52 protein-coding genes and 2 tRNA genes (1 of these 54 running past the window's edge) are annotated in these 57671 nt (G+C 42.1%); 33 read left to right on the top strand and 21 right to left on the bottom strand.

Annotated elements, in window-relative coordinates:
- From smc to BP621_RS09045, 7 genes are all read right to left on the bottom strand, one after another.
- Nucleotides 1–247 carry the 5' portion of a chromosome segregation protein SMC gene (gene smc, locus BP621_RS09075; protein ID WP_292389282.1) on the bottom strand. It extends 3281 nt beyond the left edge of the window, so 247 of the gene's 3528 nt are visible here — the first part of the coding sequence; the start codon lies at nucleotides 245–247; its stop codon lies beyond the left edge, outside the window.
- Between the two features lie 52 nt (nucleotides 248–299).
- Entirely contained in the window at nucleotides 300–1301 is a 1002-nt protein-coding gene (locus tag BP621_RS09070) for a hypothetical protein (protein WP_292389281.1), read from the bottom strand.
- A gap of 654 nt (nucleotides 1302–1955) precedes the next feature.
- A complete protein-coding gene (locus tag BP621_RS09065) occupies nucleotides 1956–2195 on the bottom strand; it encodes a hypothetical protein (RefSeq protein ID WP_292389280.1) in 240 nt (79 codons plus the stop codon).
- 220 nt (nucleotides 2196–2415) lie between these two features.
- Complete coding sequence (feoB, locus tag BP621_RS09060; RefSeq protein ID WP_292389279.1) at nucleotides 2416–4395, bottom strand: ferrous iron transport protein B; 1980 nt, start codon at nucleotides 4393–4395, stop codon at nucleotides 2416–2418.
- Nucleotides 4396–4443: 48 nt separating this feature from the next.
- Nucleotides 4444–5142, bottom strand: coding sequence for a DtxR family transcriptional regulator (locus BP621_RS09055; protein WP_292389277.1), 699 nt, complete (start codon nucleotides 5140–5142; stop codon nucleotides 4444–4446).
- Between the two features lie 174 nt (nucleotides 5143–5316).
- Nucleotides 5317–5772, bottom strand: coding sequence for an N-acetyltransferase (locus BP621_RS09050; RefSeq protein ID WP_292389276.1), 456 nt, complete (start codon nucleotides 5770–5772; stop codon nucleotides 5317–5319).
- A gap of 306 nt (nucleotides 5773–6078) precedes the next feature.
- Nucleotides 6079–6153, bottom strand: a tRNA-Arg gene (locus tag BP621_RS09045).
- A gap of 478 nt (nucleotides 6154–6631) precedes the next feature.
- On the opposite strand from BP621_RS09045, the gene BP621_RS09040 reads away from it, so the two are divergent.
- The 8 genes from BP621_RS09040 (at nucleotide 6632) to BP621_RS09005 (ending at nucleotide 13394) form a co-directional block, all read left to right on the top strand.
- Nucleotides 6632–7138, top strand: coding sequence for a biotin transporter BioY (locus tag BP621_RS09040; protein WP_394339296.1), 507 nt, complete (start codon nucleotides 6632–6634; stop codon nucleotides 7136–7138).
- A 100-nt stretch (nucleotides 7139–7238) separates the two neighbouring features.
- Entirely contained in the window at nucleotides 7239–8063 is an 825-nt protein-coding gene (locus BP621_RS09035) for an energy-coupling factor transporter ATPase (RefSeq protein WP_292389274.1), read from the top strand.
- Nucleotides 8039–8875: an ATP-binding cassette domain-containing protein gene (locus tag BP621_RS09030; RefSeq protein WP_292389272.1), complete on the top strand. Its 837-nt coding sequence runs from the start codon at nucleotides 8039–8041 to the stop codon at nucleotides 8873–8875. Before BP621_RS09035 ends, BP621_RS09030 begins: the two co-directional genes overlap by 25 nt.
- A gap of 89 nt (nucleotides 8876–8964) precedes the next feature.
- Nucleotides 8965–9738, top strand: a complete 774-nt coding sequence (locus BP621_RS09025) for an energy-coupling factor transporter transmembrane component T family protein (RefSeq protein WP_292389271.1) — start codon at nucleotides 8965–8967, stop codon at nucleotides 9736–9738.
- Between the two features lie 190 nt (nucleotides 9739–9928).
- Nucleotides 9929–10213 (top strand): ArsR/SmtB family transcription factor, encoded by a 285-nt coding sequence (locus BP621_RS09020; protein ID WP_292389270.1) that lies wholly within the window; start codon nucleotides 9929–9931, stop codon nucleotides 10211–10213.
- A gap of 83 nt (nucleotides 10214–10296) precedes the next feature.
- Nucleotides 10297–11025: a PspC domain-containing protein gene (locus tag BP621_RS09015; RefSeq protein WP_292389269.1), complete on the top strand. Its 729-nt coding sequence runs from the start codon at nucleotides 10297–10299 to the stop codon at nucleotides 11023–11025.
- Nucleotides 11026–11453: 428 nt separating this feature from the next.
- Entirely contained in the window at nucleotides 11454–12635 is a 1182-nt protein-coding gene (locus BP621_RS09010) for a 4Fe-4S binding protein (protein ID WP_292389268.1), read from the top strand.
- A gap of 150 nt (nucleotides 12636–12785) precedes the next feature.
- On the top strand, nucleotides 12786–13394 hold the full coding sequence (locus tag BP621_RS09005; protein ID WP_292389267.1) for a sulfite exporter TauE/SafE family protein: 609 nt from the start codon (nucleotides 12786–12788) through the stop codon (nucleotides 13392–13394).
- Between the two features lie 324 nt (nucleotides 13395–13718).
- Here the strand turns inward: BP621_RS09005 and BP621_RS09000 are convergent.
- Nucleotides 13719–13793 (bottom strand) — tRNA-Arg (locus BP621_RS09000).
- A gap of 352 nt (nucleotides 13794–14145) precedes the next feature.
- On the opposite strand from BP621_RS09000, the gene ilvE reads away from it, so the two are divergent.
- The 3 genes from ilvE (at nucleotide 14146) to BP621_RS08985 (ending at nucleotide 18851) form a co-directional block, all read left to right on the top strand.
- Nucleotides 14146–15024 (top strand): branched-chain-amino-acid transaminase, encoded by an 879-nt coding sequence (gene ilvE / locus BP621_RS08995; protein ID WP_292389266.1) that lies wholly within the window; start codon nucleotides 14146–14148, stop codon nucleotides 15022–15024.
- 407 nt (nucleotides 15025–15431) lie between these two features.
- Nucleotides 15432–17360: a molybdopterin biosynthesis protein gene (locus tag BP621_RS08990; protein WP_292389265.1), complete on the top strand. Its 1929-nt coding sequence runs from the start codon at nucleotides 15432–15434 to the stop codon at nucleotides 17358–17360.
- Between the two features lie 396 nt (nucleotides 17361–17756).
- The gene (locus tag BP621_RS08985) at nucleotides 17757–18851 is read left to right on the top strand and encodes an OBG GTPase family GTP-binding protein (protein ID WP_292389264.1); all 1095 of its coding nucleotides are present in this window, start codon (nucleotides 17757–17759) and stop codon (nucleotides 18849–18851) included.
- A 64-nt stretch (nucleotides 18852–18915) separates the two neighbouring features.
- On the opposite strand, the gene BP621_RS08980 is transcribed toward BP621_RS08985, so the two are convergent.
- Both BP621_RS08980 and BP621_RS08975 read right to left on the bottom strand, forming a co-directional pair.
- Nucleotides 18916–21027 carry a methyltransferase domain-containing protein gene (locus BP621_RS08980; protein WP_292389263.1) on the bottom strand — a complete coding sequence of 704 codons (2112 nt, stop codon included), beginning with the start codon at nucleotides 21025–21027 and terminating at the stop codon, nucleotides 18916–18918.
- Nucleotides 21028–21231: 204 nt separating this feature from the next.
- Nucleotides 21232–22494, bottom strand: a complete 1263-nt coding sequence (locus tag BP621_RS08975; protein ID WP_292389262.1) for an anion transporter — start codon at nucleotides 22492–22494, stop codon at nucleotides 21232–21234.
- A 152-nt stretch (nucleotides 22495–22646) separates the two neighbouring features.
- Between BP621_RS08975 and BP621_RS08970 the strand changes: the two genes are divergently transcribed.
- Nucleotides 22647–22838: a hypothetical protein gene (locus BP621_RS08970; RefSeq protein WP_292389260.1), complete on the top strand. Its 192-nt coding sequence runs from the start codon at nucleotides 22647–22649 to the stop codon at nucleotides 22836–22838.
- 1729 nt (nucleotides 22839–24567) lie between these two features.
- Here BP621_RS08970 and purH read toward each other — a convergent pair.
- Nucleotides 24568–26184: a bifunctional phosphoribosylaminoimidazolecarboxamide formyltransferase/IMP cyclohydrolase gene (gene purH, locus BP621_RS08965; protein WP_292389259.1), complete on the bottom strand. Its 1617-nt coding sequence runs from the start codon at nucleotides 26182–26184 to the stop codon at nucleotides 24568–24570.
- Between the two features lie 384 nt (nucleotides 26185–26568).
- Between purH and BP621_RS08960 the strand changes: the two genes are divergently transcribed.
- Both BP621_RS08960 and nth read left to right on the top strand, forming a co-directional pair.
- Nucleotides 26569–27921, top strand: coding sequence for a dihydrolipoyl dehydrogenase family protein (locus tag BP621_RS08960; protein WP_292389258.1), 1353 nt, complete (start codon nucleotides 26569–26571; stop codon nucleotides 27919–27921).
- A gap of 111 nt (nucleotides 27922–28032) precedes the next feature.
- The gene (gene nth / locus BP621_RS08955) at nucleotides 28033–28740 is read left to right on the top strand and encodes an endonuclease III (protein ID WP_292389257.1); all 708 of its coding nucleotides are present in this window, start codon (nucleotides 28033–28035) and stop codon (nucleotides 28738–28740) included.
- A gap of 100 nt (nucleotides 28741–28840) precedes the next feature.
- Here the strand turns inward: nth and BP621_RS08950 are convergent, their stop codons facing one another.
- The 3 genes from BP621_RS08950 to BP621_RS08940 form a co-directional block, all read right to left on the bottom strand.
- Entirely contained in the window at nucleotides 28841–29146 is a 306-nt protein-coding gene (locus BP621_RS08950) for a PDGLE domain-containing protein (protein WP_292389256.1), read from the bottom strand.
- Nucleotides 29143–29808, bottom strand: coding sequence for a cobalt transporter CbiM (gene cbiM / locus BP621_RS08945; protein ID WP_292389255.1), 666 nt, complete (start codon nucleotides 29806–29808; stop codon nucleotides 29143–29145). Before cbiM ends, BP621_RS08950 begins: the two co-directional genes overlap by 4 nt.
- Before the next feature lie 879 nt (nucleotides 29809–30687).
- Nucleotides 30688–31662, bottom strand: a complete 975-nt coding sequence (locus tag BP621_RS08940) for a hypothetical protein (RefSeq protein ID WP_292389254.1) — start codon at nucleotides 31660–31662, stop codon at nucleotides 30688–30690.
- Nucleotides 31663–32476: 814 nt separating this feature from the next.
- Here BP621_RS08940 and BP621_RS08935 point away from each other — a divergent pair.
- Together BP621_RS08935 and BP621_RS08930 are read left to right on the top strand one after the other, a co-directional pair.
- On the top strand, nucleotides 32477–32704 hold the full coding sequence (locus BP621_RS08935; RefSeq protein WP_292389253.1) for a hypothetical protein: 228 nt from the start codon (nucleotides 32477–32479) through the stop codon (nucleotides 32702–32704).
- The gene (locus tag BP621_RS08930; protein WP_292389252.1) at nucleotides 32689–32886 is read left to right on the top strand and encodes a class I SAM-dependent methyltransferase; all 198 of its coding nucleotides are present in this window, start codon (nucleotides 32689–32691) and stop codon (nucleotides 32884–32886) included. Before BP621_RS08935 ends, BP621_RS08930 begins: the two co-directional genes overlap by 16 nt.
- Before the next feature lie 490 nt (nucleotides 32887–33376).
- Here BP621_RS08930 and cbiQ read toward each other — a convergent pair whose 3' ends face one another.
- A complete protein-coding gene (gene cbiQ, locus BP621_RS08925; protein ID WP_292389251.1) occupies nucleotides 33377–34183 on the bottom strand; it encodes a cobalt ECF transporter T component CbiQ in 807 nt (268 codons plus the stop codon).
- Nucleotides 34184–34216: 33 nt separating this feature from the next.
- Nucleotides 34217–35200 (bottom strand): ATP-binding cassette domain-containing protein, encoded by a 984-nt coding sequence (locus BP621_RS08920; protein ID WP_292389249.1) that lies wholly within the window; start codon nucleotides 35198–35200, stop codon nucleotides 34217–34219.
- A 166-nt stretch (nucleotides 35201–35366) separates the two neighbouring features.
- Between BP621_RS08920 and dinB the strand changes: the two genes are divergently transcribed.
- The gene (gene dinB, locus BP621_RS08915) at nucleotides 35367–36464 is read left to right on the top strand and encodes a DNA polymerase IV (protein ID WP_292389248.1); all 1098 of its coding nucleotides are present in this window, start codon (nucleotides 35367–35369) and stop codon (nucleotides 36462–36464) included.
- Between the two features lie 96 nt (nucleotides 36465–36560).
- Here dinB and BP621_RS08910 read toward each other — a convergent pair whose 3' ends face one another.
- Nucleotides 36561–38465, bottom strand: a complete 1905-nt coding sequence (locus BP621_RS08910; protein ID WP_292389246.1) for a phosphoadenosine phosphosulfate reductase family protein — start codon at nucleotides 38463–38465, stop codon at nucleotides 36561–36563.
- A gap of 651 nt (nucleotides 38466–39116) precedes the next feature.
- On the opposite strand from BP621_RS08910, the gene BP621_RS08905 reads away from it, so the two are divergent.
- Complete coding sequence (locus tag BP621_RS08905) at nucleotides 39117–39548, top strand: serine O-acetyltransferase (RefSeq protein ID WP_292389244.1); 432 nt, start codon at nucleotides 39117–39119, stop codon at nucleotides 39546–39548.
- 263 nt (nucleotides 39549–39811) lie between these two features.
- Nucleotides 39812–40099, top strand: a complete 288-nt coding sequence (locus BP621_RS08900; protein ID WP_292389243.1) for a hypothetical protein — start codon at nucleotides 39812–39814, stop codon at nucleotides 40097–40099.
- Between the two features lie 137 nt (nucleotides 40100–40236).
- Here the strand turns inward: BP621_RS08900 and BP621_RS08895 are convergent, their stop codons facing one another.
- Nucleotides 40237–41055: a CRISPR-associated protein Cas4 gene (locus tag BP621_RS08895; protein ID WP_292389242.1), complete on the bottom strand. Its 819-nt coding sequence runs from the start codon at nucleotides 41053–41055 to the stop codon at nucleotides 40237–40239.
- Between the two features lie 138 nt (nucleotides 41056–41193).
- On the opposite strand from BP621_RS08895, the gene BP621_RS08890 reads away from it, so the two are divergent.
- From BP621_RS08890 to cyaB, 6 genes are all read left to right on the top strand, one after another.
- Nucleotides 41194–41934 (top strand): helix-turn-helix domain-containing protein, encoded by a 741-nt coding sequence (locus BP621_RS08890; RefSeq protein ID WP_292389241.1) that lies wholly within the window; start codon nucleotides 41194–41196, stop codon nucleotides 41932–41934.
- 47 nt (nucleotides 41935–41981) lie between these two features.
- A complete protein-coding gene (locus tag BP621_RS08885) occupies nucleotides 41982–43031 on the top strand; it encodes a hydroxymethylglutaryl-CoA synthase (protein ID WP_292389239.1) in 1050 nt (349 codons plus the stop codon).
- Between the two features lie 16 nt (nucleotides 43032–43047).
- On the top strand, nucleotides 43048–44220 hold the full coding sequence (locus BP621_RS08880; RefSeq protein ID WP_292389238.1) for a thiolase domain-containing protein: 1173 nt from the start codon (nucleotides 43048–43050) through the stop codon (nucleotides 44218–44220).
- 6 nt (nucleotides 44221–44226) lie between these two features.
- Entirely contained in the window at nucleotides 44227–44625 is a 399-nt protein-coding gene (locus BP621_RS08875) for a Zn-ribbon domain-containing OB-fold protein (protein WP_292389236.1), read from the top strand.
- A gap of 128 nt (nucleotides 44626–44753) precedes the next feature.
- Nucleotides 44754–45323: a hypothetical protein gene (locus tag BP621_RS08870; protein ID WP_292389235.1), complete on the top strand. Its 570-nt coding sequence runs from the start codon at nucleotides 44754–44756 to the stop codon at nucleotides 45321–45323.
- A gap of 209 nt (nucleotides 45324–45532) precedes the next feature.
- Nucleotides 45533–46066, top strand: a complete 534-nt coding sequence (gene cyaB / locus BP621_RS08865) for a class IV adenylate cyclase (RefSeq protein ID WP_292389234.1) — start codon at nucleotides 45533–45535, stop codon at nucleotides 46064–46066.
- A gap of 86 nt (nucleotides 46067–46152) precedes the next feature.
- Here the strand turns inward: cyaB and BP621_RS08860 are convergent, their stop codons facing one another.
- Nucleotides 46153–46839, bottom strand: a complete 687-nt coding sequence (locus BP621_RS08860; RefSeq protein ID WP_292389232.1) for a hypothetical protein — start codon at nucleotides 46837–46839, stop codon at nucleotides 46153–46155.
- A gap of 443 nt (nucleotides 46840–47282) precedes the next feature.
- On the opposite strand from BP621_RS08860, the gene BP621_RS08855 reads away from it, so the two are divergent.
- From BP621_RS08855 to BP621_RS08845, 3 genes are read left to right on the top strand one after another with little or no spacing between them, the layout of a single operon-like run.
- Nucleotides 47283–47636, top strand: a complete 354-nt coding sequence (locus tag BP621_RS08855; protein ID WP_292389231.1) for an ArsR/SmtB family transcription factor — start codon at nucleotides 47283–47285, stop codon at nucleotides 47634–47636.
- Between the two features lie 26 nt (nucleotides 47637–47662).
- The gene (locus tag BP621_RS08850; protein WP_292389229.1) at nucleotides 47663–50038 is read left to right on the top strand and encodes a heavy metal translocating P-type ATPase; all 2376 of its coding nucleotides are present in this window, start codon (nucleotides 47663–47665) and stop codon (nucleotides 50036–50038) included.
- 27 nt (nucleotides 50039–50065) lie between these two features.
- A complete protein-coding gene (locus tag BP621_RS08845) occupies nucleotides 50066–50266 on the top strand; it encodes a heavy-metal-associated domain-containing protein (protein ID WP_292389227.1) in 201 nt (66 codons plus the stop codon).
- 212 nt (nucleotides 50267–50478) lie between these two features.
- On the opposite strand, the gene metG is transcribed toward BP621_RS08845, so the two are convergent.
- Entirely contained in the window at nucleotides 50479–52626 is a 2148-nt protein-coding gene (gene metG / locus BP621_RS08840; protein WP_292389305.1) for a methionine--tRNA ligase, read from the bottom strand.
- Nucleotides 52627–53165: 539 nt separating this feature from the next.
- Here metG and sppA point away from each other — a divergent pair.
- Complete coding sequence (sppA, locus tag BP621_RS08835) at nucleotides 53166–54350, top strand: signal peptide peptidase SppA (protein WP_292389226.1); 1185 nt, start codon at nucleotides 53166–53168, stop codon at nucleotides 54348–54350.
- Nucleotides 54351–54568: 218 nt separating this feature from the next.
- Nucleotides 54569–55840, top strand: coding sequence for a serine--tRNA ligase (gene serS / locus BP621_RS08830; RefSeq protein ID WP_292389225.1), 1272 nt, complete (start codon nucleotides 54569–54571; stop codon nucleotides 55838–55840).
- A 626-nt stretch (nucleotides 55841–56466) separates the two neighbouring features.
- On the opposite strand, the gene BP621_RS08825 is transcribed toward serS, so the two are convergent.
- Nucleotides 56467–56628, bottom strand: a complete 162-nt coding sequence (locus tag BP621_RS08825) for a hypothetical protein (protein WP_292389309.1) — start codon at nucleotides 56626–56628, stop codon at nucleotides 56467–56469.
- Between BP621_RS08825 and BP621_RS08820 the strand changes: the two genes are divergently transcribed.
- The 3 genes from BP621_RS08820 to BP621_RS17285 form a co-directional block, all read left to right on the top strand.
- Nucleotides 56609–56665, top strand: a complete 57-nt coding sequence (locus BP621_RS08820) for a hypothetical protein (protein ID WP_292389303.1) — start codon at nucleotides 56609–56611, stop codon at nucleotides 56663–56665. The genes BP621_RS08825 and BP621_RS08820 overlap by 20 nt on opposite strands.
- A complete protein-coding gene (locus BP621_RS08815) occupies nucleotides 56665–57180 on the top strand; it encodes a hypothetical protein (protein ID WP_292389223.1) in 516 nt (171 codons plus the stop codon). Before BP621_RS08820 ends, BP621_RS08815 begins: the two co-directional genes overlap by 1 nt.
- Nucleotides 57140–57671: PKD domain-containing protein (locus BP621_RS17285; protein ID WP_349682061.1), on the top strand; the 532-nt coding region annotated here is incomplete at its 3' end. The genes BP621_RS08815 and BP621_RS17285, both read left to right, overlap by 41 nt.

Below are 57671 nucleotides of genomic sequence, written 5' to 3'. Positions count from 1 at the left end.
AACGGATCGTAACCTGAGCAAAATCAGGCTTTTTTAACGCATCGCCATTGTAAATTAGATCGGTAAGTTTTTCAGCGCGAAGAGTCCTTGAACTTGTGAGCCCGAGTGCAAAAAGAATCCCGTCTATTATGTTAGACTTCCCACTCCCGTTCGGACCCGAAATAGTAGTAAAGTCGTTATAAAAGGGAATCTTTACTTTTTTTCCGAAAGACTTAAAATTAACAAATTCAATCTCTTTTATATACACAGAATGCCTCTGTAATTTTACGTTTTTGAGAAAGTTTCTGTCTTTTTAAGCTTTATTTCACCCGAGAATTTTTCCGGCTACATGTGATAACCTCTGCATCTTCTTTTTCCCGCACGTCCACGCACTCTTCTATGAAATGCTTTTTCGAAGGTCTCTCGGCGATTATATATTCACATTTATAATCATCTGCAGGTTGGGGTTTCATAGGGCCCGCTTTAACAGCAGAAGGCTGCCTTTCAGGTAACGATGGGCCTGGAGGGTGCTGCCTGAATTGTGTTCTGATCGATGATTGTTGTCTGGCAGGTTCTCTAATCGACGGTCCCTGTCTAACAGTGCCTCTAATCCCTCTTCTATCGCCACTTTCTGCAATAATATATTCACACTTATTTTCAGCTTCTTCTCTATCAAGTTCTGCCGGCTCAACCTCTCTGAGCTTCAGCTGAACCTTTGCGCCTGTACCTGGCAGGGAGGCAGGGGCTTCCTTGAATTGGCCCAGTCTGTATGCCGGTTTTTCTTTTATGAACTCAGGTCTTGGTTTGGCTTTTCTGGAAAGAGGTGGAAGGTTCAGAGGGTCTTCAGGAAGAGTCAGAGTAATAGAAGGTGGCACAACAGAAGGTGGAGCAACCGGAGCAGTCTTTTTCGCATCCTCCAGTTGTTTAGCGAGATTTCCTATCTGCGTCTCCAATTTCTTTATAAGCGTTTTCTGGTCAAGCAATTCGCGGACAAGCCCATCCTGAATGCCTGCAAGTTCCCTCAGCTTCCGGTCAGTCGCTTCTGGATCATTTTCCCCTGAGGCTTTCAATTCCGTTCTTAATTCATTTAAGATTGAAGCCTTGAGTAAGGCAGGGTTAGGGATTCCCATAAGCTCTGTCCTGATTTCGGAGAGGACAAGATCCTTGATGGAGTCCTGATCGGAAACGTTTTCCATTTCGGCCCGCAGTTCATTGAGAACCGAAACCTTAATTGATTTCTTGAGAGTCTCAAGCTCCTCATAGGTTATCGATAGTCGCCTTTTAAGCGGTGTATTATGCACGTCCCTCTGTCCAGTTCTCATAAAAGTACCTCTTATGATGAATTCGGGTTCCGATTTCCTGACTGCCTGGAATTCTCTGGTGACAAGGCAGATCAGCGCAATTATAATTAAATTGATTAGATCATAGGAATTTGAATAATATATACAAAGTACATGTAATCTTACTTTAAATATATATGGTAATCGATAGTTTTTTCCTGCCTTACATAACTCTTAATAAAGAGGAACAAAAATCTTTTTATTTTATCTTTGTCGAAATATTCTGCAAATCGGGCTGGATATACAGGAATGTCGAAAGAAAAAGTTTCCTGAAATGAAAATTGCCTTCCAGAAAAATAACAGAGGAAATAAAAGGGAATTACAGAACAAAGGAGAATCAGGGAATAAAAGAGAATTAGGAAACAAAGGGAAATAAATCGAATATGAATTTTGATAAATAATTTTCGATATATCCGTTATAAAAAACAATAAATAAGAGATACCTGTGCACATCTTTCATTCCTGAGCAAATCGAGCGAGAATAATAGTCAAATCCCAGGTAGATTCACAGGCAAGTCCAGATAAAAAGATCGATAATACTACAAAATAGGGGAATGAAACCCAAGCTTAACTCTAAAACATAAGGAGTTAAAGAGTTGGATTTCAAGAAGGGGGTAAAATTTTTGAAATGAAGTGTTAGTTAATGGATGAAATGGAGCCCTCAAAATCGACCAGTACACTCTCCCTTGATTGGATTTTGGAGGAGGTACAGTCCATTTCCGCAGCAGTTTGATCAACAACGGAACCGTGAGTTCCTGCGGTTTCAAGGAAAAGTTGAACCTCGTCAAGTTCAGGCTCGCGGAAATGATCCATTTCAATTATATCCATAATAACACTCAACACGTTTTTGTGTAAGTGAGTGGTAATTCGGGTCATCGGGAGTAAACACGATGTATCAAATATTAATAATTTGCGGTAAAGGCAGAATATTTTGAAAAGAACAAAACAACCTTATCAATATATAAATGTTATGCCTGACATAAAGAAACTTGCCTTTCATATAATGATCCAGATGACCTTAAAAAAAGATAGTTACTTTTTGAGGCAAGTCAGGGCAAGAAAATCTGCAATAGAGTATAAAAACAGGAAAAAGAAATCAAAGAAAAGAAGGCCCAAAAATCCGAATCAGGATACCCATCCCAAGAGCCAGCAGTATGGTGAAAATAACTATCAAAGCCGTATCCTTTGTTCCGAGTTCGTGCTTTAGTACTGCAATCGTTGCTACACACGGCATATAGATGGTCGTAATTACAGCAAATTGGTACATCTGGATAGGTGTCATTACAGCTGCAAAATTGGCTGTACCTGCAAGTACGGCAAGAATCTGAAGCGCCATTTCCTTTCGGAGAATCCCAAAAACCAGGGCAGTAGCTGCAAATGCCGGAAGGCCCAGCAGGCCCACGGATATAGGTTCTACAAAGTCCTGGAAGATTGAAAGAAGGCCCAGAGCATCGGCAACCCCCAGAAAAGCGCTTCCAACAAGTAGAAGCGGAAAAGCAATGTACAGGAACTCCCTGCTCTTCATCCAGGTTTTTTTGAGGGTAGATTTCAGTTCCGGCTTTCTGAGAGGGGTCATTTCCATGATGAAGCCGCTCCTCTGACCTGGCAGACTCTTTCCCAGAATCAAGCCCATACCGGCAATAATGAAAATCTCCAGAACATAGATTGAAACCGCAGGCCAGAAACCTACGAAAGTTCCAACAAGCCCCAGGATAATAACGGTCCGCGCAGAGCAGGGAATTAAAGATATAAGTAGGGAAGCTATCCTCTTTTCCCGCCGCGTGCCAAGGGAATGCACTGCCATAATTGCAGGGACATTGCAGCCAAAGCCGAGAACCAGCGGTATCACGGCTCTTCCGTGAAGCCCAAGCTTATGCGTAAGATTGTCCAGCAGAAAAGCTGCCCTAGTAAGATAACCCGAATCCTCAAATACGGAAAGAATGGCGTAAAAGACTGCAATATACGGAATTGCAATTGCAAATCCGGCCTCTACTCCCCGAAGAGAATACACGATCAGGTTTTTCAGGATAGGTGGCATGCCTGAGGTTGCGGCTTCGGCAGGCAGGATCACGTGAGGCTCAAAAATTTCATTTACAATCAAGGTCTCAAGGAAGCCTCCTACTCTGAAAACAAGAAGGAAAGTAACGAGCAGGGCAGATACGAGCACTGCAATTCCGAAATTAGGGGAAGTAAGGATGGCATCTATTCTATCCCTTAATTTTTTTTTAGGTTCAAACCTTGAAACCACGCTGTCCACGAGATATCCGGCTTCCCCATAGAGATCTCTTGCAACCGTATCAGGTACCGAAATCCCCTGTTCCATCTCCAGATTCTGTCTTAGCCGCCTGGCAGAAGAGAGCAGGGCATCAGCCTCAGGCGGCATACAGCAGAGTTCTACAAACTCGGCATCATTTAGCAGAGCTGCAACCTTTACGCTTGGAGAGATTTTTGGAAAAGCATAGTTCAGGCTGTAAAGGGCTTGCTGGATCCACTTGCTGTACTTTACCCTGTGATGCTCCTGGGTTTTACCCTGTTCTGCAAGAGCTACAAGCATTACCTCATCAAGCCCTACCCCCCAGGTTGCAACCGTTGGCACTACAGGAAGGCCAAGCAATTCGGATAGCCCTTCCGTATCAACGAGAAACCCAAGGTCTGCAGCCAGATCCATTTGATTTAACGCAACGACCATAGGAATATCGAGTTCCAGGAGCTGTAGAGTCAGGTACAGGTTTCTCTCAAGCCTGCTTGCATCAAGGACATTGATAATTATATCTGGATGGTCCTCAATCAGAAATCTCTTGGTAACTTTCTCATCTTCGTTTGTGACTCCAAGAGAATAGATGCCTGGTAAGTCAACTACTTCAATAGTTTTTCCCCGAGCCTTTACAATTCCCCTTTTAAGCGCAATTGTCGTCCCAGGATAATTCGAAACCTCGACACCTACTCCGGTAAGTCTACTGAAGAAAACGCTTTTTCCAACGCTTGGATTTCCTATGAAAGCAATTGTCAAATCATAAGGAGTTTTGCTCTTACTTCCACTTTCGGAATTACAGCATGAGCTGGAAATCCCTATCACGTCTCCGGTTTTTCTGTTCGATGTCAGTTATATGCCTTCTCTTCGCTTTTACACGCTTTTGCTTTTCGGAGCTATGAATATCTTCTTTGCAATGTCCTTTCCGAGAGCGATTTCTGATCCTACCACCATAACCGAGATACAGCCCTGTTTTTGCTTGCGCCTGATTTCAATATCTTCGCCTGTTAGAATACCAAGAGAGGTTAAGCGCTCTTTCGTCTCTCTTGGAAGGGTTACCCGAACAACTTTGCCCGAACTTCCTTCTTCCATTTCATCTAGTGGGATAAATTCTTCCTCTAGTCTGATGTTATTTTTATCAATGTTGATAGGGTTTCCATCAGGGCAATATTCGGGGCTTCCTAGAAGTTCATAGATTTTTTCAAGTACGGCATCCGAGACTGCATGCTCAAGTTCGCAGGCTTCTTTATGAGCCTCCTTCCTATCGAAATCAAGGACATCAACCAGGAACGTTTCAAGTACCTGGTGTTTCCTTTTGATCCTGATAGCCTGGTCAGTTCCTTTTTCTGTCAATTCAACTCCCTGATAAGGTGTATATTCTACAAGTCCCGAAGAACATAACTTTTTTATCATTTCCGTCACGCTTGGCGGAGATACATTTAGTTCTTCAGAGATCTGTTTGGTTTTTGCAGGGCTCTGATTCTTTCTAATGAGGTAGAGGATAGTTTCAAGATATTCTTCAAATCGATCTATAGGCATTACATCATCTCGCCAGCGTGTACCTGACTCCATATCTGATAATTAGGATACCCTAAAAATGTAACCGCCTGAATAAATAATTTTTGATCTTTAGCTATTTGTATTTATTTTCAATGCTGCAAATCAAAATCTTATAATTTCGAATTTAAAGTCTTAACTTCAAAAAAATAGAAACGTGGAATCTCAGAGAAGGATTTCAGAAGCGATTCAAGAATTAATCGACTTCAGAACAGCAATTTCGTTACAATCCGGAAACTTAGGGCATCTCAAACAGCCGGACCATATTTTTCTGGGAAGGCTATTCTTATCCACAATCTTAAAGCCCAGGGTCTCGAAAAAGCCAGGCACGTAAGTAAGTGCAAAAACTTCTTTCATACCAAGGTTTTCAGCATCCTCAAGGCAGGCTGAGACAAGCTTTGTACCTATTCCTTTCCTTGCACAAACTGGGTTCACGGCAAGGGCAAGTATCTCTGCAAGGTCTTCCCACACTACATGCAGGGCACAGCAACCCACAACTTCTCCATCAATCTCACAGACGTAATAATCCCTGATATTCTCGTACATCTCACTCAGCGAACGGGCGAGCATTAGCTCTTCCTTCGAATAAGAATTGATGATTTGTTTCATTACAACTACGTCATCTACTCTGGCTTTCCTGATCAATTCGTGTTTCCTCTGGGTTAGAATTTTGTTTTCTAATAAAATAGAATGCACTAGGTTATGATTAATAAATCCTTACTGTGTGCTGCTATGAGATACTTACTTTTTAACTAAAAAGTTTCTATTGTTTGCACGAGTGCACCCAGTTACTCAGAAATATCTGGTTCTTCTGAGCAGGCAGAATATCCATAAAACCCTCTATTTTTGAAAGCCCTAAATTTCAAAAATATATTTTTATCTCTTAAGAAAACTGAGAAAAACAGGTTAAAGGAATACGGGTTAAGAAAAATACAGATTATATGAAATTAGCGGGCGCGAAGGGATTTGAACCCCCGATTTACAGCTTAGGAGGCTGCCGCCATATCCTGGCTAGGCCACGCGCCCACGAAAATGCTTCCCGAGAAATACAATCTTTCAACCACCTGCTGAATTTGCATTTCAGGTGATCCATAATACCAGTATAAGATGTATATCAAATTATCGCTCGGTAGGGGAGAAATGTGCGCCTGGAAACAAGAGTAGGGCTTTCAGGAAAGTTTTAAATCTTATGTAAACCATTAATCCTCCAAAGGTTAACAATACCCCAGATTTTCGATTGCTATATGTCTTTCAGGATTGGAATTAACCTTTGTGAAGTATCACTATAAGGCTGACAAGGTTACTGCGGATTTCAGTCCCTATTATCTATTATAGCCTTTATTTTGCACCGGATTATCTTGCCTGCCAATTTAGGGGGCATAAAAAGCTCTAATAGGTTTGAAAAAGGCAAAGAAAAGGAAAAACCGTGTAAAATTGATAAGAGGAAAAAAGTGTGCATATAAAAAACAACGAGTTCTACTCTACTAATACTCCTGAACTAAGGATGATGGTTTTCGCATCTCTTTTTGCAGCCCTGACTGCCGCAGGAGCTTACATACAGATTCCTATACCTTTCTCCCCCGTCCCTGTTACATTGCAGGTTTTCTTTGTCCTGCTTGCAGGAAGCATGTTGAAAAGCAAATGGGGAGGCTTGAGCATAATAGTATATACCCTGCTTGGTATTGCAGGACTTCCTGTATTTGCAGGAGGTAGTTCCGGAATGGGTGTACTTTTTGGATCTACGGGTGGGTACATAATTGGTTTCATTCTGGCGGCTTATACTGTAGGAAAGCTTTCCGAGAAAGTTGAAAACGCTGATAAATCCAGCTTCTTTACTAATGCCCTTAATATGAGCGCAGGAGTCCTGGTTATCTATGCTTGCGGGTTTATTCGATTGATGTTTGAGATCGGGCCTGGAGCAGCCCTTGCTCTTGGTGTCATTCCTTTTCTGCCCGGAGAAATCGTAAAAACTGCAGTTGCCGCATATATTGCTTCAACCCATGAGCTCTAAAGCTACTTCACTTCTAATTTTTCTAGAAAAAGCCGAAATTAAAGAAGAGACTTGAATTCTCCAGAGAATTTAAAATGAATAACTAAAATTTTGATTAAGCATGATCAGGCTTGAAAAAGTAAGTTACAGTTATCCTGATGGTACCCCTGCACTTGAGGATCTGAACCTGGTTATAAAAAAAGGGGAATTTATAGGAGTAATAGGAAAAAACGGCAGCGGGAAATCTACACTTGCCCTTCAGCTCAGCGGACTCCTGAAACCCCAGACTGGCAGGGTGATGATAAGGGAAATGGACACCCGTGATCCCTCAAAACTTTCAGGAATCCGTAAGCTCGTAGGTATCGTGTTCCAGAATCCTGAAACTCAATTTGTGGGCAGGACAGTCGAAGAAGATCTGGCTTTCGGTCCAGAGAATCTTTGCCTTCCCCCCGTGGAAATCAGAAAGTGTGTTGATCTGGCGCTTGCCGAAACCGGGCTTGAAAAGTACAGGCACCGTTCTCCAAAAGCCCTGAGTGGAGGACAGGGACAGTGTGTAGCCCTGGCAGGAGTTCTTGCAATGAGGCCTGAATGCCTTATCTTTGATGAGGTAACTTCCATGCTTGACCCGAAATCCGGAATAGCTGTCCTTGAAACCATAAAAAAACTGCACAGAAAAGGAAAAACTATTGTATATATTACTCACAATCTCGAAGAACTTCATGACGCAGATAGAATCCTTATCATGGAAAAAGGGAAAATGAGGCTTGAAGGAGATCCAGAGAGTGTTTTTTCCGATGTTTCCCTCCAGACCCTTGGGCTTTCCCTGCCTTCCCTGATTGAGCTTGCCGAGAATCTGAAAATGCACGGAATAGTAATTCCCTGGGAAAAAACCTCTACCCCCCAGAGCTTTGCAGAGGAAATATGCCGATTATTCTTGAAAACGTAAGTTTTTCCTATTCCAGAAAGACTCCTCTCGAAACATCCGCTTTAAGGGATGTCAACCTGCGGATAGAAAAAGGAGAGTTCGTGGGAATATTGGGAGAAAAAGGTGCAGGAAAATCTACTTTAACAAAACTTTTCAATGGGGTTTTAAAACCCGAAACCGGAACCGTTCGCGTGGACGGGCTTGATCCTTCTTTAAGAGAGGCGAAACGCAGGATAGGGATGGTTTTTCAACAGGCTGCTGACCAGCTCTTTTGCAAGACCGTATATGAGGAAATAGCTTTCGGGCTCCTAAATTTTGGGCATTCAAAAAAAGAAACAGAGGAGAGGGTATACGAGGCAATTGAAGCTGTCTCTCTTGACCAGACCGAGCTTTCTCGAGATCCTTTCAGCTTGAGTGGAGGAGAAATGCAAAGAGTTGCTCTTGCAAGCGCTCTTGCCCTCAGGCCGGACTATCTGGTACTCGATGAACCCATAACAGGGCTTGACCCGTCTGGGAAAAAAGAAATTCTTGAGACACTTAAAAGAATTAAAGAGAAGGGAACTGCGGTCGTAACTGTAACCCATAATCTTAAAGGGTTCTTCCCCTTACTGGAAAGAATAGTTCTCATAAGGGAAGGAAGAATAGCTTTTCAGGGGAGCCGGGAAAGCTACCTCGAAAAAGGATGCGAGCCTCTTCCACCTATAGCTTCCATGATGAAAGAACTCAGAGCAAGAGGAATGCCGGTAAACCTTGCAGTCTTCACGGTTGAAGACGCTCTTGAAGAGATTCTGAGACTAAAATCGATTCTTGGAAAAGAAAATAGTGAAAATTAAAGCTGAAGGTAATTAAAACGGAAAGGAACTAAAACAGGAAGCTCCAAAAACTCCTTGAAACTACTTTACAAAGACAAACGCGAGGGAATATGCAGGAACCTGTGTTCAGTTACGTGCCTGGGGCTTCCCTTCTCCACAAACTTGACCCCAGGACAAAAATTGCAGCCGTAATGCTGCTCGGAGTTCTGACGTTCAGGATCGATAATTTTGCAGGAATAGTGGCTCTTTTCGTGTTTTTCTTTGCCCTCGCTTTACTTTCAGGACTGCCAATGAAAGTGTTTTTCAGAGCAGTAAGGCCTATGATGCTGTTTATATTTTTTATCTTTCTTACGCAGCTATTTTTTACCGATGGAAGAGCCCTTGCCTCTTACTGGGTTTTGAAGCCGAGTCTGGAAGGGCTGGAAAAAGGGTTCAAACTTGCTGCCCGATTTATACTCCTTTTGCTTTTTGCAGCCCTCCTGACAGCCAGTACCGATCCTTCTGCAATTACTTGCGGCATAGAAAGGATGCTAAGGCCTTTACCGCTGCGCTGGTTGGGAGTCAGCTCTTTTGAGCTTGCTACGATGATGAATATCTCTATAGCGTTTCTTCCCCTTCTGTTCGAGAGAGTAGAGCGGACAAAAGCAGCTCAGGCGGCAAGAGGGATAGACTTCGTAAAAAATCCGTTCCACTCGGTTCCCGCCCTTGCAATTCCCCTACTAAGAGGCGTAATCAGGGATGCGGAAGAACTGGCTCTCGCAATGGAGAGTAGGGGCTACCAGGGCAGCAGGCGGACCTCAATACATGAACTTTCCATGCAGAAAAGTGACTGGAAAGCCCTTTTTATCCTTGCACTTTTTATCATTCTCGTTTTGGTTCTTTGAATACGACATAAAGAAACTTATTATAGAGAACGAAGGCTCTGATAACTTTCTTATATGACACAGTTCATAATAATATGTTAATATATGAACAGCTGCTCATTTATTCATACAAGAAAAATGTGAAAGAGTTGACTCAGAACAGTTTGAAAACCTATTACAAAAAGTTCCGGACCCCTAAAGTATCACGTGAATGGCTGCGGTTTTTCAGGCGCTCCAATCCGATACCCGCCTTAAGATCCTCTTCTTGCTAAGGCAAAAAGGGATGTGTGTCTGCGAACTCGAGCAGGCGCTTAGCGTCACTCAGTCCGCAGTCTCGCATGGGCTTCGCACTCTCAGACAGCTTGACCTCGTGCGGGTAAGGAGGGAGGGAAAATTTACGATCTATTTTATTGCAGATGAGCATGTCCGTACTCTGATTGGAATGTGCCTGGAACATGTGGAGAAAAAAGAATACGACTACTCGGAATGTAATTGAAACCAAAGAAGAAAAATGAAAATAGTAACGAAGATAGAAAAGGTACCAGAATAATATAAATCCTCAAAAATAGAATAACCAATATGCAGGAAAATCCCGAATCTCAAGAAAAAAAGGTAACTAAAGGAAACTTTTTTGAAGCGCCAGGGGTACCTAAAGCCGAATCTAAAGAGGAACCAGGTACAAGATCTGAGGGGAAAACCGGAGAGGAAGTCAGCGGAGGTACCGCACCCCTGGAAAGAGAGGAGCCTAAAAAAAGCGAATTCAAACCTCAAGGGGAACTTGAAACTGGTTATACCAAGGAATCGTGGGAAAAACCTGAGAGAGACATGGAAAAACAGGAACCCGCAAAAATCCCCACATTCGAAGAGAGTAAAATCCCGAAAGAAAGTGAATTCAAGGCTTCGGGAGAACTTGAAACTGGCTATACCAGGGAATCCTGGGAAAAACCTCAGAGGAATATGGAAGAAAAAACTACTGTAGAATCCCAGGAAAAGAGAGAAGAGAAAGCCTCTGAAGAAGCAAGGGAAAAAGTTAGAGACGAAGCTAGGGAAGCAAAGGAAGAGGCTAGAGAAGAAGAACGCACTACCTACACCATGAAAAAGCGCCTGACTAAAAGCAAGAAAGAACGTATGCTCTTTGGAGTCTGCGGAGGGCTGGGAGAATACTTTGGCATTGACCCGACCTTTATAAGACTTGCTTTCGCAGCTCTTGCTCTGCAAGGAGGAATTGGTATTGTCCTGTATATTATCCTGGCAATACTTATGCCCTCGGGAGAGAGATATAAAATGATTCCCAGTTCAGGGCAGTGATTTCCAGCGCGGAAATCTTACAAAGTTCTATTTTTTATATTTTTGTTCTCTTAACTTTCTGTTTTTTAGCGTTTAAGTCTATATATGGGAAGCATACATATTTTCTGTAAACTGAAAAATCAAATTTTTGAATATTTTGTCATAGAATACACATTGTTTAACTGCATTCTTTTCTTAATTTACCTGCATTTAGAGAACCCCAATCAGTGTCGTATAACAACGAGATTCAAAGCGCAGGTACGTGACCTTTCTGAGCAAACATTAACTTATTAATTTTCAAGTTAATCAGTTTCTAAAGCCTTAGAAACAACAGCAGTAACATATAGACGGCGCTGAAATGGTCAGAATCTATTATCAAAAAATTTCGACAAGTTTTTATATAAGTAACAGAAAAAATATTCTTATTATTGAGCGGGCCCAACGTTTTGGTGCCAGATGAGGTAAACCAAGTGTGTCAATTGAACAAAAGTGAGAGTAAAGGAACACAATGTGGTACAGGCCGTTTAAAGCATTCTTTAGCAATCAGTTTTACTGCGGCAGCTATCACTGGTTTAATCTTATTTTTTCTTGTAGGACGGGGAGACTTTTCTTCAGCTCACCTGGCAATCACCGCGTTTATTGTCATAGTAGGTACAGTAATGACTTTTTTCATGTTGTGGACTGGCAGAGTCAATCTTCTTCGCATGGTAACTTTTGTTGGGATGGATGGTTTAATCTTTACCATAGCGTTCTGTCTGGAGCATGAAGTACACAGGGGCAGCATTCTGCTTACCGATCAAGTCATGAATAGTACTGGCGCTCCCATCTGTCCGATCACGATTCCGTTCGTAGCTGTACCATATTTTACCGAGGGAAAAATGGTATTTCCATCCCCAGTCACATCGCTGTTTGCCATTCTCTTTATGTGGCTCGGTCTTGTGCTTATCCTGGGACGAGGGTGGTGTGGCTGGATATGTTTCTTCGGATGGATGGACCAATTTTTCGCCTCCCTGTTAAAGAAGCCTATCATATCTCTTGAAAACCCGCCAAAATGGGCAAAGTTGTTTCCTTATGCATTGATGCTGTTCCTTATCCTGGTCAGTGCCGTCTTTCTGATACCTGTTTTCTGCGCTTTCATGTGCCCACTCCGGATAATCTATGATCCGCCTGGCGTGACGACGACTTTCCAGTGGATCACAGCGCTGATATTCGTGACTGGTGGGCTAATTTTCCTGGTAATAGGCCCGTTGCTCACAAAGAAAAGGCTGTTCTGTAGCTTTATATGCCCACTTATGCCTGCCAATACTTTGATTGGGATCATCAATCCGTTTAAGGTAAAAATCGACACAAGCCTCTGCAAGAAATGTGGCTTATGCGTAAAAAGTTGTGAGATGTTCGCGATCACCAAAGAATCTCTTGCAAAGGGAAAAACGACAATCGAATGTGCTAAGTGCGGAAAGTGCATGGACAAATGTCCCGCAGGTGCGATCGATTACAAGCTGATGTTTACTGACCAGAGAATTAGATTATGTTTTATTCCGCTGGCAGTTATCTTTAACTTGCTTATTGTGTCAGGCTTCATATGGATGATTGTACACTACCTAATAACCGGTGAGATAGGGAGTTTCTGATAATTGCATTTACTTGTTGATTGGCAATAATGGAAGTTTCTGAAATGGCTATTGACATAAAAAATATCAGGCTATGGGTAATGTATCTGTACATGATTCTCATTGTGGTCATTGGCTTTGCTCTGTTTGCAAAGTCATGAGCGGTGGCTGATGATCATAGAGGCTATTTCCCAGGGCATACTGCTAGGGCTGTCCACGGGCATTTTCTGCCTGGTCACCTGCGCTCCTGTATATGTGCCTTTTGTCCTATCAGAAGATCGAAAGCTGAGGCGGAATATACTATCCATTGGAGAGATTGCAATGGGTAGGCTAATTGCTTATCTGTTTTTTGGCTTTATCCTGGGAATTCTCGGCAAGCTGATAAACGGTCCATGGCTCAACAGAACTATCGGGACTGCTATGATTCTGCTGTCTGCCTTTATGCTAGCCTTTGTGGTGGTGAAAAAATGGCCTCACCTCGGGTTGTGCAAGATGAGTAAAAAATACGTGAATTATCCTGCTTTCTTTGGCTTCCTGACAGGAATCAATGTGTGTCCTCCATTTCTTCTGGCGATGTCCGCAGCTCTATCTTATGCCAGTATTGCAGGCAGCACACTACTATTTGGAGGATTTTTTGTTGGAACTTCATTTTATCTCATACTGCTGGTGCCGCTGGGCTTCGCAGCTAAAATGGAAAGTATTAGGCAGATTGGACTGATTACATCAGTAATGTCAGGAATAATGTTTCTTGCACTGGGGCTGGGGTACCTGGTATTATGAAGATAGATTTGATTTAGTGACTTTTTGAGCTTCTGGTCTTACAGAATTTTTGATACGTTACTCTATCTATGTCTCCACTGCTTTGAAATAAGATCTTCCAAACCATAAGCTGCGCGTACTCTGGTAAAGCTGCAGCTGTGATAGGACTCTTTACTGCAGAAAAGGCTGAAAAGCAGAGAGTAGATAAAGAGTATAAAGCTCTACAAAAAGGGTAAGCATGTCAGAAAGAAAGAGAGTGAAAATAGTTTGCGCAGGTTAATTTGAAGTAAGTAGAGAATTAAAAACAATTTTCTAAGCTTGGTTAGAAAAAGGTAAATAATTAAGCGGGCTCGAAGGGATTTGAACCCCCGACGTCTGGGTTAGAAGCCCAGCGCTATATCCTGGCTAAGCCACGAGCCCTGTTTGCTTTTTTTACTGCGGAATACGAAATGAGCCTTTTAACATAAAAGCTTTTTGTATGGATACATTAATTGGGATTGAATATATCTTAAAATATTTATATAGAAGCGGAATTGTAATATATATTTAGTATATACTGACATATTTGGCATTTTACTTAGAAACTTACCAGTATGGAAACTTCCCTGAGGCTTTGAATTTTTAAAACCCCTCGCAGAGCTTACATACTGTCAATGAATGAAAAAAAGTAAATGGTTTATAGGGTTTACATATTACAACCATATTTAATTGACATTATCAGGAAAATAGGTAAACTCTATAAAGTAGTAAGATTGCAGAGGATTGTTCGCAAATGAGTGAGTTACTTATCTACTTGGATGGGAAGTTTGTTCCCAAATCCGAAGCCAAAGTTTCGGTCTATGACCATGGTTTCCTCTATGGCGACGGTGTTTTTGAAGGCATAAGGGCATACAACGGACGTGTCTTTAAGTTAAAAGAGCATGTTGACAGACTTTATGACTCGGCAAAGGCAATTGCAATGGATATCCCCCTTACAAAGGAAGAGATGAGTGAAGCAATACTTGAAACCCTCAGGAAAAATAACCTTAAAGATGCATATATCCGTCCTGTTGTTTCGAGAGGAGCTGGAGATCTCGGACTTGACCCTCGCAGTTGTGAAAAGCCCTGCGTGGTTGTCATAGCCCAGGGTTGGGGAGCCATGTACGGTGACCTGTATGAAGTCGGGCTCAAAGCTGTCAGTGTCTGTGTCCGGAGAAATGCCCCTGATGCCATATCCCCTAATATCAAGTCCCTTAACTACCTGAACAATATCCTGGCAAAGATTGAAGCCACTGAGAAGGGAGGAGACGAAGCTGTATTCCTGGATCATAATGGTTTTGTCTGTGAGGGTTCTGGAGATAATATCTTCATAGTCAAAGACAACAAAGTTTTTACTCCCTTTACGATCAACAACTTAAAAGGGATTACCAGAGCTACAGCCATCGAGCTTCTGGATGAGATGGGATACAAAGTCATCGAAACAAATCTTGGTTTATTTGACCTTTACACAGCCGATGAGGTTTTTGTCACAGGCACTGCAGCTGAAGCTGCCCCTATAACCAGACTTGACGGAAGGATCATAGGTACAGGCAAACCCGGGCCCATGACAATGAAGATGGTTGAAGCTTTTGAGAAAATAACCCAGAATACGGGCACATCCATTTATAAATAAAAGTGCAGCCCTGAAAAATGAAAGAAACAAAAAAGGCAATAAAAAAATCATGCGGGACTTTTCCCGCCATGGTTCTTTTTTATCAGTTTTTGGTGGAGCAATTCCCTTTAGAACTACGTTTTGAACTCCCTTTTAAACTTCACTTTATAATCCGTTTTGTACTTTGTTTCTAGTTTTTCCTTTAGCTCCTATTTGAGTTTTCCACTCGCAGATTTCTTTCATACAGGTTATGAAAAGCGATTTCTTCCTGGCTTGTCTCTCTGTGACGGTCTTTCTTGAAAAGGATCTCCTTTACGTTAACTGCTTGCGGTGTATTCCCTAAAGGAAAAAATAAGTATAAACAGGGCAGGTAATGCTATTAAACTAAAGAACTCATCTGAAGGCCGATATTCAGGATTTGATATTTTATGAAACGCAAAGAATTTCGGAAACTTATCTCTGTAGAGAAAGCACGTAAAATAATAAACAGCCTGCAGGTTCTTCCCAGACAGGAAAGCTTATCCCTTGAAAACGCTTACGGTGGAATCCTTGCAGAGGATATTGTTACCGAAATTAATGTCCCTCCTTTCCCAAGGGCCGTAATGGATGGTTATGCAGTCAGGGCAGAGGATACGTATGCATGCAGCGAAACTGAGCCTGTAGAACTCAGATTCCTGGGAAATCTCCCAGCAGGCTCGGATGCAAAATTCAGAGTTTCGGCGGGGGAGGCCGTGGAAATAGCTACCGGAGCTCCGGTTCCTGAAGGCGCTAACGCTGTGGTCATGGTTGAATATAGTTCTGAAGGAGACGGAACCGTATCGATTTACAGGCCTGTAACTATGGGAGAAAATATCATGAAAGCCGGTTCGGACATCCGGAAGGGAGAGCGTGTGCTCAGGGCAGGACGAAAGCTCGGAACCAGGGAAATCGGAGTGCTTGCTTCTGTCGGAAAAAAGGATGTGCCTGTCCTAAAACTGCAGGTTGGGATAATCTCAACAGGAGACGAGCTTGCGCGCCCCGGAGAAAAACTTACTTCCGGGAAGATATATGACGCAAATTCTTACACCTTATATGCCGGCATATGTGAATGTGGAGCCTTTCCCCTGCTTTACGGGATTATAGGAGATAACGAGACAGCCATGAAAAGGGCACTTGAAACTGCGGTTTCGGAATGTGCCCTGATTCTGACTTCTGGCAGCACGTCATCAGGATCCGGGGATGTGATGTACAGGCTCATAGACGAAATCGGAGAAACCCTTGCCCACGGTATAAGTATAAAACCTGGAAAACCTGTGGTTATTGGAATAATACAAGGCGTCTCCATAATAGGGCTTCCCGGAAACCCTACATCTGCATTAATGATTTTTAACGAATTTGTAGCTCCTTTGCTCAGAAAAGCCCTTGGAGAAGATAAGGTGCTTAAAAAAACGGAAAACGGAATTATGGGCACAGGCTTCCGTTCCGAAGGAAGACAGCAGCTTCTCCCAGTAGGCCTGATTCGGGGAAGAGTCTATCCTGCAGATAGAGGTTCAGGTGCCATAACCTCTCTTTCCGGTGCAGATGGCTTTATTGAAATTCCATCCAGTACAGAGTTTATTGAAGCGGGAACTCCTGTAGAAGTGACTCTTTTCGGCGAGGTTGAAAAACCTGACATCCTGATAGCAGGCGGCTTCTGTCCTGGCCTTGACCTGCTTGAAGACCTTAGTGGACTTCGTTTTAGGACTCTTTACACAAGCTCAAACGGGGGCTTTAGCGCAATTGCCTCAAATACGGCAGATATTGCAGGCGTGAATATGCCATCACGAGACTCCAGAGGACAAGACGGAATCCTGTATAACATCTCTACAATCGAGAATATGAGACTTTCAGGCGTTGTTCTTGTCAAAGGATATAAGAGGGAAGTAGGGCTTCTTGTCAGACAGGATAGACCGGTTTCCGGGCTCGCGGACCTTCCGGGAAAACACCTGATTAACCGGAACCTGGGTTCAGGCACAAGGGTACTTTTAGACCTGAAAATTGCAGAATTCGTAGCTGGAAAGGAAATCAGTAAAAAGGAGTTTACGGATTCGATTCCGGGGTATACGTCCGGAGCAAAATCGGAGGCAGCTGTCTGTGAGGCAGTCACCTCAGGAAAGGCTGAGGTAGGTGTGGGAATAAGAAATTGTACCGAAAAGGGCGGTCTCCAATTTATAAAATTTGCAGAAGAAGAGTACGATTTCCTTATAAGGAAGGAAATTCTGGAAACTCCCGAAGTCCGCAGGTTTCTGGAAATTCTTAACTCTGCAGAATTCGCTTCAAAGCTTCCCGACGGGCTGCATGTGTATGAGAGGACAGGAGAAATAATCTCCTTTGAATAAAAGATAGTCTTCTCGAATAGGAGAGATAGTCCCTTTGAGATAGTTTTTTAGAACAAGAGAGGTAGTCTTTGAGACGTTTCCTCCCTTGAATAAGAGATACAGACTCTTTAAACAGGCTTCTGGTGAAGAACTTTTCACCAGCCATAGCCTTCAATAAGCTTTAAGTATTATTATAATTATTGTGAAATATAATTGTTCTGAGTAGCCTTTTCATTTAGAACCAGTAAAGAAGACCATTCCATAGGTATATATATTGCATTCAACTATTCAGAATAAAATATCCAGATACGAATCTCTTTTGGATCAAAAAAGGTTTGCAGAAACCGTTTGGACGCGGTTTCTTTTTCCAATTAATATGAAGATCATTTCTTTAGTCCCTAAATCGGCAGGTTCCAGATGAGCAGCATACAGGAGCAAATACAGGAAGTCGAAGATGAACTTCGAAAGACCGTGTACAATAAGGCAACTTCCCATCATATAGGCCGCCTCAAAGCTAAGTTAGCCCGCCTGCGAGACGAGGTTGAAAAGAAAGCCTCGGCAAAAGGAGGAGGGGAAGGGTACTCAGTCAGAAAATCAGGAGATGGAACCGTAACCCTTGTAGGTTTTCCATCAGTAGGAAAATCTACGCTTCTGAACAAAATCACGGGTGCCAATTCCGCAGTGGCAGCATATGAGTTTACTACCCTTACAGTTGTGCCAGGCGTACTGGAACACAAAGGTGCAACAATCCAGTTCCTCGACGTCCCTGGGCTTGTAAAAGGCGCGTCTTCAGGGCGTGGACGTGGAAAGGAAGTCATATCAGTTATCAGGAACTCGGATATGGTTATATTTTTGCTTGATGTCTTCCAGCCCAAGCATTACGAAGTACTTATGGACGAGCTCTACCAAGCCGGAATTCGCATAGACCAGGAACCCCCGGATGTAGTAATCAAGAAAAAAGATAGGGGTGGAATAGAAATCAACTCAACCATCGACCTTGACTTGGATGATGAGACTATCAAGGCTGTGCTGGATGAGTACAAAATCCATAACGCAAGTGTACTTATAAGAGAAAACATAACGGTTGACCAACTTATTGACGTTGTCCTGGACAACCGTAGTTATGTCAGGTCTCTTATAGCTGTTAATAAGGTTGACCTGGCCTATCCCCAGTTGATTGAAGAATGCAGAGAACTATACCCTAACTCGATCTTTATTTCAGCCCACGAAGGCACTAATATCGAGACTCTTAAAGATGCTATTTATGATAGGCTGGGTTTCATTCGAGTCTATTTAAAACCGCAGGGTCAGCCCGCAGATATGGAAGAGCCTCTGATCGTTATGAGCGGAACCAATATAGGTCAGATTTGTGACCGACTGCACAGGGATTTCCGCAGGAAATTCCGCTATGCCCAAGTCTGGGGCATATCCGCAAAACATCCGGGGCAGAGAGTAGGTATAGACCACAGAATGCAGGACCAGGATATCCTTACAATTATCATCCAAAAGTAAAAGAAAAGCAGAGACACGATAAAGAAAAATCAGATCCTTTCGTGTTCCAAACTTTTTTCGAATTTTATACGGTTTCAAAGGCCTGTACTGTTTCGGAATCCTCCGAGAAAACACTTTCTTTCTGGTTATTCTCAGTATCCATACAGTTTTTGGCTTCGATCTCTTCCTCAAACTCGGCAGCACATTCAGCCGGGCTTTTTCTGGGAGTGATCTCAGGTAATTTTCTGGAAAGCCCAACTTTTCCATCATTTCCGAGACCATATCTTTCCTTTGCAGCTTCGATAATGGCAGCAAGCATTCCAGAATAGGAAATATTAGCATAAGCCGCCATTTTTGCCAGGTGACCGTCCCAGCACCATCCAGGATTGGGGTTTACTTCCAAAAGCTTAGGTTTGCCTTCGGCATCAAGCCTCCAGTCAAAACGGGCATAGTCCCGACAACCCAGCCTGGTAAAGAGAGCAAGACAACATTTCACAATTTCCTTTCTGGTTTTCTCAGGGATATCTGCAGGCACGGATTTTATATTCCAGTATGGAGAATCCGGAAGCCATTTGGCCTCATAGCCGCAGATCTTTGGAAGTTCCTCCGGCACTCGCGAGTAATCTTCTTCCGTGATAGGCAGGACAGTGCATGCCGGTGGATTCCCAATGATGCCAACACTGATGTCTTTTCCGGGAAGAAACTCTTCAAGCAGGAAAGGCCTACACGAACCCATCTTTTTTCGGGTTGCCGCAAGAATTTCAAGAAGCTCCTCACGGCTGTGGGCAATGCTTTTCTGTGTAATCCCAAAACTTGAGTCTCCTGAGTTAGGCTTTACAAGCAAGGGGAAAGATAGAGAAAGCTTTGAAAGTTCCGAGTCTTCGGTCACAAGCATTCCTTTTGCTACAGGAATGCGCATCTCTCTGGCAACACCTCTTATAATAGACTTGTCATAACAGAAGGCAAGACATTGAGGGCCTGCTCCTGTATATGGGATGTTGAGCTGTTCAAGCAAAGCCGGAACATGAAGCTCTTTTGTGGGATCATTATAAAATCCTTCGTCACAGAGATTAAGTACAAGATCAATTTTCGCTGCTTTCTTCTTAAGATCCTCCAGTAGCGTTTCGTGCCTGTCAAGGAAAGTAAATCTAATGAAGGGAATTTCTGCGAGTGCCTTTTTCATTCTCTCAAGCGTATCAAAATCGTCGTCGTCGAAGACACAGGCAGGCTTGACCTGATCTTCTTTTCTCGGATCTCCGAGCACAACTGCAATATTCATTGTTTTTTTATTCCCGGCTGCCTGAAGAGAAGGAGGCCATGGTTTTTCAACATAAGCCGACACCAGGATTCTCTGTTCCATCATGCCTGCATCCTGAGTGCCTGCAGATACCGGGCTGAAAGTGGTATGAAAAGCGGGATTACTAAACCCTGAAGCGGTAAGTAGCTCAAAAAGGCTTTCTTTATTGTATAACCTTTCAGCATAAAACTGGTCTGCAATTACTCCCCTGTCAATACGGCTTATTACTTCCCTGCAAATTAGCCGATCCCCATTGGCTGAAAGAGCTCTTTCCCTGCAGACAAAATATTTCCTGTCCAGCCATTCCCATGACCTGGGCTGGAAACTCTTTTTCATGTAGTCCCCATCCACAGCATCGATGAAAACCCTGCCACCAGGCTTCATAACTCTAAAAATTTCTTCAAGAACCTTTTGGTCCTGGAGCGTTGAATCAAAGTAGCCAAAACTGTTGCCCAGTATAGTAACTACATCAAAAGCATCAGATGGGTAGGGAAGCTTTCTTGCATCTCCCTCTCTGAACCTGACCTGCAGGTTCTCTTTCTGTGCTCTGGTTCTGGCTTTCCTTATAAGGTACTGCGACCTATCATATCCCTCTACATTTGAAAAGCCTCTTCTTGCCAGTTCAATTACGTGTCTCCCCTGTCCGCAACATAGATCCAGAATTTTTTCTTCAGGAGCCACTCCCAAAATGGAAACAATTAGATCGACCTCTTTCCTAGTAACCTCCATATCATCCAGAAGATCGGCATCGGTCTTAAGATAAAGTGAGTTAAAAAGAGTCTGCCACCAGTCGGACTGGACATGAGTCTCAAGGTCTTCAACAGGCCCAAAGGTTTTCTTCTGTACAGTGCACCTGGCGCGCTTGCGCCTGGTATTTGGATCTGTATTATTCTGGGTCATGATCTCATATCTTCCACAAAAAAGTGTATGCTTTTTGAGTATATCAAGTTTATTGAAAAGTTAAAAATTACTTATACTTTATAACGAAAAGAGGCAAAATTATTGAGAGTTAATATGATTGAGAACCAAAAAGCCTTTAAATCGAATTTTAACTAGGAATAAACCTCGTAAATCAATTCTAAGATTATCTCTAACATATATTGGTTAGAGAAATATAAAGTAAATAATAGCATCCAAAATCGTAATTAAAACTCCAATTTTAGAGAATTCAGCAAATGAGAGAGTTTTTCCTTCTTTTTCTGCGTTTTGGATAATTATGACGTTGCTTGCAGCTCCCAGAATTAGAAAGTTTCCCGCAATAGTACTTCCCGCAGCAAGAGCCATCAATTGACCTTGAGAAACTGTACTACCCATCGCAGGCAGATAGAGCGCAACAAATGGAACATTAGAAATAAGTTGGCTTAGTCCAATACTGAGCGCGAGGATCATTGACACCGAGCCTAACTGAGGAGACAGCTTGGCAAGCAATTCCTGGCATGTTCCGGAAATCCACACACTTTGCATTAACACAAACATTGAAACAAAGAAAACCAGAGTTGACCAATCAACATTTTTCAGGATCTCCACGCGCCTTCTACTGAGCAGGACAGGCAATGCGGAGAAAAGAGCAATCCAGCTCAGACTGAAATCCCAGGCAGGGATAAACTCCACCAGAAAAATCTTACAGGCTATAAGAATCAGCAAAAGAGAAAGAGACATTTTTGAGGCACTGGCAAGCTCAGAGTCAGTAATGATTTCTTCGGAATGGGTAAGGGTTGATTTTCCGAATTCCTCCCGGAAAAAGAGTTTTAGCACGACATAGGCAATTAAAAGACATATAAGGGTTGGCAGGGCGAGTGAACGCAAAAATGTTACAAAAGGGGAATCCAGATTTCCATTGATTGCTATGAGGAGATTCTGTGGGTTTCCAATAGGACTCATAACACTTCCTGTAGTTACCCCGAATGCTAGGGAAAAGAGCATGAGTTTGGGAGAGACGTTGTACTTTCTGGAAAACCCCAAAACAAGTGGAGTCCCCATGATAGCCAGGGTATCGTTCATTAGAATTGCGGAAAGAATTCCTGTAGAAAAGAGCACAAGCAAAACAAGTTGATCCGTGTTCCTCGCCCTGGATACTATCCGGTTCCCGAGCCAGGCAAGATACCCACTCCTGTTAAGCGCTTCCCCCACACAAAAAGCCCCGAAAAGAAAAATGAGCACGTCCATGTTAATCGCCGCAAGAGCTTCTTGCGGTGAAATTTCGCCGAGCAATAATACCAGTATGGCTCCAAAATTCATAATCTGCCAGATCTGCAACCTTAAAGATCCGACCTGTCTGAGAGCGGTGAGTACGAAGACACCCAGAAGAATAAGCACCGAAAGGTCAGGTAAAGGTACAGGAGAGGATAGTATAAACTCTGTTGGCATAAGACCCACAAACTTGACAATATATATTTAGAATGTGATATCTGCTTAAGTATAAATTTCCTGCGCTTAAAAGGAGATTTCCCGCAAAAAAGACCTTAATGAACAGGAAGGTACGAAACATTTAAAACACAGACTGATAGATATTTCACAGAATGGTAATCTGGTTTCCCTTCTCTGCAACCATCCATCAGGAAGAAGGCTTCTATATCTCAGTCTGCCCTGAAGCTGATATAATTTGCAAGGGAATCACTATTGAAGAAGCTATTGAAAACCTGAAAAAAGAAGTGGAAAAATTCCTTGGGGAAGAACTGTCCCAGGGATTTTCAAAAATCGTGTTTTACTGAATTGGAAATTTCTTGCCCTCTTCCGGAAATATGGATTCTTCGGATTGGAATCAGGCAGTTATCAATGATTTTCATCAAAAGTCAGAAACTTTGTAACAGAATAGATTGGATCGTTGGCTGGGTTCCCCCGCGTCAACTTGACTGCTTTTAACCATGAGGAATAGGTGGTATTTTTCCTGGAAGCGACTCGACGGTTCTTCCAGTCGTTATTGCAAGAGAAAGCTCAGCAAGTGTTAGAGCGTGTCTTAAAATTAAACTTGATCCCACCAGTGGGTAGAACTCATGCATTTAACCGAAAAACAATAGTATTAAACCGTTAAATGCCTAAAATAAACCGCTAAATGCCTAAAACGTAAATTTAAGCTATAGCTTTTACTGTACTTGATTTTATGTCTCAAGTGCTTAAGTCACATGGAGAAGGTACTATCTTTAAGGTCAACGTATGCCTGAATTTCGGAAAAATTTACGATCGAACTTTAATGTTAACATTGCCAATTATCCAATTGTAGAAATGGTTTGAATTTTAGACAGCCTCTTAGGAATAGCATTTAATGGCCTGGACCTTGTGGGAGCTGGTAAAGAGACTCCGGATTCTGCCGACATCATGAAAAACACGGTAAAAGGTTTAAAAGATATTAGTATAACAGAATTAGTAGGAAAATAAGAAAAACGCACATTAAAAGGAGGGTAAGGAAAAGCCCGGAAACTTATGCTCCTTTTACCATAGCCCCCGATACGGTCGATCCGAAAATACGCTCCCCCAAGCATATTACTCGGAACAGGATCATAAGCTTTCGAGCGATTCTTTATTTACTATTCATATCCGTTACTCACTCTTCCTGTTATCTCTAGTGTACAACATAAAATAATCCCTGTAATTATTTTAAATTAATTATACCAAAAATTAGTCTCAAATGAAAAATGCTTTCGCATAAAAAGTTTTAAAATCGGAGTATTATTTCATGTTAAACGAGTTTTTAGCATCAACAGGGTATTAATAAACCTTGAAACGTGAATAAAGTAGTAAGAAGTTTGATCATGAGTTAATTTACAGCTTACTATCTGGCTACAACTTACTATCTGGCTGAAGCTTTCAATAAAAGTCTACAAAGATATTTTCCATTTTTCAAAGTGTTAAATGAGACCTGAAAAAAAATAAAAAATATTACTCAAAAATGAATTTTAAAACCATAAAGTGAAAACATAGAGCAGAATAAACCTTTGTTATTTGAAATCACAGCAAAAGAACCTGCCAGGTAATGAAAAAAGCAGTAAGATAATAATAAGGCCAGAAGGGAGAAAGAGTAAAAGAATAACAAAAGACCAGAGAGAACAAAAGAGTTCATAAATCCGAAAAAATCGTATGAAAATCAATTGAAACGATGCCCGAAAGGCTTGATGTACTGACTGAAAACTCAGGAGACCAAAAGGCAACTCACTGAAACACTGACATCCATTAAAAACAGGAGATCGGCCTGTATCATTTGCTATCAATTGGCCAGAAGAACGATCCAGGAAACCCCTGAGTCTTTAGCTCAGGGATATTGTAAAATGAGGTTTCTTAGTTTCACGGTCGCAGAAGTTGGTAATGCAACTCTGCATCAAGAAGTTTTGTAAATGGATACTTAACTATTTCCCAGAAACCGGGCGGGAGGCCCGAAGCATGCCCCCATCCTTTAGGGTAGGGTGGCCGCACGCAATTTGATTTTATCGACACCTGTAAATTTTATTAATGAAGGAAGTGGCGCATGCCTGTAAAGACCATGGCAACCCCGAGCCGATTTGCAGCATCAATGACTTCGCCATCTCGAATTGATCCACCTGGAGAGACTATGTAGCGGATGTTATTTTCTGCTGCATAAATTATGTTGTCATTGAAGGGGAAAAAGGCATCCGAAGCCATTACGCACTCTGACATCACTTTCTGGCAATAAGCTTCAAAGGAGGTTGCAGGATTTTCCCGTTCGTAAATTACTCTGAGATTTTCAACAGCTTTTGTAGCTGCCAGTTTGCGAATCGAGTCAACCCTATTCGGTTGTCCTGCGCCCATAGCAAGTACCATAAAGAAACCTGGCTCGTACTCGTGAGCAAGGATCACTGCATTGGATTTAGTTGACTTACAAGCTTTAAGGCAGAATTCCGAGATAGAGCGCTTCTCTTCAGGATAGGGAATGTCTGTGACTGACTCCCATTTTTCGTAAAGGCCAATATCACGACTTTGCTTGAGCATGCCTCCGATCACATACTTATATGTGTAGTCTGTCCCGAAAGCTTCTTTGAGCTCAGGCAGTCTAAGGAGCCTAAGGTTTTCACTTTTGTTTTTCAGGTATTCAAGGGCATCGGGCTTGAAGTCAGGAGCAAGAATAATCTCCACAAATTTTCCGTTCAGAAAAGTCGCAGCTTCGAGGTCAAAGGTTTCATTGGTGCAGATTATGCTTCCGTAAGCTGAAATCGGATCTCCGTCCCAGGCAGCCTGAAGAGCCTGCAGGAGTGTGCTTCCGGTTGCAAGTCCGCATGGATTATTGTGTTTTACGATTGCCACGGCAGGATGAGCATTTCCGAGTTCTTTTACCGTCTGAAGGGCATTATCGGCATCCACATAGTTATTATAGGAGAGTTCTTTTCCGTGCAGTTGGGTGGCTTTTGCCATGGTAGGGCCTTCTATTTTGGGGTCTTTATAAAAATAGGCTCTCTGGTGCCAGTTTTCCCCATAGCGAAGTTTTACACCGTCGGTAAAATTCAGGCGCAGCACATGTTCTCCGAGCAGAGTTTTGCTCAGGTAGGTATCAATGGCTGCATCATAATCCGCAGTATGCCTAAAAGCCTTAACTGCAAGGGCAGCTCGAGTCGCCTCCGAAATTACTCCGGTTGAACGAAGTTCTTTGAGGACACGCCCGTAGTCAGACGGGTCGGAGAGCACTGCAACCGAACGGTAATTTTTAGCTGCCGAACGAAGAAGGGTTGGCCCTCCGATGTCTATATTCGCAATGGCTTCTTCAAGTTCTACGCCTTCCTTTGAGATCGTTACCTCAAAGGGGTAGAGGTTTACAGCCACCATATCAATAAGCGAGATTTCTTCTCTTTCAGCCTCAGTCATCTGTTCCTTGCTATCTCGCAGGCATAGGAGCCCGCCATGAATTCTTGGATGGAGAGTTTTTACCCTACCTCCCATCATCTCTGGACATCCCGTGACTTCCGAGACATCGGTAACTTCTATGCCGGCGTCGCGAAGAATTTTCGCTGTTCCGCCTGTTGAAATAATCTTCACGCCAAGTAATTCAAGTCCGCGTGCGAATTCTGCAATTCCTGTCTTGTCTGAGACGCTGAGAAGTGCCCTCTTTACCAAAAAATCACCAATATCCTTGCTTTAAAAATTCTTAGCTATAAAACTTATGGTCTACACATTATTATATTAAAAAGGAGCATTTTTTCTGGATAAACCGGACTTATATTTTACAAACCTAGTATTTCCATTGAGGTGCTGTCAGGACTCTTCTGGGAATATAGTTCTTTAAGTTTTTGGTACTTTTTATACATAACTCTATGAAGTTGCACATTTTTTACTTCTCTTCTTGAACCAGATTTAGGTAATACTTTTTTTCTTGGACCATATCCAGGTGAAATACTTATTCTCTGAAATCAAAATGGATAAAAATTGCATATAAAATATACTTTTAAAATATCTTCTTAATTCATTTCAGAAAATAATTTCAGTGGGTTGGGGAGTTTAATGGAAAAGAAATATGATATTATAATTATCGGGACGGGTACTGCGGGTAGAACCTTTGTGGGTAAAGTTGCACGTTCAGGATTAAAGATCGCTATTGTTGACTCAAGGGAATATGGAGGTACCTGTCCCCTAAGGGGATGTGATCCGAAGGAAGTGCTTACCGATATCGCTGAGGTCACTGACTCTAACAATCGGCTAATAGGAAAAGGTGTAGGGATAAATACTCCTTTAAAGCTCGACTGGACTTCACTCATCGAGTTTAAAAAGACATTTACTGAAGGCTATTCCAGCAAAACAGAGAAACATCTGGTTGAGATGGGAATTGATACATATCATGGGAGAGCGCATTTCGAAAATCAAAACACAATCGTTGTTGGAGAGGACAAACTTAAAGGAGAGTATATTTTCCTGGCTACAGGTGCAAAGCCCAGAATACTCAATATTCCCGGTGAGGAGTATATTACCACAAGCGAGAGGTTAATGGAAACCAAAAAGCTTCCTGAGAAAATCATTTTCATTGGAGGCGGATATATATCTATAGAGTTCGCTCATGTTGCGCGAAGAACTGGAGCCGAGGTGACAATCCTGCAAAGAAGTGAAAGGATCCTGGGAGCTTTTGATTCTGACATGGTGAATATGCTTATAAAAGCCTCCGAAGCCGCAGGAATCAAAATTCTTACAAATAAACCTTTGATTTCAGTAAAAAAAGAAAACAATGGATTTCTTGTAAAGGTCCAATCTAAATCTGAAACCGGAACCGAAACTCAGAGCTTCCTTGTGGATATGGTAGTGCACGGAGCAGGTCGTATAGCCGATATAGAGGATTTGCATCTTGAAAATGCAGGGGTTAAAACTGAAAAGGGAGCTATTGTAGTTGATAAGCACATGAGAACCTCGAACTCCAGAATCTATGCTGGAGGGGACTGTGTATTGGAGGGAGCACAGCTTACTCCTGTAGCAAGCCTTCAGGGAGAAGTTGCTGCAATTAATGTCCTTGAGGGCGATAGTATCGAGGCAGATTACACAGGCATTCCAAGTGCGGTCTTTACCATTCCGGTTCTAGCATCGGTAGGAATCAGTGTGGCTAAAGATAATGACAAATATAAAGTGATTTTCCAGGACAGAAGCAACTGGAACACGACCCGCAGAGCAGGAATAGAGTTTGCGGCTTCAAAGGTAATTATCGATAAAGCAAACGACCGTATAATGGGAGCTCATATTCTGGGTCCGAATGCCGGAGAAGCTATCAATATTTTTGCTGCGGTAATGCGGCTCGGGCTCAAAGCCTCAGACATAAAAAAGCTGGTTTTCTCATATCCTACTACATGCTCGGATATTCAGTATATGCTGTAACCTGCTGACCAGACGCAGAACTAAAACTTCTAGGGCCTTCAAGAAAATACCGTTTCCTCAAACAAATAGTTCCCGGCTAAAATCTGGAAACAACTAGAAGATGGAGTTAGCATGCCTGAAAGAAAGCCAAAAAAATCTGACACTCAGGATTTTGTTTCTGAATATGATATTCCTGATAATAAACATAATTTCGACCGGATCTGGGCTCTTCTAAAAGAAGAATATCCTGATGTAAAACCCTCACTTAATTACAGTAATCCTCTAGAACTGCTTGTGGCAACTGTTCTTTCAGCTCAGTCGACCGATGTGCAGATTAATAGAGTGACTGACAAACTGTTCAAAAAGTACAGGACTGCAGAAGATTATGCTAGTGCAGACCTCAGAGAACTTGAAAACGATCTATATTCCACAGGTTTTTACAAAACCAAGGCAAAAAATATCAAAACTGCTGCGCAGATGATTGTTGAGAAGTACAATGGAGAAGTTCCGAAAACTATGGAAGAGCTGATCAGTTTGCCAGGGGTCGGAAGGAAAACGGCTAATATAGTGCTTGCCAGAGCATTCGGGATAGCAGAAGGAGTTGCTGTAGATACTCATGTAAAAAGAGTTTCAAGAAGGCTGGGATTTACAAAAAACTCCGACCCCGCTAAAATCGAACAGGACCTTATCTCACTTGCCCGAAGGGAAGATCTTGATTCAATCTCCATGATCTTTATCTATCATGGGAGGAAGGTCTGTCAGGCAAGGAGACCAAAGTGTAAAATCTGTATTGTAAAGGACTTATGTCCTTCTAGTATTATATTTATTGGCAATAACTGAGATGTTTTTACCAGAAGTATGTGAGTCGCTTCTTACTCTACCTTTTTGGGAGAATATGGGTTTTTAAGGGGTTTTTAAGGGAAGAAAAATGGGCTTTATGTTAGGCTTTTTTGTTGAATACTTTACCCAGCCCTAAACTGATTACCAGTACTGCAAGTGTTCCAACAGCTATAGCTACTACTTCTCCACTCTTTCCCAGTCCTTCGATTGAATAGTCAGCCATTGGAGAACTTACAACAGGCTTGCTGTCTTCCAGTTCGGACAATTTTGACCCATGAATTACGTCTGAAGCAGCACTTTCCAGTCCGTCTGGGTCGGGAGATGCAAGGAAAGGAGCTAGAACCGCAAGCAGAAGTGCAATCGCAATTCCAACGTAAAAGAATTTTATGTTTGATTTTCCGTTCATGCATGTGTCTCCTTTTTATGTTTTTCTGGTCTCGCAGTGAAACTATCCTCAAGAAGGTCAGGACGGGATTTTGCAATCGCAGTGATTACAATTGAAGTGATCAGTCCTTCGCCGATAAAACCAATTATCAGATGATATGTACCCATGGCAACCAGGCCGGGAACTAGCGGGAAAGTACCTGCAATCCACATCTCAACCGCACAAACTATTGCCGAAATAAACAGTCCAAGCCAGGCGCCTCCGAAGGCTGCTACGCTTGTGCCTATGCTTTTCCGAAGGGCAACATATGTATAATATCCGACAAATCCGGAAATAACACCCATATTCAGAATATTCGCTCCCATGGTAGTGAGTCCCCCGTCACCGAAGGCTAATCCCTGCACAAGCAGGACTAGAGTAAGCACAAGAACACCAGCCCAGGGGCTTCCGAAGACGATGGCTACAAGGGCTGCTCCTACCATATGCCCGCTTGTTCCCATCCCTATGGGAATATTCATAGCCTGGATTGCAAAAATTCCTGCTGCAAGGGCTGCAAGAATCGGTACTTTCATCTCATCAAGCTCTTTTTTTGCCCATTTCATTGACATTATAATAAACGGAAGGGCAATAACCCAGTAAATTATTGCCTGGCTAAGCGGTATGAATGAATCAGGTATATGCATTTCATTTTTCCCTCTTTTTACCCCGATCTCTTATTTCCTATAAATCCAATCAGTAGTTCTTTTCAGATTCAGGAATATTCCTGAATCTGAAAAGAATATATCCTTAACATGAAACCCGAAAATTCTTTTTCAGGAATAATCTTAATATTTTTGAGTCTCTTACAATGTTTCATGTAACTGTTTTCAAAGAATACTTCCGATAATACCACAATGTCTAGTATTACATATATACGTTTTGGTATTACTTTTTTCGACAATATTTTTATTGAATCCTTCTCCAGTATCTGTATTTTTATTTTTTAGTCAAATTAAGTATCCTTGTATCTTCCACTAAGTCAAACATCTGTTCTCATTAATTTTTGACTCTATCTCCTTACCTGTTTTGAAACTTAATGAAAAAAAGAACTGGAGATTTTTGTTCCAAAGTAGATAGAGTAAATACCTCGCTTAGGTCTAAAAGGATACAGCCTATTTTATTTCCCTAGTTGTATTTATTATTCATATTGTGTAGCTCTTTAAACTGCTCCCCTCACTCTCAATGTTTTTTGGCACTGCAAAATGATAAATTCTCCCAAAAATAATACCTCCGCTGCGTAGAAATTTTATTAAAAAAGTTAACAATTTGTAATAAAAAATCTACCAAAAATGTTAAATATTGGTTGGTAATATCGATAACTAATCTCTGGCGAACAGACACAAAATAAAATTACCTCCTATATCGCCTAAATCATCTGAACTCTTTTTTTGCCCCTGTCTGTGGTAATAAAGCAGGCAGGGACTAGGTTCAAGGGTTCAGAATTCCAGGCTAAATTGAGGATTTTTTTTCATAGTCGTCTGTTCAAGGATATTTTCCGATCTATCTCACTCTCTCGGCTCTGGTTAACCATCAATCCTGTCATACAGTTTTTCCAGATCCTTCTGCAACCTGTTAACTTCCTTTTTCCAGATTTTTTTATTAAATTCTATACAGGGGCTCATTTTCAAAACTGCTAATTTCACATAATCCCGGGAAATTTTTCTGTTGCTGCAAGGAAGGCCGAAAGCTAGATCGGTTTTTTTGATGCTGTATTTTTCGTGAATCAGAAATTCGTAAAGTTCAGGAACCAGGTCTGGCTTTTCTTCAGAACCTCCTCTAAAATTTATATTAAGATCAACCAAATTTCGAAGGTGGGACTGAACATCATAACTTTCAGGGCACAATTTCTTCGAGTTTGCAAACTTAAGTAGCTCTTTGAACTCAAGGAAAACATCTGTCTGCTCAAAACCTGAGGATAGAGTTTTTCCAAGGAAGATAAGGATATGGATGCATTCGTGAAAGAGGATTTTTGCTATTAGGAATTCAATTCTATCCTGAAGATTCCACAACTTTTCAACCAGTTTCCTTTCCCACAACTCATATGGATTTACCAGGATAAGGGATCTATATATTATTTTCTTGTTTTTCCTAGAAATGATCTTTTTCGGCTCGAAGGCTAACCCCGGCATCATTCCAAAAAATTGAATTCGGATTGCCAGATCCCAGCAATGTTTCCAGTCTCCAAAACGAACACATTTCACCTGATAATATTTTCCGTCAAAGTTGACTCTTTCGATCAGCCGGTACAGGTCCTTGCTTTTTTCTTTGATAAGAGCCTTTATCACGGCTTCCCGGTAAATGTTCAGATCAAGATAGAGAAGCCCTGAAGGAAAAAACGAGCAGTCAGGAGTGGGATAAGAAATAGGATAAGTAAAAGGAGAGAAGTATTGAACAATAGGAGAGGCTGGTGAAGATGCAGGGAATAACTTGTCCCATGCTCCATGGACCAGCAAGGTATTTTTTCCTTTGGCGAATTTTTTTGTTTTTACTTCCTGCACTGTAATTTACACCTCTTGGCTCAGTTTTCACACAATGATAAATCTATTTATATTACTAAAATTAACTTTAGTATCAACATATGTTATTAATTATCGAATAATAAATACTTTATCTCACAAAAATAAAAATTAGTAAAAATAAAACTAAGGATACAAAGAAACTCTAATTGGCTTTAGATTTTTCAGGACTCTCTTAGCTCTAAGAACAGGGAAGCTTAAAAATCCTTAATTCTCAAAATAACCTTCCATAGGTCTATAGGCCCAAATGTACTGGAATATTTGTATTTTTTTGAATGACTTTTTTAACTGATTGGCATCATTAAATTTCGTTCTGATGTTACTTTTATACATACATTTATTACTTTTGTATGCAAATTATTACAAATAGGAAATAATTTATTCTATCAAATCTGTTATATGTATGAGCCAGAAGTTGAGAAATCCTTTCTGGTCAGGAAGGAGTAAAATATGTCTGAGGAAACTGCAAGAACAAATGTTATTAGGTTAAAAAATACACGTATGAAATGCCTGAAAATTAGACTTCGGAAGTCAAAACCGTTCGTCGTAAAGAATGACACTGAAGGATACAACAATCAATAGAGCCAAATCATAGTAATTTGTGAAACTGGCTTTAAGTTACATGAAATTTGCAACACTGCCGAAAAAGGTTCTAAAACTTTAACTTTGGAAAATTGAAGTTTTTCCAAACCAGCTGAAAATGGATACATAATTGAAGCCTTCCAAATCTCTAACTGAAAAAATCAGAACAAACTTATGTAAAAAAAGGAAGAGAAAGGCCTCTTTTTATAATCTCGTGGAGGGTATTTTTATAGACTGCAAGAAAGTTATTGCCAGTTATTGGAATATAAGATCTTCCACATACACAAACGGGATAAATGGCTTTGATGAAGAAGAATACGCGGTCTGGAAAAAAATACTTGAAAATTCTCTTGCTTCCAGAGAGCATTTAAACGTACTGGATGTTGGGGTACAGGCACTGGGTTTCTTGCCCTTCTCTTTGCTGAGATGGGGCATAAAGTAACAGGTATAGATCTTTCGGCAGGTATGCTCAAGAAAGCGAAGCATAATGCAGACAATATGGGGCTTAAAATTGATTTTTTTCATGGAGACGCGGAAAACCTGCCTTCTGAGGATAGTTCTCTCGATCTGGTCACGGGCAAATTTCCTGCTTTGGACTATTCAGCAGCCTTCCTGCGCTGTTAGGGAATGGAAGCGAGTCCTTAAACCAGAATGGATGATTTTTGCCATAGATGGAGACTGGTTTGATCCCCGACCAAGTAGACGCTTTAATAGAATGCTTTCTGAGTGGGCAGATAAGTTTATAAAAAAGAACCAGCACAGTTCAGTCTTCAAGGACTATTATGGACCAATCAAGAGTTCTCTGCCTTTTTATTAGAAAATAAGTCCTGAGAATGCCTCCCTCCTCTTTTCGGAAACCGGATTTGTAAATACCTCAGTCAATCCTCTTCTGGAGGTACAGAACTTTAAAAAAGCAAGCAGTCACTTTCACAGAGGATTCTCAGGAATAATTCCATCTTTCTGGTCTCGGGACAGAAAAAGTTAGAATAAATTCCTGCTACTATGGATAACCTGAATCCCAAGGCACCTTCACATTTTATTTTCTCTCTGCTACCTGTAGGCCTGTTAATAATCAATTTTATATAAATGTCAGAGGACACTGGAAGCAGTCTTTTCAGACGTAAAGGTGGATATACAATATGCAGCCTGCACTCAGGAGCAGAAAAAAGATATCCTGGGTTTTGATTTTTGTTCTGTAATAAGCCTTTTCATGCCCACTTCCGTAGCCTCTGCAAAGCATGCTTATATATGTTCTTTCTCCTTGCTCGTAAGAGCGTATGAAAATTGAGCTAATGCTGTTTCCTACCTGCTCGATGACCCATCTTCTTGGCACATCTTTGTTCCACATATCAAAGAGTCTTGTTTGCTGTGCGATCCTTATCCTTTTCAGAACGGCCCAGAAAAGGAAGAGGTAGCGTACCATCATGCTCAAAAGCAGAGTAAATTCTCTTGGGATGCCTATCCTGTCTGCGGCTGCAACCATATCCCTGAGCCGTGTCGTTGAAGAAAACAAGACAATGGCTGTTATGCAGACCAGAAATTTCGCCAGCAGTGTACTCCCAAAGTCAAGTCCCTCATAGGTTATACTGAGCCCAAAAGGCAGGTCAAGAGGGTATGGAGTATAATTTTCTATAAAGGAAGGTCTGAGGAATGGCTGGATAAGGACAATTGCGAGTCCGAAGGGTAAAATCGCAAGAACGCGAAGGAAAAAGTATCTTAAATCAAGCCCTGCAGCAAGCACTAGGAGCATCAAATAAACCTCTATGGCAAAAAGGCGGACAATATTTCTTTCATGAATTCGAGGCAGACTAACCGCATAAATGACTATAACAAGTGCAAAAAGCAATTTTACCCGGGGATCAAGCTTGTGTACTGGACTGCTTTTATACGATTCGCGTTCAATATCCGTGAGCGTTACCATTGAAACTTCTCCTCTAAGGACTCTTTCAAGCTTTCACTCAAGCTTCACTTTTTGCTGCCTCGAGCTTACAAGCCGCAGTATTTCATCTCTGGCTGCTTCGGCTGTTATCTGTATGTTAACATTGAGTCCTTTTTGCTGGAGCATTTCGAATACTTCAGCTACTCTTGGAAGTCTAAGGTGAGCTTTCCTCAGGAGTTCAGGATCGCTGAAGATCTCTTCCGGGCTTCCATCAGCCTCAAGTCTTCCGTGATGGAGAACAAAAGCCCTTTCTGCAAAATAAGGAACCACATCCACATCGTGGGTAGAAAGGAGCAGGGTGATTCCAAGTTCCCTGTTCATCTTCATAATTAGCTCAAGCACGCGAGCAGAACTGAGAGGGTCAAGGCCGGCTGTCGGCTCATCAAGGACTATAACCTCAGGTCGCATGGCAAGGATGCCTGCAATTGCCACAAGTTTCTTCTGCCCTCCGCTCAGATGATGTGGGGCCCTTTCCTCAAAACCTGTGAGTCCGACCATTTCAAGGGCTTCTTTGACTCTCATTTCGACTTCGCTTCTGGACAAACCCATATTAATTGGCCCAAAAGCAATATCTTCTTCAACACTCGGAGCAAGCACCTGGTCATCAGGGTCTTGGAAGACGATTCCTACGGTTTCCCTGCATGTCCGGAGATTTTTCTTAGTCATTTTTTCCCCTTTTATCAGGACTTCCCCTGAAAGAGGCCGTAGGATCCCGTTAAGATGCTTGAATAAAGTCGATTTTCCTGCTCCATTGGCCCCAAGCACTGCAACTCTCTCCCCTTTGAACACTTTGAGGTTGATTTTATCAAGGGCATTTGAATCAAGATGTGGGTATCTATGGCATAGATCTCTGACTTCCAGTACAGGAATGCCGCTTCTTTCGGAGGCCTTGCCCGATTTTTCGGAACTTGTTCCGGATATCTGGCTCGTTCTGCCTGTTGTTTCTTTTGGGAAAGTTGCTGTTTCTTCTGAGTCATGTAGGGAATTCGAGGTACTCATGCTGAAAACGTCCTGTATGAAAATCGCGTCTACTGCTGAAAACTAACTTTTTTAAAAATAGTGTTACAAGTAATGAAGTTATCTTTCTTATGTGTTATGGTTTGTACTTTTCTGTTTCTAAAGTTTGAGAGATAATTATACAAATCTTCCCGACATATTTTTTTCGATGCAACGTGTTGTTCTCCATGTGGACATGGACTATTTTTATGCAGCCATTGAAGAACGAGAAAAACCTGAACTTCAGGGAAAAGCCGTTGTGGTCTGCATGCTCTCTGGAAGAAGCGGGCTAAGTGGGGCTGTAAGTACCTGCAATTATAATGCGCGAGAGTCGGGGATCAGAGCAGGCATGTCCTGTTCGAAGGCAAAGAAACTGAACCCTGAAGCTGTTTTTCTGCCTGTCCGAAAAGATTTCTACACTTCGGTCTCGGACCGGGTTATGGAAATTCTCAGGAGTTATGCGGATGCCAGGGAGACCGGAGAAGCATTTGAGCAGATCAGTATAGATGAAGCATTTCTGGAAATTACCGAGAAAGCAGGTGGGGATTTTAGCCTGGCCTTTGAGACCGGAATCCAGATTAAGAATGAAATAAAAGATAGGGAGAAGTTGACCTGTTCTGTGGGGGTAGGTCCAAATAAGCTTATTGCCAAGATGGCTTCCTCTGTAAAGAAACCCAACGGGATTACAGTTATAAGTCCGGATAAACTCGAGAGCTTTCTCTGGCCCCTTAAAGTGTCAAAACTCTGGGGGATAGGGAATGTAACCGCAGAAAAATTGCAGGAAATGGGCATAGTCACCATAACAGACCTTGCTGAACACGATGTTATCGACCTGATTTCCACTTTCGGAAAAGCCAGGGGAATCTGGCTTAAACAGGCTGCAGTAGGGATCGACGATTCTCCCGTGAAAGAAAGGGAAGGCTCCGAACAGATAGGGAGAATTGCAACTTTGCCTGAAGATACCCTTGACATTACCCCTATTTCTCAGTTACTTGAAAGGCTGGCAGGGGATGTAATCTCAAAACTCGATTCAAGGGGGCTTTCCTTCAGGACTGTAACCGTTACGGTCATAAACTCAAAGTTCCGAATGTATACAAAAAGCCGTACATTAAACCATCCGGCCTATTCAAAAGAAACCCTTCTCGAGGTAGCTCGCGAAATCCTGGACGAGTTTCTTTCGGAAAGCCGGACGGAGTTCAGGCGTGTAGGAGTCAGGGTAGGGGAACTCCAGAAAAGGATGGGCCAGAAAAGCCTTTTTGATTATTAAGTTTGCCTTTTTGAATTTTTACATTTACTTCTATCTGAGTCCTCGTTTTTCTTTCTGCAAAGTACTACAGTTCTAACTCGTGTCAACTGTAAAAATTTAAATAAATTTAACAAGCGGACAGACTTCAATACATACTCCGCAGTGAATGCAATTTTCTTTAATCCTAACCTTCTTTTCCTTTATTTCAACTGCGTTGTGCTCACAGTGGCCCACGCAAACTCCGCATCCCTGGCAGAGCAAGGACCTTCTTACCGAGAATTCAACAATTTTCATAAGTTTTTTTAGCTCTTTTTCATTCTCGCTTCTCCCGTTAACATTCCCAGAGGCAAAGACCTGTGCCCTGGATTCCCCAAAAGCGACTGACGCAGCTCCCTCTATAAAAGAAGCCTTTCCGATGGGGGAAAGCATTCCGCTTTCTTTCAGGGTTTCTATATCAATTGCCTGCCCAAAACTTCCGTCAGCAGACATTCCTCCTGCTTTACAGGGCCTGTATCCTGTAGCCACTTCAAAATTAAGCTCTTTTGGGGCCTTCTGGGATGGAAGAAGAGAAATTCCTTTTTTCTTGGCAAGTTCCTGGAGCACCCGAGGATACCGCTTGTAGCGCCATAAGCCATACTTTACCCACTCAGGAGAGAGCCCCATTTTTTCGGCATAGGCTAGGAGATGGGAGTTCAGCTTTTTTGCAAGTTCGGGATGGCTTTCTTCAAGCTGGAAGAAGTCGGCAAGGGAAGAAGACGGGCAGAGCCAGCATCCCATTCTGTCATATCCTTTCTCATAAGCCGGATTATAGGGGGCTTTCGTCCTGAAAAGGTAAAACCATACATGAAGGGCTGTCCATTCCTGTATAGGGGATGCTCCTACCTGATTTCCCACCCAGGGATTTTTCCAGATTTTCTTGCTGATTGAACGAGCGTGAGATTCGTACTGGCGCTGCCCTATGAAACTAAGGCATCCGCTTCCGTAGTTCTCATCAATTAACCGGGTAATCGGCCCGAGTTTGCAGATCTTGCAGCACCAGCGGGTATCCATGGTAGGGGGGCCAAAAACACTTATCGAATCCCAGAAAGCTTCTCCTGCACTTGAGGTCCTGATTTTTCTTCCATAGTGCTCAACGACTTGCTTGACGTTCTCAAGGGTTTCCGGAAACTCAAGCCCCGTGTCTGCAAACATAATCTCATAATCATCAAGGCTTTCACTAACTAGCTGGAGCACAGCAAGGCTATCCTTACCCCCAGAATAAGATACGCTTACTTTCAGATCCATGCTTCCTGCAACATTTTTTATGAAAGCATGGGATTTTTCTATCATACTGTCCAGGATCTTTTCGTTGGCTTTTATGGCATCTTCCCAGGTCTGCCCTCCGGATTTCGTTTTTTGAGTCTCTGGCTTCCCGCTCCAGCGCGGTTTTACCGCATTCCCGCGGTTTTCCTCACACATCTCCTTTCCTGACATTCGGGCTCGCCCACAGCAGATTATCTCTCCTGTAGGGTTCAGCACAACTACCTCGTCTTCTTTTTTGATATCAGGATCGGCATCAAGAACCCCAGGTGCCAGAATACTTGCTCCCTTTTCCAAAATAAAAGGCACAACTGCCTGCTCGATAACAACCCATTTTTTCAGGGCTTTTCTATCCCTGCCCTGGAAAAGCCTTCTTGCCCCTTCGAGCCTGGGAAGCAGGACCCATTCACAACTCTCAATTTCAAATCTGAGAGATGCAAGCACTTTCCCGTCAACTATAATTTCGTCCATGCGGTCTTCATACGGAGCTTTATTTAGCACTACAAGGTGCCCATCGGGTATAAGGGGCGCATTGAACTGTTTTTCCGAAACCGAGTTTATGCGTTTTATATCATAATTAAAAGCTGGGCGGATATCCCCTGGAGGAGTGACCTCAACTTTTTTTGTACTTTTACCGCATCCGCACTTTTTCCCTAACACAGGCACATTACAGGCCTCACACCAGTGCAGAAGCATTTTTCCAAGATATGCTGGTCTGGACATGTCATGCAGATTGAGAGAGGTTCTCCCTTAAAAGGTTTTGTCTTAATCTTTTTAAAAAAAGCTTGATCAAAAATTCCTTTAGAATATTTTGTCTCAATCTTTTTAAAAAAAAGCTTGATCAAAAATCCCTTTAAAATGTTTTGTCTTTCTCTCATATTTTCTCGATATTTCGTTAATGATTTTTTGAGTAACGGCGCCTTTCTTTTAACAGATGAAAACTGCTGTCACGTAAAAACCCAGAAAATTCTAAAAGATTTTCTAAATATTTTGGGAAAAATTTATATTAATTCACGTGTATGTAATAAAATATGCACAGTTAATTCCTTTACAATTTCTGAAGACTTTGATCTTTGTGTCAGAGTTAACTAGGTTAATTGAATACATTTGTAACTCTAGTTTGCCATATAGAAAATTTCTAATAACTATATTCATTAAGGGGGGCTATTTATTATCAAATCAAAAGCAGACTATGATTTTTATATTAAAGCAGATAAATTAGCATGCGGAAAAAATTATAAAAGGCCCAAATTAATTGGCGATGATATATGGAAATTTCAGAGATTATTAAGAAAGGCCGAATATTATAATAATTGTAAAAAGTCTCTACTTTCTAAATTATATTTAAACTATATATTGTACAGATATCACACTATGAGTATCCATCTGGGGTTTACTATTCCACTAAACGTTTTTGGTCCCGGTTTATGCATAGCCCATAGGGGAACTATAGTCATAAATAAGGATGTTAGGATTGGAGAGAATTGCAGAATACATGCCTGTACTAATATAGGATCCAATAGGGACGATATCTCGGCACCACAAATCGGAAATAATGTATACATTGGGCCAGGCGCTAAAATTTTTGGAAACATTACAATAGCTGATAATATTGCAATTGGGGCAAACTCTGTTGTAAACAAATCATTTTATGAAAAAGGTATTTCTATTGCTGGAGTTCCTGCTAAAAAAATAAATAATAAAGGATCAAATGGAATTATAACTTCAAACAAAGTATTATTCCGTTCTAATGTCTCGAAACTTGCTGCGAAGATGGATCCACCTTCAATAACCGTTCCTAAATAACGAATTTATTTTTTATTATGCGTTTTCTGGACTTGTCAAGCAGATTGAGAGAGGTTTCCTTTTAAAAAGTTTTGACTTAAGTTTTTAAAACAAAATTTGATCAAAAATTCCTTTAAAAAGTTTTGTCTTTTCCTCAGATTTTCTCTACTTTACCAGAATAATTTTCTGAGTACTTGTACTTAGAGATATTTATCTTTCAGATTCAAAAATAATAGTACCATAATTATATAAATTGCAAAAAATATGAGTTATTGGGGAATATCATGGTAGTCATAAAAGAAATTGATTCAGCCGGATTCGGGAAAATCCTTACAATCCTTTATGGAACAATGGGTTTCGTTTTCGGATTCTTCACAACAATCGCTGCTTTTATGGGGATTTCAATGCCAAAAAAATTCGGAATTTTTTCCTTGATTTTCGGGAAATGGGCTGTACTCAGTCTACCTATATTTTATGGGGTATCCGGATACTTCATAGGGCGTATTGCAGCTGGCTTATATAATACTGCGGTAGGCTCGAAAAAAGGGTTCAAGGTGGAGCTTTTACGTTAAAAATACGGCCTTTATATAGAGTTAAATCCGAAGCTTCGTATCTCAAATTCGCTTCTTTTTCTGTTTTTCCTTCCTTTTCTGGTTTCTTTTTCTGAATCCTTTTATTTTTATGCTAAACCTTTTTCCTTTATTCCAACTCAGAAAAATTTCGACATAAGGGAAGAATCTGAAATACAGTGTTCTGAAAAATTACATTCTTTGCAGAACTTCTCTTCTTTTCTCTCAGGCATGAATCCGGCTTTAATTTTCTCCACTTCTCTACAGATTTTGAGAACTTCCCGCCTATCCGAGCTTCGAACAACTACCCTACGAAGTAGTCCAAAACTTACATACTCTACAAAGGCAAAAGGAACTTCTTTTCCACTTTCGGCTTCAAGAAGAAGGATAAAAGCTGCAGCGTGTATCCGGTCCGAAGCCCATACTCCCTGTTCAGGGCAGCTTCCAGGCTTTAAAATTGACGGAACCTGCGTACCTTCAAAGCAGACCAGTTTGGAGGGAATACCTTTAAGGTTAAGTCTTTCTGAGGAAAGAAATGGCTCGGTTTTAACAGGCGTGAGTGCCGCAAGCATAGGCTCTTTCCCGTATTCTTCAAGTGCCCCCAGCAGGTTGGCTGCAATTTCAGGGATTTTAGCTCGTGCCCGCGCTTCTCCGTCCTCAAAAATCTCACTCGTAACATCCGCAAGTTCCCGCGGAAACAGGAGTGGGAGGTCCGTACATACCTTTGCCAGGGAAATTTCAAGCTTTTTATATATATTATCGGCATTTAACGAACACTCCTTCACAATTTCGGGGTAATCTAGGGAGAGTTCTTTCAGGATTATTCTTTCGAGCCTGGATGCCGTCACTTCTGAAAACAATTCAAAGCCTCGACTGGCAAAGTATACTCTTCTCGGACAGTTAGTATATAGAACAAGATCCGAGACGTTTATCTCCTGACTGGACGAATCGGCTGACATCAAATACTAATTCTTTTACAAGTATTATAAATTTTTGTGAGAATCATCACAGTAAGTTGAACAGAAGTTATGCGACAATTGCCGAATTCATATTCGTTAGATATATATGGTAATGTTTCCTCTTAGGGTACGTGAGTCATGACATCTAATGAATCCTCAGAAAATCTGCGCAACCGTCTGGCAGAAAAAATGGCTGGAGATATAACCCTCTCGGAAAAACCGGGAGAGTCGCTCAAAAAATGGAGATCGAATTTTGAGATATCCCAGACCGATATTGCAAATTATCTTAAGGTTTCCCCCTCCGTTATCAGTGACTATGAAAGCGGAAGACGAAAGTCTCCAGGAACACTAATTGTAAAAAAAATTGTTGGGTGTCTCCTTGAGATTGATATGGATAGGGGAAGCAAAAAAATTCACGCTTACGAGTCAATACTTAATGCCGAAAGCGGTACGAAATCCATTTACTCAACATACGAGTATACGATCCCGATACAGCTTGCGAAATTGGTCAACGTTATCGAAGGAGACATTGTCTACAAAGGAGTTGAAAGGCCTCTTTACGGTTTCTCTGTCATTGACAGCCAGAGAGCAATCTTGGAACTTTCTTCCCATGAGTTTCAGAAGCTCTACGGCTGGAGTACCGACAGGGCCATGATCTTTACGAAGGTCAGTACCGGGAAATCCCCAATGGTAGCCATCCGAGTTACCAACCTTAAGCCTGGTGCCGTGGTACTTCATGGCCTTCGAAAAGAAGAGGTCGAGCCTGTTGCAGTCAAGATGGCGGAAGTCGACCGCATCCCCCTGGTCTCAACTATGATGGATCTTGACCAGATTGTCCAGTTACTGAGAAAATACAGTCAATACTATGCTAGGGAATAAACCCCTGAAATCTAATGCCCTGAAACACTCAAAAACAGGTGGAAATAATGACTATTGGAATCGTATCTTACGGTGCTTATGTTCCCCGATACCGTATAAAAGTCGAAGAAATCGCCCGGGTCTGGGGCGATAATGCAGAGGCTCTTAAAAGTGGCCTTATGGTATATGAAAAATCCGTTCCTGATCTCGATGAAGACGCAGCAACTATAGCTGTGGAAGCGGCAAGATACGCGATGGCAAGAAGCGGGGTTGATCCAGAGAGGATTGGGGCGGTATACACGGGCTCGGAGAGTCATCCTTATGCTGTAAAGCCAACAAGCACAATTGTGGCCCAGGCTATAGGAGCGACCCCAAACATGACTGCAGCAGACTTCGAATTTGCATGTAAGGCAGGGACAGCCGCAGTTCAGGCCTGTATGGGACTGGTAAGTTCAGGGATGATCGACCTGGGCATTGCTATAGGAGCCGATGTTTCCCAAGGAGCCCCAGGTGACGCCCTTGAGTACACTGCAGCTGCAGGTGGAGTTGCCTGTCTCATTGGGAGAAACGAATCCGAGATTGCTGCAATTATTGAAGACACTTATTCCTTTACAACTGATACCCCTGACTTCTGGAGAAGGGAAGGAATGCCCTACCCTGAACACGGAGGCCGTTTTACAGGAGAGCCAGGCTACTTTAAGCACGTGACTAACGGCGCAAAAGGTCTTCTGGAAAAACTCGGGACAAAGCCTGATGATTATGATTATGCAGTTTTCCACCAGCCAAATGGAAAATTCCCGACCAAAGCTGCAAAAACCCTGGGTTTCACCAAGTCTCAGATTGCTCCGGGACTTGTAGTTCCAAAAATCGGGAACACGTATTCAGGTTCCTGCCTTATGGGAATTGCTGCGACTCTGGATCAGGCAAAACCAGGGGACAGGATTTTTGCGACCGCCTTTGGTTCAGGTGCAGGGTCTGATGCTTTTAGCATAACGGTTACAGACAGGATCGAGGAAATCCGAAACAGGGCTCCGACGGTTTCCGAATTGATTAAAGATCCTATATACATTGACTATGCAAGATACGCCAAACATAAAGGGAAGATCCGCCGGTCATGAAAACGGAGTGAAGAACATGAGAGACGTAGCAATTATCGGAGTAAAGAATACTAAGTTCGGAGAACTCTGGGGAAAGTCCCTTAGGGATATAGTGGTAGAAGCCGGGGCCGGAGCACTCGAAGACGCAGGCGTTGGTGGAAAAGAAATCGATTCCCTCTACGTAGGAAACATGAGTGGAGGTCGATTTATTGATCAGGAACATATAGGGGCTCTTATAGCGGATTATTCAGGACTTTCCAAAAACCTGCATGTTCCAGCTACCCGAGTTGAAGCTGCCTGTGCATCGGGCGGGCTTGCCCTGAGGCAGGCCATCATGGCTGTAGCTTCCGGTTACAACGATATTGTAATTGCAGCAGGAGCAGAAAAAATGACTGATGTCGGCTCTGAGGAGGCATCTTCAGCGCTTGCAGCCGCGGCTGATCGGGAGTGGGAAGGGATGACAGGAGCAACTTTTCCCGGAATTTATGCAATGATTGCAAGGTTGCACATGCATAGATATGGGACTACCAGCGAACAGCTTGCCGAGGTTGCCGTAAAGAACCATAAAAATGGCTCTTCTAACCCCATTGCCCAGTATAAAAACAGAATTACTGTGGACGACGTGTTGAACTCTATAATGGTAGCCGATCCTTTGCATATTTTTGACTGTTCCCCAATAACGGATGGCGCTTCATCCGTTGTACTTGCCCCAGCGGATATTGCGCACAAGTATACGGATACTCCAATTTATATCAGGGCAACCGCTCAGGCAAGTGACACGATTGCGCTTCATGACCGACGCGATATAACAACCCTTGATGCAACCGTGGTGGCTGCACAGCGGGCATATTCCATGGCAAAATTGAGGCCTGAAGACATCGATCTTGTGGAAGTGCATGACTGCTTCACAATTGCTGAGATTTGCGCAATTGAAGATCTCGGGTTTGCAGAAAAAGGAAAAGGCGGAATTGTCACAGCAAACGGGGAAACCGCAATAGGAGGCAGAATTCCTGTCAATACGTCTGGAGGCCTCAAAGCCTGTGGACATCCGGTGGGAGCAACAGGCATAAAGCAGGCTGTAGAAATCGTAACCCAGCTGCGCGGCGAAGCAGGCAAGCGTCAGGTCGAAGGCGCAGAGTACGGCATGACCCATAATGTAGGAGGGTCAGGAGCTACGGCAGTAGTGCATATTTTCTCGAGGGAGAGGTGAGATACGATGTCTTCCGTTCCAAGATTCTGGAGAAGTATCGGCAGCAGATATAATCTTGAAGGTACCCGCTGTAAAGAATGCGGGGAATATTTCTATCCCCCGCGCAACTTTTGCGTAAACTGCAGGCGTATAGGCCATATTGAGCCTTACAAGTTCAAAGGCACTGGCGAAATAATTTCCTATACAATAATCCATACAGCTGCGGAAGGTTTTGAAGACCAGACTCCTTACACCCTTGCGATAATCCAGCTTGATGAAGGCCCCCGCCTGACCTCGCAGGTAGTTGGCGACCCCGAAAATATTCATATTGGAATGAGGGTTAGATCCGTATTCCGCAAACTCGGGGAAGACGGTGAACGCGGCATGATTTACTATGGCACCAAATTCGTTCCTGCAGAGTCATAAAAGATCCGGATTTTTCCGGATTCCATTTTTTTAAAGTTTATTTCCTGATTCTATTTTTTGGAGTTTATGTTGAAAAACGTAAGCACTATATAATTCTCATCTTATTTTTACTTTCGAGAGGCGATTTGATGAGGATAAAAATTGCGATGGCGTTGATGTCTGTTATTTTTATGTTTGTGGTCGCAATTATATCCAATGGATTCTATTTGCTGCCTGGTAGCGATGAAGCTGTCCTTCTAGAAGTAATGAGCACTATCTCTCTTTTCGGTTCTGTACTTTTCTTGTTAGATACAAGAAAAGTACTACCCAGATGGTATTTGGCAGTTCCGTTTTGCATCTCACTATCTTTACTGGTTCTCGTAAGTTTTTGGCAAGTTAATGGTAAAGAATTTCTTAGTGGCTATAGGCACCTCGTAACCCCCCTCGTGATAACAATTCTGGCGTTACTGTCCCCATTCTCGTTACTGGTCTTTTTATCTTTGCATAGACATCCATACTCGATGAAAGCATATCTTGCAGTATCGTCTATAGCCAGCGTTATCTCTATATCTTCCCTTCTCTTTGCAGTATGGGAACTTTCATCAAGGCACTCACACGAAGCATCTTTTAGTGACGGTCTAATAGCAATTCATTTCCTTTACTGGCTAATTGTGATGCCGATTATAGGATTAAGTTTTTTACATCGTGCAATAAAGTAAAGGAATACCAGGGTTGTGTCGAGTCCATCAGAGTGGACAATTTCATGGGTTCGACACTCACTATATGAATTTTTATCCCCAGTAAACTTATCACCATTAGACTTGATAGAGCCGCCTCAAACAAATACTATATATCATTTTTAGTGCATGTGTTTAGCCAGCAGTGTTTAGTCAATTTAAACGGACTTAACCGGAGATGCCTGAAAACTATGATTGAAATAGAGGTCAAAGTCAGAGCAGACCATTCAAAAGCTCGATCCATTCTTAGAAAGTTAGGGGCAGTAAAACTTGGAGTTGAGAATCAGTCCGATGTTTATTTTGCAGCTCCTCACAGAGATTTTGCGAAAACCGACGAGGCACTCAGGATCCGTTCCCTAAACAGCCAGGCAGTACTAACCTACAAAGGCCCCAAACTCGATGGGATCTCCAAAACCCGAGAAGAATTCGAAACTCCTGTAGACGAAACAACTACAATACAAATCTTGCATGCCCTTGGTTTCTCCGAAGCCGGAATAGTTCGCAAAAAAAGGGAAGTCTTCAGGGCAGGAGAAATTACCGTCTGCCTTGATGCTGTCGAAGGACTCGGGGAATTCCTTGAAGTCGAAATCGTGGCTGAAAACGAAAAAGAGCTCGAAACTTCAAGGGCAAAGTTATTTGAATTGCTAAAACAGTTTGGTGCTGGGGAAAAAGATTCTATTCGGACTTCTTACCTTGAGATGGTGCTGGAGAAAAATAAGAGATAATATGGTTGGTAGATGTACTAACCAATCTTTCGGCACTTTTCTTACCTATTTTTATAAAGTTTGCATAAACTCTTCTTCCGCAGTTTTTATTGATTTCTTCTTATGTGTATGACTGCCCCCAACATTACTGCAATCGCACTGATAGGACTCATGAAAGGAATAGTGTTTGATTTCTGGGTCTGATTGGAACTTTCTTTCTGCTCGCCTGTTGTTGCTGTATTCTCTGTGATTCCGGTGGCGTTTGTCTTATTTTCAGTTTCATTTTCTTCTTGCTCTACATATTCTGCATTTTCTATTTGTTTTATCTCATTTGTTTTATTTTCTATTTGGTTTTCTTCCGGCCACTTACCCAAAGATTTCAGCTCCTTGACTACTGCGTCTCTATCAGAAACAGGGTGTTTTCCTGGCTCTCCTATAGCAACATGGAAAAGCTGTTGATCTATATTTATATCCTTTAGCATCAAGAGTACTGATTCGTTCTGAATAAAATTAGGCTCGGTTGACATCGCTACATTAGTCCCGATTCCACTTCTTACTTTTATGGTCTTTGTGGGCAGAGAGTTATAGAGCCACTCATTAACTTTAATTGTAGCAATCATGTGGTCACGAAACATATCAACCCTGCTCACTGTACCAATAACTATGTGATCAGAGCTGTTTATCTGGTACGGTATTTCTCCAGCTTCTGCAGTAAATGAAGCGGCTGCGAGATTTGGAACCAGAAGAAGCAGCATAAGCGTAAAAAGTATCGAAAACAAATTTCGGCGTTTCATCAAAATTCTCCTGTTCTTTATTTAATTGTAATGAATAGGTTATCGAAATCACTGGCTGTTTTTTTACGATTTGTTGTAATACCTGCCTGCTTTTAATTTATTAAGACAAATTGGTCTAAATCTACTGAATCTTAAAAATAAAAACCGAAAATAGGAGATTCATTTAGCCAACTTGCTTTATATTTATATATACGCTGCAACTCTATAAAAATATTCTCTCTATTGAAAAAAATGTTTTTGTCAAGGATTACATTGTTGTGAATGACGAAGAGAGATCTTTTATTTTCGAGCTTGGCAAAGAGGATTTCAAGTTTTGCAGTTTTAGTCTCTGATACAAAAAGCAAAAGCTTTAATAGTTTAAAATTATTCTTTAGTACACGTACATATGAACAGATGTTCATATATTCTGCTATTTAATAATCATTCCAATTCGAGGGCTAGCTGTGGTTGAACTGGACAAATGCGAGATTAACTGTATACATGAAGAGGCGGTAAAAGCAGTGCGGCAGGCTTTATTTGACGAAGATGTAGCTGCTTCACTGGCCGAACTGTTCAAAGCCCTGGGGGATCCGACAAGAGTGAAAATCTTGTTTTCCTTAATGACCAGAGAGCTTTGCGTTTGTGACCTTACCGCTGTAATAGGAATTTCTGAATCGGCGGTATCTCATCAGCTTAAAATTCTCCGGACTTTACGCCTTGTCAAATTTAGAAGGGAAGGAAAGGTCCTGTATTATTCCCTGGATGATGACCATATCGAGAAATTATTCGCTCAAGGGCTAGAGCATGTTACTGAATAAAAACCACGAAGAATGAGGGAGAAGTTATGACCGAGACGGCAGAAAATATGGAATCAATAGTATCATCCAGACTGCTCGTAACCGGTATAGACTGTCCGGATTGTGCAGCAAAGGTGGAAAAGGCCGTTAGACGTATGCTGGGAGTAGTTAACGCAACATTTGTTTTCCCATCAGGAAGCCTCAACGTAGAGTATGATCCGCAACAAACCGGTGTTACTCAGGTAGTAGACAAGATTAAAAAATTAGGTTATGAGGCACGGGAAGACGACCAAAAATTATCCGAAATTTCTCAGACGACTGATTTTTGCATCGCAGGAATGGACTGCCCGGACTGTGCAGCTAAATTGGAAAAACGCATGGCCAAGGTTCCTGGAGTCGAGACTGCACAAGTAAATTTCGGCGCTTCTAAAATGACGGTAGTCCATAGTGCGCCAGTGGCAGAAATCCTTTCAACGATTGAAAAAATGGGTTATTCGGGGAAAGTGGACGAGGGCTATCGGATAAAGAATGAACCGGCCAGTTTCTGGAAATCAAATCAGTACGTCAAGCCCACAGCGATTTCTTTAATTATGCTGATCTCCGGGCTTGTTTCCGGGAAGCTGGACGCCCCGGATCTTATAGTAAATGGGCTGTTCCTTACAGGGATCTTTCTGGGCGGCTTTCTACCAGCCAAAAATGGCATTTCCTTACTAATTAGTGCCCGGGAATTTGACATGAATTTCCTGATGACGATAGCAGTAATCGGCGCGTCGGCACTCGGTTCATTTGAAGAGGCTGCAACTGTTGTATTTCTTTTCTCTTTCGGGAATGCCTTGCAGAGCTATACCCTCGATAAAACAAGGAACTCTATTCGGTCTTTAATGAAACTAACACCAGATGAGGCTCTGGTCAGGCGAGGAGCAACTGAAATAACGTTACCCGTAAAAGAAATTGTGATTGGGGATACAATTATCGTTCGTCCAGGTGAAAGAATTGCCATGGATGGTAAAGTCTCTACTGGTTACTCTACAGTGAATCAGGCCCCAATCACTGGAGAATCTATTCCGGTGGAAAAACGTCCTGGGGATGAAATATATGCAGGAACGGTCAACGAACGCGGTTCGCTTGAAGTCAAAGTTACCAAGCTGGCCAGGGACAATACAATATCAAGAATTATTCACATGGTTGAGGAAGCTCAGGGACAGCGAGCTCTATCTCAACAATTTGTAGAGAAGTTCGCGAAATATTATACTCCTGCTGTTATATTCTTGGCTGCCCTGGTTGCTGCTGTACCTCCACTGGCTTTGGGCCAGCCGTTCGAGAAGTGGTTTTACGAGGCTATGGCTATGCTATTGGTAGCGTGCCCTTGCGCACTCATAATCTCCACACCTGTATCCATTGTATCTGCAATTGGGAGCGCTGCTAAAAACGGCATACTCATTAAAGGAGGTATGTACCTGGAAGAAGTCGGGGCTTTGTCAGTAGTTGCCTTTGACAAAACCGGCACTCTTACTGAAGGAAAGCCGAAGGTAACCGATATCATTCCTACTGATGGCATCCCCGATAAGGAGTTCTTATCAATAGCATCGGCAATTGAAAGTCGGTCAGAACATCCTCTAGCCGAGGCAATTGTCAAATCCGCTAAAGAACATGGAGCCGAAATATCTAGTATATCAGCATTTGAGGCTATTCCCGGCAAAGGAGCCAAAGCAACGATTCAAGGCAAGACTTATCAAATCGGGAATTCCAGACTCTTTACTGAGCAGGCAATAGATGTGAAACGTGTTGAAGATAAGATTTCCCGTCTGCAAAATGAAGGAAAAACCGTAATGATGCTAGGAGACGAGGAACGTATTTTGGGCCTCATAGCTGTGGCAGATGTATTGAGGGAAAATTCTGGACAGGCTATTAATAAGCTGAAAAAAGCCGGTATTAAAAAAGTCATCATGCTCACAGGAGATAATGAAAGTACTGCCCATGCTATTGCCACAAAAGCAGGAGTCGATGATTTTAGAGCAGACCTATTACCAGAAGACAAGGTAGATGCGATTAAGAAACTTCTTGTTAAGCACGGCAAGGTAGCTATGGTTGGAGACGGTGTCAACGATGCCCCGGCAATGGCAGTATCCACGGTCGGAATCGCGATGGGAGCTGCAGGCACTGATACAGCGCTAGAAACTGCAGATATCGCCTTGATGACTGATGACCTTACAAAACTTGCTGACGCGATAAAATTGAGCCGGAAAACACTAGGCATTATCAAACAAAACATTGCACTTGCCTTGATAATCAAAGGATTAATTCTTCTGATGGTCGTTCCAGGCTGGTTAACTCTGTGGTTAGCTGTGGCAGGGGATATGGGAAGCTCGCTTCTGGTTACCCTGAATGGGATGAGATTATTGAGAGTGAAACATGAGGATTAAACAAATCCATGAATAAGGAGGGAGATGATGGAGAATTTAAAGGTTTTAGGTGTAGACTGCAACAACTGTGTGGCAAATGTGCGTAAGGCCCTTGAGGGCGTAGACGGTATCGAGAATATTGACATACGGCTTTCAGAAAAGATCGCCATGGTAACCTTTGACCCCTGTAAGGTTAGCAAGCAGGAAATTACTGAAAAAGTTGAAGACTTCGGTTATGATATCGAATAAATAATATGTATTTACCATTCAGATCGATATATGGAGCTTGAGGTGTTTTTCTTAACAGTCAGGAAAGGAAACTTGTCAGGCTATGAAATCCATATGTATTACTGAGTTTGTCAGAAAAGCTATTTGTTCGTTAAATGCAAAAATATACAAATTATTCATGCCCGTAAGAATGCGGGCATGAAAACAGGTAATTTCCGATTTATTCCTGAATCTTACCTTATTCTGGAACCGGGTTTTATCTCTTTGTCCGGCATCAGGGTTGCTACAATATTATCTGCACAATTGTCGGCTGCAAGCATCATGCCGTTTGATTCGACTCCGCAGAGTTTGGCAGGTTTCAGGTTGGCGAGTACGATTACAGATTTTCCTACAAGCTCTTCAGGAGCGTAATAAGAAGCAAGGCCTGCAACAAGCTGCCTTGGTTTTTCTTCGCCGATGTCAACCTCAACCCTTATGAGCTTTTTTGACTTCTTCACGGGTTCAGCAAGCAAAACTTTTCCTACGCGGATGTCGAGTTTTGCAAAGTCTTCGTACTCGATCGTGGGAAGTTTTTCTTTTCCTTCTTCCGCGGGTTTTGCCGCTTCTCCAGTTTTTTCGGCTTGTTTTGCTTCTTCTGCAGGCTCCATCCCTTCGGATTTGGCGGGCTCTTTCCCGTTACCTTTTCCTGCGGTTTTCTTTGCATCTGCGGCTTTTACCCTCTGGTTTGCAATCTCTTCCATTTCCTCAATCCTGTCATCTTCGAGCTTTGTAAAAAGGATTTTGGGCTTTGCAAGTTTTGTGCCTACTTTTAGAGGTACGAGGGTATCATCATACATGGTGGTGTGCAGGTCTCCTTCCTGCCCGAGCTCTTTCCAGGCGGTCTCCATGCTTTCCGGGGTCACGGGCTCAAAAATGAGGCATAGAGCTTTTGCCAGGTGCAGGCAGTTGTAAAGCACCTGTCCGCAGGCTGCCTTATCCTGTTTTATCAGGCTCCAGGGCTCGTGGGACTGGAAGTATATATTTCCGAAAGATGCAAGGGACATTGCAGAATCAACGGCTTTTTTGAACTCGTATTCGGCCATTGCGGTTTTTACTTCCTTCAGGGCCTTTTCGATCTCTTCCCTTACCTCAGGTTCAACTTCTCCTTCGGGAACTTCTCCATAGTTCTTGAAAGCGAAAAGCATTGTCCTGTACAGGAAGTTCCCTAGAACGGCAACAAGTTCGGTATTGATCTTTTCCTGAAGCACGCGCCAGGAAAAATTCAGCTCCTTTGTGTGGGAGGTATAGCTTGCTAAATAATATCTCAGCAGATCAGGATGGAAGCCGTGGTCAAGGTAATCTTCTCCTACCCAGACCACATTACCCCGGCTTTTGGAAAATTTCTTATCTTCAATTTTGACCATGCCTGAAGCTACAACGGCTGTAGGTGCCGAATAATCTGCGCCTTTAAGCATAGCCGGCCAGAAGATACAGTGGTGATAGGTAATGTCTCCTCCTATGAAATGGACAATTTCCCCTTCATTTTTCCAGTACTTTTCCCAGGAATCTCCGGCTTTTGCAGCCCATTCCTCGGTAAAGGCAATATATCCTATGGGAGCATCTACCCAGACATAGACCACGAGGTCATCATGCCCAGGGAATTTTACTCCCCATTCGAGATTCCGGGTAATACACCAGTCCGTAAGCCCCTGCCTTACCCAGCCAAGTGCATAGTTTCTGGCATTGATGGTTCCTCCAAGGTCATTTGAGAGATAATCCATCAGGTAATCGCTGAAATTGGAAAGCTTGAAAAAGAAATGTTCCTGTTGCCTGTACTCGGCAGGTCCTCCGCAAATAGTGCAGACAGGATTCAGAAGTTCTCCGGGTTCAAGGTGTTTTCCACATCCCTGATCGCACTCGTCCCCCCTTGCAATTTCGCCGCAGTGAGGACAGGAACCTTCTACGTAGCGGTCAGGAAGAAAACGATTGCACTTCGGGCAATAGGCAATTTCGATAGTTTTCGGGTACACATAGTCTTTTTCAATCAGCCTGTTGACAATATCCAGGGTCCGGTTGTGATTTTCTGGATCGTCCGTAGTCCCAAAAGCATCAAAGTAAACTCCAAGCTGCTTGAAAGTCTCGTCAAAATGTTTATGATACACTTCTACAAGCTCTTTAGGGGTGATCCCTAGTTCTTCGGCGTTTACGACAATAGGGGTGCCGTGAGTGTCCGAGCCGCAGACAAAAGTAACGTCCCTCCCTTCCTTTCGCAGGGAACGGACAAAAATATCAGCGGGCACATAGGTCCGGAGATGCCCGATATGAGCCTTGCCGTTAGCATAAGGCAAGCCACAGGTGACAAGTACGGGTTTACTGGATGATTCTGGCATTCTTATCTCCATGTATTTTTTATGAATATATTCCTCTTCGATGATTGCAATTCTGAAATATATTTCGCTCATTCTTTTTGATCAAACTTTTTTTGAAAAAGTTTGTTGCAATTCTGAAATATGTTTCGCTACTTATTTCGCTACTATGTTTTACAAGGTAACCTATTTGAGGGATAGTTAATAATCATATATAAAGAAGGATGGACGTAGAGACAGATTAATAATAACTCCGACAAATGAGCTGTTAAGTAAATTCTATTGCCTACGGGTTTCTGTATGAGCTGATCCCAAAACTCAAAATTACTTTTCGAAATTTTGAATTTGGATTAATCAATCGAGCTTCGGCTCATGAAAATAATTATGAAACTCTCATTTATTTGAGAATAAAGTTGGTTTTGGGATGGCCTCTATGGCCTCTATGTTATACCTTTTGCATCGCCCGGTACCATTATATATCGACATATTTAACTAAAAATTTAAGCAATGATCAAGACTGCAGACTAAATCGGTAAATCTAAAATATACGGTCCTAAGATATACGGTCTTATTATATGAGCGATGAAAACATAAACCCTGAAGGCACGAACTCAAAAGATCTATCTGGGGATGACAGCCTACAAAGCAGTCCTCATAACGGAAGAGATAGCTCCGTCCCTGATAATGGAACTTACGGTACGAGCGATAACTCCTTCGGCGACTCTGTCCCTGATGGTCCGGAAAAAATGGTTGATCAGGGAATCCACGTTGAAGTTTCTGAAAATAAAGAAATTAAAAACAAGAGTTTAAGCATGAATCCCAATCCGTATCCACAGAAAAAAAAGTATAGATGGATGCCCTATCTACTGGTTGTACTGGCTCTCGTTACTGTTATACTGGTAAGTCTTGCGGTAATCTCCTCCAATTTCGGTGTTGGGAGAAGCTTGGGAAGTTCGGAGAAAGTAGCTGTTATCTATATCCAGGGCACAATACTTACAGGAAATGTTCCTGAAGGGCTTGGCTATGCGACTTCTGAAGAAATAACGGAAAGCATCCACAAGGCTGCTGCAGATAGTGGAGTTAAGGCAATTGTGCTTCGAATTAACAGTCCTGGAGGGTCTCCAGCAGCAGCACAAGAAATCGTAGAAGAAATTAATAGAGTTCAGGCGAAAGGAATTCCTGTTGTTGTGTCAATGGGGGACCTTGCAGCCAGCGCTGCATATTATATCTCCGCGCCGACTGATTACATTATTGCAAATCCCTCTACGAATACCGGATCTATTGGAGTGATCTGGGTCTTCCAGAATATGTCTGCCTCTTATAATCAAACAGGTGTAAATTATTACGTTGCAAAGTCCGGGGAAATGAAAGACATGGGAAGCACCTGGAGAGGGCTTACTGATGAGGAAAAAGAGTATGCTGACTCCATGGTTATGGAAAGCTACGAGAATTTCGTAACTGAGGTTTCTGAGGGGCGCCACATGTCTAAAAGTGAAGTAAAAGCTCTTGCTGATGGTCGCATATACACTGGAACCAGGGCAAAGGAACTTGGGCTTGTGGATAGCTTGGGAAATCTTTATGATGCAATTGACAAGGCTGCGGAACTTGGAGGAATTTCAGGGGAACCAAAGGTTGAATATATGAATAAGGCGAGTCTTTCAAAGCTGCTTTTGGGTTCAGATTCTGGAGAATCTAATGAGACAGCCGAACAGTTCGTCAGTTACTTTGAAGAAAGTCCATATGGAAAACTTCTTGCCTGAAATCCTAACAGAGTAGACGACCAATAGGTAAGATAATTTCAATTACAAGCAGTTAAATTTTTCACATTTTTTTAATTTCATTTTTATCTTGATATTTCCCTGTTTGTTCTCTTCTTTTTTAATTTTGTCGTTGTCCATACTTGTTGTCCATACCAGCTTTACACCCAAAAAATCACAAAATATATATTCTCTTACATGCAGGATATCTCGGGCTTAACATGCTAGACCTTAAATTTGTACGTAACAATCCCGATATAGTTAGACACGCTCTCATTAATAGGAATATGAGCACCGAGCTTATAGATAACCTTCTTAAATATGATATGGCGTGGAGGGAACATCTCATCGAAGGTGATGAGCTAAAACATAAGCGCAATGTGGTCACCCGTGAGATCGCGAAGCTAAAGAAAGAAAATAAAGATACCTTATCCAAAATAGAGGAAATGCAAGGCATCAATAGTCGTATTAAAGAAACCGATGAGAAGGTACGCGACTATAAGTCAAAGATACATGAAATAATGCTCAACATCCCCAATATCCCATCCTCGACAACTCCAATAGGTAAGGACGAGAATGATAATCCAGTTATAAGGGTTGTTGGAGAGCCAAGAAAGTTCACATTCACTCCAAAGCCCCACTGGGATATAGGAGAAGCGCTGGACATACTCGACTTTGAGAAAGGAGCCAAGATAGCAGGCCAGGGTTTTACAGTCTATAAAGGCATGGGCGCAAAACTCGAAAGAGCGCTCATAAACTTTATGTTGGACGTACATGCAGGGCAAGGTTATATTGAAGTTTTTCCACCTGTACTTATCAACGAAAAAGCCATGACTGGTACAGGGCAGCTTCCCAAATTTAAAGATGATATGTACTTATGTACTGACGGTTACTATCTTGCACCTACCGCAGAAGTCCCCGTAACCAATCTCTTTATGGATGATTATATTGAAAAACTGCCTGTCTTCCTTACAGCATATACTGCCTGCTTCAGGCGTGAGGCAGGGAAACACGGTCAGGATACCAGAGGCATCATCCGTCAACACCAGTTCAATAAGGTTGAACTTGTCAAATTCGTAAAGCCAGAAACCTCATATGAAGAACTTGAAAAGCTTACCAACGATGCGGAAGAAATTCTTAAGCTTTTAAAATTGCCTTATCGCGTGGTAAATCTTTGTACTGGAGACCTTGGCTTTTCAGCAGCGAAGACTTATGATCTCGAGGTGTGGGTGCCTACACAGGAAAAATACAGAGAAATATCTTCGTGCTCCAATTTTGAGAACTTCCAGGGCAGAAGGGCTAATATCCGCTTCAGGACTCCTGAAGGTCCGCAGTTCGTCCATACCCTTAACGGCTCAGGCCTTGCTGTAGGGAGGACTGTCGTTGCGATACTCGAGAACTACCAGCGTGAGGACGGAAGCGTGGAAATCCCTGAGGTTCTCAGGCCATATCTCGGCGGGGCAAAAGAAATTAGTAACGAAGTTGAAACTTAAACTAAAAAAATCTAAATTTAGACAGAACGTGAAGAAAAAACAAAATAGATTCCAAAACAACTGTCAACGCGAAAAAGCGTGCAAGAAATAACTTAAGGACGCAATTTTTCAGTGCTTTGCGTGCTGTTAGCGTCTGTTTTCTTTCCTAATTTTTATATAATATTGAGTTAGTTTATCCCAAAAACAACTTTGTTCTTAAATCCATAAAGTCTCAGAACTATTTTTGTGATGAGAAAATCGATTGATTATTCAAAGTATGTGATTAAGAGAAGTAATTTTTGAGTTTTGGGATTAGCTACTTGTTTTACAATATTGAGAGCCTTCTCATACTCACGATTTTCAATAACTGAATCTCACGATCCGAGTTCTTACCTTTTTTTAAACTGTTTCCGGGATTTAAATGTCTTCGTTTCACGTTTTTGTGCTCAAATGCTGTTATTTCAAGCTAATCCGCTTCAATTAGATTATTCCATAGATATATTCTCTCTACTTTGAGGATTTTTATAAAACTGTGAATAAAATGAGAAAGTTTAATAACTGATATAATTGTATTATATTAACATTTTTTATATGAAAAATAAACTAAAGACAAGGAGTCTGATAATGAAAATTAACGAAAAATTGAGTTAAATACCCTTAGCATCAGCCGCTCTGATTTTATTTTCAATTTTTGTTTCATCTGTGGCATCGGTAACTACTGAGGAAAGTGCTTCATCTGCAGAGACGTATGCATATATTACGAACACTGGGAATAACACTGTCTCTGTAATTGACACAGTAACTAACATTGTTACAGCCACGGCAAATATGGGAAGTGATCCTTGATGAAATATCAACAATCCAATGTTTTTAAGATAACGTCACTATGTTTGATTTTACTGTTTTTTGGATTGATGAGTGCTTCTGTTACGCATGCTGAATCTTATACTTTTGTTACCAAGTGGGGTTCTTATGGCGGTGATAATGGACAATTTACTGAACCATCTAGTATTGCTGTAGATTCGTCTGGCAATGTTTATGCTGCCGATCAGGACAATAATCGCATTCAGAAGTTTGATAGCATTGGCTCATTCCTTACCAAATGGGGTTCTTATGGCAGCGGTAACAGACAATTTATTTATCCATGCGGTGTTGCTGTAGATTCGTCTGGCAATGTTTATGTTGCCGATACGGACAATGATCGCATTCAGAAGTTTGATGGAAGCGGAACATTCCTTACCAAGTGGGGTTCTTCTGGCGGCGATAACGGACAATTTTATAGTCCTTATGGTGTTGCCGTAGATTCGTCTGGTAACGTTTATGTTGCCGATTACGGACAATCATCGCATTCAGAAGTTTGACGGAAGCGGAACATTCCTTACCAAGTGGGGTTCTCAGGGCAGCGATGAAGGGCAATTTTCTTATCCATGTGGTGTTGCTGTAGATTCGTCTGGCAATGTTTATGTTCTCGAGTTTGGAAATTGTCGCATTCAGAAGTTTGCCGCAGCAGTACTTCCTGTAGCAAATTTCACAAGCAATGTAACCAGTGGTTATGCCCCCCTGACAGTGCAGTTTACAGATCTTTCTAAAAATGCAACGTTATGGAAATGGAACTTTGGAGATGGAACTAGTTCAACAAAGCAGAATCCAATGCATAAGTATTCCAAGGCAGGAAAATATACGGTGGCACTTACAGCAACAAATGCTGAAGGCAATAATACCACAACAAAAGCAAATTACATAAAAGTGAAAGCACCTCTAAAACCGGTTGCGAACTTCACCGGTAATGTAACATCAGGAAAAGCGCCATTAAATATTATATTTACTGACAAAAGTACAGGAATACCGACTA

The sequence above is a fragment of the Methanosarcina sp. UBA5 genome (assembly GCF_002505485.1).
GTDB lineage: Archaea > Halobacteriota > Methanosarcinia > Methanosarcinales > Methanosarcinaceae > Methanosarcina.
This window is presented reverse-complemented; position numbering and strand designations above follow the sequence as displayed.

Bases quoted from the DNA above. Each gene is read 5' to 3' on its own strand.
- BP621_RS08890 (WP_292389241.1), top strand. From the start codon at position 41,194: ATGACATCTAATGAATCCTCAGAAAATCTGCGCAACCGTCTGGCAGAA.
- BP621_RS08895 (WP_292389242.1), bottom strand. From the start codon at position 41,055: ATGTCAGCCGATTCGTCCAGTCAGGAGATAAACGTCTCGGATCTTGTT.
- nth (WP_292389257.1), top strand. From the start codon at position 28,033: ATGCCTGAAAGAAAGCCAAAAAAATCTGACACTCAGGATTTTGTTTCT.
- BP621_RS08850 (WP_292389229.1), top strand. From the start codon at position 47,663: ATGACCGAGACGGCAGAAAATATGGAATCAATAGTATCATCCAGACTG.
- cyaB (WP_292389234.1), top strand. From the start codon at position 45,533: ATGATTGAAATAGAGGTCAAAGTCAGAGCAGACCATTCAAAAGCTCGA.
- BP621_RS09035 (WP_292389274.1), top strand. From the start codon at position 7,239: ATGATCAGGCTTGAAAAAGTAAGTTACAGTTATCCTGATGGTACCCCT.
- BP621_RS08845 (WP_292389227.1), top strand. From the start codon at position 50,066: ATGGAGAATTTAAAGGTTTTAGGTGTAGACTGCAACAACTGTGTGGCA.
- cbiM (WP_292389255.1), bottom strand. From the start codon at position 29,808: ATGCATATACCTGATTCATTCATACCGCTTAGCCAGGCAATAATTTAC.
- BP621_RS08950 (WP_292389256.1), bottom strand. From the start codon at position 29,146: ATGAACGGAAAATCAAACATAAAATTCTTTTACGTTGGAATTGCGATT.
- sppA (WP_292389226.1), top strand. From the start codon at position 53,166: ATGAGCGATGAAAACATAAACCCTGAAGGCACGAACTCAAAAGATCTA.
- BP621_RS09055 (WP_292389277.1), bottom strand. From the start codon at position 5,142: ATGGAGTCAGGTACACGCTGGCGAGATGATGTAATGCCTATAGATCGA.
- BP621_RS08815 (WP_292389223.1), top strand. From the start codon at position 56,665: ATGAAATATCAACAATCCAATGTTTTTAAGATAACGTCACTATGTTTG.
- BP621_RS09070 (WP_292389281.1), bottom strand. From the start codon at position 1,301: ATGAGAACTGGACAGAGGGACGTGCATAATACACCGCTTAAAAGGCGA.
- BP621_RS08920 (WP_292389249.1), bottom strand. From the start codon at position 35,200: ATGAGTACCTCGAATTCCCTACATGACTCAGAAGAAACAGCAACTTTC.
- BP621_RS08885 (WP_292389239.1), top strand. From the start codon at position 41,982: ATGACTATTGGAATCGTATCTTACGGTGCTTATGTTCCCCGATACCGT.
- BP621_RS09025 (WP_292389271.1), top strand. From the start codon at position 8,965: ATGCAGGAACCTGTGTTCAGTTACGTGCCTGGGGCTTCCCTTCTCCAC.
- cbiQ (WP_292389251.1), bottom strand. From the start codon at position 34,183: ATGGTAACGCTCACGGATATTGAACGCGAATCGTATAAAAGCAGTCCA.
- BP621_RS08860 (WP_292389232.1), bottom strand. From the start codon at position 46,839: ATGAAACGCCGAAATTTGTTTTCGATACTTTTTACGCTTATGCTGCTT.
- BP621_RS09005 (WP_292389267.1), top strand. From the start codon at position 12,786: ATGATCATAGAGGCTATTTCCCAGGGCATACTGCTAGGGCTGTCCACG.
- BP621_RS08910 (WP_292389246.1), bottom strand. From the start codon at position 38,465: ATGTCCAGACCAGCATATCTTGGAAAAATGCTTCTGCACTGGTGTGAG.
- BP621_RS09020 (WP_292389270.1), top strand. From the start codon at position 9,929: ATGGCTGCGGTTTTTCAGGCGCTCCAATCCGATACCCGCCTTAAGATC.
- metG (WP_292389305.1), bottom strand. From the start codon at position 52,626: ATGGAGATAAGAATGCCAGAATCATCCAGTAAACCCGTACTTGTCACC.
- BP621_RS09015 (WP_292389269.1), top strand. From the start codon at position 10,297: ATGCAGGAAAATCCCGAATCTCAAGAAAAAAAGGTAACTAAAGGAAAC.
- BP621_RS08990 (WP_292389265.1), top strand. From the start codon at position 15,432: ATGAAACGCAAAGAATTTCGGAAACTTATCTCTGTAGAGAAAGCACGT.
- BP621_RS08900 (WP_292389243.1), top strand. From the start codon at position 39,812: ATGGTAGTCATAAAAGAAATTGATTCAGCCGGATTCGGGAAAATCCTT.
- BP621_RS09030 (WP_292389272.1), top strand. From the start codon at position 8,039: ATGCCGATTATTCTTGAAAACGTAAGTTTTTCCTATTCCAGAAAGACT.
- BP621_RS08870 (WP_292389235.1), top strand. From the start codon at position 44,754: ATGAGGATAAAAATTGCGATGGCGTTGATGTCTGTTATTTTTATGTTT.
- BP621_RS08875 (WP_292389236.1), top strand. From the start codon at position 44,227: ATGTCTTCCGTTCCAAGATTCTGGAGAAGTATCGGCAGCAGATATAAT.
- BP621_RS08970 (WP_292389260.1), top strand. From the start codon at position 22,647: ATGGTAATCTGGTTTCCCTTCTCTGCAACCATCCATCAGGAAGAAGGC.
- BP621_RS08880 (WP_292389238.1), top strand. From the start codon at position 43,048: ATGAGAGACGTAGCAATTATCGGAGTAAAGAATACTAAGTTCGGAGAA.
- BP621_RS08960 (WP_292389258.1), top strand. From the start codon at position 26,569: ATGGAAAAGAAATATGATATTATAATTATCGGGACGGGTACTGCGGGT.
- BP621_RS08985 (WP_292389264.1), top strand. From the start codon at position 17,757: ATGAGCAGCATACAGGAGCAAATACAGGAAGTCGAAGATGAACTTCGA.
- ilvE (WP_292389266.1), top strand. From the start codon at position 14,146: ATGAGTGAGTTACTTATCTACTTGGATGGGAAGTTTGTTCCCAAATCC.
- BP621_RS09065 (WP_292389280.1), bottom strand. From the start codon at position 2,195: ATGACCCGAATTACCACTCACTTACACAAAAACGTGTTGAGTGTTATT.
- BP621_RS08980 (WP_292389263.1), bottom strand. From the start codon at position 21,027: ATGACCCAGAATAATACAGATCCAAATACCAGGCGCAAGCGCGCCAGG.
- serS (WP_292389225.1), top strand. From the start codon at position 54,569: ATGCTAGACCTTAAATTTGTACGTAACAATCCCGATATAGTTAGACAC.
- BP621_RS08825 (WP_292389309.1), bottom strand. From the start codon at position 56,628: ATGTTAGTTACTGTGTCAATTACAGAGACAGTGTTATTCCCAGTGTTC.
- BP621_RS08975 (WP_292389262.1), bottom strand. From the start codon at position 22,494: ATGCCAACAGAGTTTATACTATCCTCTCCTGTACCTTTACCTGACCTT.
- dinB (WP_292389248.1), top strand. From the start codon at position 35,367: ATGCAACGTGTTGTTCTCCATGTGGACATGGACTATTTTTATGCAGCC.
- BP621_RS08930 (WP_292389252.1), top strand. From the start codon at position 32,689: ATGGGGCATAAAGTAACAGGTATAGATCTTTCGGCAGGTATGCTCAAG.
- BP621_RS08905 (WP_292389244.1), top strand. From the start codon at position 39,117: ATGAGTATCCATCTGGGGTTTACTATTCCACTAAACGTTTTTGGTCCC.
- BP621_RS09040 (WP_394339296.1), top strand. From the start codon at position 6,632: ATGATGGTTTTCGCATCTCTTTTTGCAGCCCTGACTGCCGCAGGAGCT.